This is a genomic window from Chryseobacterium taeanense (assembly GCF_900099685.1).
GTDB classification, from domain to species: Bacteria; Bacteroidota; Bacteroidia; order Flavobacteriales; family Weeksellaceae; genus Chryseobacterium; species Chryseobacterium taeanense.
Genome location: NZ_FNDW01000011.1, coordinates 115,344 through 160,292, shown reverse-complemented (window position 1 = coordinate 160,292; position 44,949 = coordinate 115,344). Strand labels below are relative to the sequence as shown.

General features: G+C 35.4%; 40 protein-coding genes (1 of these 40 cut by a window edge). 17 read left to right on the top strand and 23 right to left on the bottom strand.

Annotated elements, in window-relative coordinates; translation table 11 throughout:
- Positions 1-482: 482 nt before the first annotated feature.
- Positions 483-812 carry a hypothetical protein gene (locus tag BLR30_RS14640; RefSeq protein ID WP_089860528.1) on the top strand — a complete coding sequence of 110 codons (330 nt, stop codon included), beginning with the start codon at positions 483-485 and terminating at the stop codon, positions 810-812.
- Here BLR30_RS14640 and BLR30_RS14635 read toward each other — a convergent pair.
- Entirely contained in the window at positions 798-2,375 is a 1,578-nt protein-coding gene (locus tag BLR30_RS14635) for a Na+/H+ antiporter (protein ID WP_089860524.1), read from the bottom strand. The two genes, BLR30_RS14640 and BLR30_RS14635, sit on opposite strands and share 15 nt — an antisense overlap.
- A 326-nt stretch (positions 2,376-2,701) precedes the next feature.
- Between BLR30_RS14635 and BLR30_RS14630 the strand changes: the two genes are divergently transcribed.
- Entirely contained in the window at positions 2,702-3,121 is a 420-nt protein-coding gene (locus BLR30_RS14630; RefSeq protein ID WP_089860520.1) for a hypothetical protein, read from the top strand.
- A 58-nt stretch (positions 3,122-3,179) separates the two neighbouring features.
- Here BLR30_RS14630 and BLR30_RS14625 read toward each other — a convergent pair whose 3' ends face one another.
- Entirely contained in the window at positions 3,180-4,010 is an 831-nt protein-coding gene (locus BLR30_RS14625; RefSeq protein WP_228400779.1) for an HAD family hydrolase, read from the bottom strand.
- Positions 4,011-4,236: 226 nt separating this feature from the next.
- Between BLR30_RS14625 and BLR30_RS14620 the strand changes: the two genes are divergently transcribed.
- Entirely contained in the window at positions 4,237-5,592 is a 1,356-nt protein-coding gene (locus tag BLR30_RS14620; protein WP_089860514.1) for a hypothetical protein, read from the top strand.
- Positions 5,593-5,744: 152 nt separating this feature from the next.
- Here the strand turns inward: BLR30_RS14620 and BLR30_RS14615 are convergent, their stop codons facing one another.
- The 13 genes from BLR30_RS14615 to pdhA all read right to left on the bottom strand — a co-directional run bounded on the left by BLR30_RS14615 (position 5,745) and on the right by pdhA (position 20,768).
- Positions 5,745-7,220, bottom strand: coding sequence for a TolC family protein (locus tag BLR30_RS14615; protein WP_089860511.1), 1,476 nt, complete (start codon positions 7,218-7,220; stop codon positions 5,745-5,747).
- Positions 7,213-10,374: an efflux RND transporter permease subunit gene (locus tag BLR30_RS14610; RefSeq protein WP_089860508.1), complete on the bottom strand. Its 3,162-nt coding sequence runs from the start codon at positions 10,372-10,374 to the stop codon at positions 7,213-7,215. Before BLR30_RS14610 ends, BLR30_RS14615 begins: the two co-directional genes overlap by 8 nt.
- A 15-nt stretch (positions 10,375-10,389) precedes the next feature.
- Positions 10,390-11,472 (bottom strand): efflux RND transporter periplasmic adaptor subunit, encoded by a 1,083-nt coding sequence (locus BLR30_RS14605; RefSeq protein ID WP_089860505.1) that lies wholly within the window; start codon positions 11,470-11,472, stop codon positions 10,390-10,392.
- Between the two features lie 92 nt (positions 11,473-11,564).
- The gene (locus tag BLR30_RS14600) at positions 11,565-12,023 is read right to left on the bottom strand and encodes a hypothetical protein (RefSeq protein ID WP_089860502.1); all 459 of its coding nucleotides are present in this window, start codon (positions 12,021-12,023) and stop codon (positions 11,565-11,567) included.
- Positions 12,024-12,258: 235 nt separating this feature from the next.
- Complete coding sequence (locus tag BLR30_RS14595; protein ID WP_089860498.1) at positions 12,259-12,870, bottom strand: inorganic pyrophosphatase; 612 nt, start codon at positions 12,868-12,870, stop codon at positions 12,259-12,261.
- 21 nt (positions 12,871-12,891) lie between these two features.
- Entirely contained in the window at positions 12,892-13,404 is a 513-nt protein-coding gene (locus BLR30_RS14590; protein ID WP_089860495.1) for a DUF7935 family protein, read from the bottom strand.
- A 38-nt stretch (positions 13,405-13,442) separates the two neighbouring features.
- Complete coding sequence (locus BLR30_RS14585; RefSeq protein WP_089860491.1) at positions 13,443-14,603, bottom strand: glycosyltransferase family 39 protein; 1,161 nt, start codon at positions 14,601-14,603, stop codon at positions 13,443-13,445.
- Between the two features lie 29 nt (positions 14,604-14,632).
- Positions 14,633-15,535 (bottom strand): hypothetical protein, encoded by a 903-nt coding sequence (locus BLR30_RS14580; RefSeq protein WP_089860488.1) that lies wholly within the window; start codon positions 15,533-15,535, stop codon positions 14,633-14,635.
- On the bottom strand, positions 15,532-16,209 hold the full coding sequence (gene radC / locus BLR30_RS14575; RefSeq protein WP_089860486.1) for a RadC family protein: 678 nt from the start codon (positions 16,207-16,209) through the stop codon (positions 15,532-15,534). The genes BLR30_RS14580 and radC overlap by 4 nt, the downstream gene beginning before the upstream one ends.
- A 9-nt stretch (positions 16,210-16,218) precedes the next feature.
- Positions 16,219-16,989, bottom strand: a complete 771-nt coding sequence (locus BLR30_RS14570) for a DUF6263 family protein (protein ID WP_089860483.1) — start codon at positions 16,987-16,989, stop codon at positions 16,219-16,221.
- Positions 16,990-17,169: 180 nt separating this feature from the next.
- Entirely contained in the window at positions 17,170-17,838 is a 669-nt protein-coding gene (locus BLR30_RS14565) for an ABC transporter ATP-binding protein (RefSeq protein ID WP_089860480.1), read from the bottom strand.
- A gap of 221 nt (positions 17,839-18,059) precedes the next feature.
- Positions 18,060-19,658 carry a pyruvate dehydrogenase complex dihydrolipoamide acetyltransferase gene (locus tag BLR30_RS14560; protein WP_089860477.1) on the bottom strand — a complete coding sequence of 533 codons (1,599 nt, stop codon included), beginning with the start codon at positions 19,656-19,658 and terminating at the stop codon, positions 18,060-18,062.
- 108 nt (positions 19,659-19,766) lie between these two features.
- A complete protein-coding gene (pdhA, locus tag BLR30_RS14555) occupies positions 19,767-20,768 on the bottom strand; it encodes a pyruvate dehydrogenase (acetyl-transferring) E1 component subunit alpha (RefSeq protein WP_089860474.1) in 1,002 nt (333 codons plus the stop codon).
- Between the two features lie 127 nt (positions 20,769-20,895).
- Here pdhA and BLR30_RS14550 point away from each other — a divergent pair, with 127 nt between their 5' ends.
- Together BLR30_RS14550 and BLR30_RS14545 are read left to right on the top strand one after the other, a co-directional pair.
- Positions 20,896-21,498: a phosphatase PAP2 family protein gene (locus tag BLR30_RS14550; protein ID WP_089860470.1), complete on the top strand. Its 603-nt coding sequence runs from the start codon at positions 20,896-20,898 to the stop codon at positions 21,496-21,498.
- A gap of 9 nt (positions 21,499-21,507) precedes the next feature.
- Entirely contained in the window at positions 21,508-21,972 is a 465-nt protein-coding gene (locus BLR30_RS14545; protein WP_089860467.1) for a BlaI/MecI/CopY family transcriptional regulator, read from the top strand.
- A 67-nt stretch (positions 21,973-22,039) separates the two neighbouring features.
- On the opposite strand, the gene BLR30_RS14540 is transcribed toward BLR30_RS14545, so the two are convergent.
- Positions 22,040-22,825 (bottom strand): T9SS-dependent choice-of-anchor J family protein, encoded by a 786-nt coding sequence (locus BLR30_RS14540; protein ID WP_089860464.1) that lies wholly within the window; start codon positions 22,823-22,825, stop codon positions 22,040-22,042.
- A gap of 138 nt (positions 22,826-22,963) precedes the next feature.
- Entirely contained in the window at positions 22,964-23,371 is a 408-nt protein-coding gene (locus tag BLR30_RS14535) for an RNA recognition motif domain-containing protein (RefSeq protein WP_089860461.1), read from the bottom strand.
- A 406-nt stretch (positions 23,372-23,777) separates the two neighbouring features.
- On the opposite strand from BLR30_RS14535, the gene BLR30_RS14530 reads away from it, so the two are divergent.
- The 9 genes from BLR30_RS14530 to pdeM all read left to right on the top strand — a co-directional run bounded on the left by BLR30_RS14530 (position 23,778) and on the right by pdeM (position 33,576).
- Positions 23,778-24,179, top strand: a complete 402-nt coding sequence (locus BLR30_RS14530; RefSeq protein WP_089860458.1) for an acyl-CoA thioesterase — start codon at positions 23,778-23,780, stop codon at positions 24,177-24,179.
- Positions 24,176-24,736 carry a helix-turn-helix domain-containing protein gene (locus BLR30_RS14525; protein WP_089860455.1) on the top strand — a complete coding sequence of 187 codons (561 nt, stop codon included), beginning with the start codon at positions 24,176-24,178 and terminating at the stop codon, positions 24,734-24,736. The genes BLR30_RS14530 and BLR30_RS14525 overlap by 4 nt, the downstream gene beginning before the upstream one ends.
- 170 nt (positions 24,737-24,906) lie before the next feature.
- Entirely contained in the window at positions 24,907-27,744 is a 2,838-nt protein-coding gene (locus tag BLR30_RS14520; RefSeq protein ID WP_089860453.1) for a heavy metal translocating P-type ATPase, read from the top strand.
- A 7-nt stretch (positions 27,745-27,751) separates the two neighbouring features.
- Positions 27,752-28,480, top strand: coding sequence for a DUF72 domain-containing protein (locus BLR30_RS14515; RefSeq protein WP_089860450.1), 729 nt, complete (start codon positions 27,752-27,754; stop codon positions 28,478-28,480).
- Between the two features lie 125 nt (positions 28,481-28,605).
- Positions 28,606-29,472 (top strand): polysaccharide deacetylase family protein, encoded by an 867-nt coding sequence (locus BLR30_RS14510; protein ID WP_089860447.1) that lies wholly within the window; start codon positions 28,606-28,608, stop codon positions 29,470-29,472.
- Between the two features lie 56 nt (positions 29,473-29,528).
- Positions 29,529-30,188: a YggS family pyridoxal phosphate-dependent enzyme gene (locus tag BLR30_RS14505; RefSeq protein WP_089860444.1), complete on the top strand. Its 660-nt coding sequence runs from the start codon at positions 29,529-29,531 to the stop codon at positions 30,186-30,188.
- 56 nt (positions 30,189-30,244) lie between these two features.
- Positions 30,245-31,429, top strand: coding sequence for a sigma-54-dependent transcriptional regulator (locus BLR30_RS14500; protein WP_089860441.1), 1,185 nt, complete (start codon positions 30,245-30,247; stop codon positions 31,427-31,429).
- Positions 31,430-31,524: 95 nt separating this feature from the next.
- On the top strand, positions 31,525-32,910 hold the full coding sequence (locus BLR30_RS14495; protein ID WP_089860438.1) for an MATE family efflux transporter: 1,386 nt from the start codon (positions 31,525-31,527) through the stop codon (positions 32,908-32,910).
- Positions 32,911-32,931: 21 nt separating this feature from the next.
- The gene (gene pdeM, locus BLR30_RS14490) at positions 32,932-33,576 is read left to right on the top strand and encodes a ligase-associated DNA damage response endonuclease PdeM (RefSeq protein WP_089860436.1); all 645 of its coding nucleotides are present in this window, start codon (positions 32,932-32,934) and stop codon (positions 33,574-33,576) included.
- 12 nt (positions 33,577-33,588) lie between these two features.
- On the opposite strand, the gene BLR30_RS14485 is transcribed toward pdeM, so the two are convergent.
- Positions 33,589-34,170 carry a 5'-methylthioadenosine/S-adenosylhomocysteine nucleosidase family protein gene (locus BLR30_RS14485; protein WP_089860433.1) on the bottom strand — a complete coding sequence of 194 codons (582 nt, stop codon included), beginning with the start codon at positions 34,168-34,170 and terminating at the stop codon, positions 33,589-33,591.
- A 55-nt stretch (positions 34,171-34,225) separates the two neighbouring features.
- Positions 34,226-34,924 (bottom strand): DsbA family oxidoreductase, encoded by a 699-nt coding sequence (locus tag BLR30_RS14480; protein ID WP_089860430.1) that lies wholly within the window; start codon positions 34,922-34,924, stop codon positions 34,226-34,228.
- Positions 34,925-35,120: 196 nt separating this feature from the next.
- On the opposite strand from BLR30_RS14480, the gene BLR30_RS14475 reads away from it, so the two are divergent.
- A complete protein-coding gene (locus BLR30_RS14475; protein WP_089860426.1) occupies positions 35,121-35,852 on the top strand; it encodes an MBL fold metallo-hydrolase in 732 nt (243 codons plus the stop codon).
- A 14-nt stretch (positions 35,853-35,866) separates the two neighbouring features.
- Here the strand turns inward: BLR30_RS14475 and BLR30_RS14470 are convergent, their stop codons facing one another.
- The 4 genes from BLR30_RS14470 to BLR30_RS14455 form a co-directional block, all read right to left on the bottom strand.
- Positions 35,867-36,208: a helix-turn-helix transcriptional regulator gene (locus BLR30_RS14470; protein ID WP_089860423.1), complete on the bottom strand. Its 342-nt coding sequence runs from the start codon at positions 36,206-36,208 to the stop codon at positions 35,867-35,869.
- Between the two features lie 530 nt (positions 36,209-36,738).
- Positions 36,739-37,272, bottom strand: coding sequence for a DUF1697 domain-containing protein (locus BLR30_RS14465; RefSeq protein ID WP_089860420.1), 534 nt, complete (start codon positions 37,270-37,272; stop codon positions 36,739-36,741).
- A gap of 45 nt (positions 37,273-37,317) precedes the next feature.
- A complete protein-coding gene (locus BLR30_RS14460; protein ID WP_089860417.1) occupies positions 37,318-38,805 on the bottom strand; it encodes an LTA synthase family protein in 1,488 nt (495 codons plus the stop codon).
- An 89-nt stretch (positions 38,806-38,894) separates the two neighbouring features.
- Complete coding sequence (locus BLR30_RS14455) at positions 38,895-42,380, bottom strand: glycosyltransferase family 117 protein (RefSeq protein ID WP_089860414.1); 3,486 nt, start codon at positions 42,378-42,380, stop codon at positions 38,895-38,897.
- Positions 42,381-42,603: 223 nt separating this feature from the next.
- On the opposite strand from BLR30_RS14455, the gene BLR30_RS14450 reads away from it, so the two are divergent.
- Positions 42,604-43,641, top strand: coding sequence for a PLP-dependent cysteine synthase family protein (locus BLR30_RS14450; RefSeq protein WP_089860411.1), 1,038 nt, complete (start codon positions 42,604-42,606; stop codon positions 43,639-43,641).
- 74 nt (positions 43,642-43,715) lie between these two features.
- Positions 43,716-44,949: the 5' portion of an aminotransferase class I/II-fold pyridoxal phosphate-dependent enzyme gene (locus tag BLR30_RS14445; RefSeq protein WP_175443673.1), read on the top strand. 38 nt of this gene lie beyond the right edge of the window; the window shows 1,234 of its 1,272 coding nt (coding positions 1-1,234); it begins with the start codon at positions 43,716-43,718; its stop codon lies beyond the right edge, outside the window.

Genomic DNA, 44,949 nt, shown 5'->3' with positions numbered 1-44,949 from the left:
GAATAGTCTTTTTGGGTTCGCTTTACATAGCGATTTTCTTGATTGTTTTCCATAACGATAAAATTTGTGTATCGCTATTTCAGGACAAGACATATATCCAATTTTAAACCTCTCGTAATCCGGGAGGTTTTTTATTAATATATAATAAATAAAATTAAAGGTAAAATATACCACATCTTCATTGTTTATTGAAAATTGTTATAACTTTAAATAGTTTTATTACAAATTTTTAGTCTTTTAAAAGTAAAATATACTTTTGGTTAGATTTTTGAAATAAAATTAAATATAAATTGAAAATAAAAACTTTATCAATTTTTACACACCAATCTTAAATTTAATATGATGTCTGTTTACTTCACCACACCGAAAGATTGCCTTATACAGGTACTCAGAAAATCTTTTTCAATTCCCGTCAATTGATTGTTAAACATCATATACTAAGTATTTTAAACTATTTCACACCTTTAACACCTTTAACGATCATGATTTTTGAAGATGAACATTCTGTATTACAGGATAACCACAACCTTTCTTTCGCAAAAAATATCATACATTTTCATGGAGACAAATCTTTCATCCTGAATTCATTACACAAGATTAAAAACAACACGCTGTGTAAAATAAAGAGAAAAACGATTAATAAGCTTATCAAAGATTACACCCGGCATCTTAATTATATCGAAAACGAGGACATCAACCTAAGACCGGAAAATTATGAACTTTCTCCAATCTATGCACGGCAGTCTTACAACAAAGTATTGAAGGAAGATGAATATTTGCAGAAATTGCTTGTATTTTTAATGAATCAATAAAATCTTTTCTTCTTCAAGATCAATTTTGAGAAGATGTTTTCTGATGAGGTCTTCATCAAAATATTGTTTTTCATCATGATTCTGATCAATAAGCCAGGCTCTCTGAGCATCAAGCAGTTTCAGATAGGCATCTTTAGTTTCGGCGGAAATTTTAATATCAGATTCTTCTTCTATTTTGCCTTTCCATTTATCGTGTATTTGCTTCAGAAATACACTTTTATCAATCAGATCGTTTTCCTTTAAATGATCCACTGTCAGCTTAGCCAGTTCACGGCGAATCATGTCTTCCGCTTCATCATCAGGAAGATGATCGTCATATTCCGGCAGATGTATTTTCCTTATCATATAAGGCAGGGTAAGCCCCTGTACGACCAAGGTAGTAAGGATGACCACAAAAGTAATGAATAGGATAAGATTTCTCTGAGGAAAATCCGGGCCGCCCGTATATAATTTTTCCGGAATCGATAAAGCTGCCGCAAGAGAAACAACACCTCTCATTCCTGTCCAGCCTAATACCGACGGAACTTTAAGCCCCGGATTTCTGGAATCAGCGACTTTGATATAATTTCGCGCAATAAGCGTCACCACTACCGCTCCATAAGCAGAGAAAAACCTTACCAATATAAGAATAGCTGTAATTAACAGCCCATAGCCAATTGCCGATGAAACACTCACCCCTTCCAGCCCCGAAATGATCTCCGGCAGGTCGAGACCGATTAAAATAAATACGAGACCGTTCAGAACAAAAGCTAAACTTTCCCAAACATTAATACCACGAAGTCTTGAAGAGGTACTCAGAAAGCTGTGGCGATTGTTGGATAAAAGCAAACTACCACTCACTACCGCCAACACTCCGGAGCTGTGAACTTCTTCAGCGGCTATATACATTAAATAAGGAGCCACAATCGTAAGGACAGTATCCATATTAGCATCTGTAGGGAGAATTTTCTGGCCTTTCATGAATAGCCAGCCGATCAATACTCCAATGCCGATCCCGCCGATCAACATCCATGAAAAACTTAAAGCCGCTTCCTGCCAGATGAACTGGCCTGTTGCAACAGCAATCATGGCAAAACGAAAAATAATCAATGAAGAAGCATCATTCAGAAGACTTTCTCCTTCAAGGATTGATGACATTCTTTTAGGAACTTTTACAAATTTCAAGATTGCTCCGGCACTTACGGCATCCGGCGGCGACACTATTCCGCCCAATAAGAAACCAAGCGCCAAAGAAAACCCCGGAATAAAATGATTGGCCACAAAAGCCACTGTAGTTGCCGTAAGAAATACGATGAGAAATGCAAAACTCGTTATGATTCTTCGCCATTTCCATAATTCTTTCCATGAAATCGTCCATGCTGCTTCATACAGTAACGGAGGGAGAAAGATAATAAAGATTAGCTCCGGATCTATTTTAATGGAAGGGATATCAGGAATACAACTGATAAGCAAGCCTGCAACGACAAGCAGAACTGGATAGGCTACTTTGATTTTATTTGCCAACATTATTAAAAGTATTATAATAATGACAAGTGATAAGTAGAAAGGAAAATTTTCCATCATTGAAAAATGATTTTTAAGGAATAAATTTAGTTATTTTTTGAAAAATTTACATCTATAAATCAATGTTTTAGGATATGTAAATCTAGATAGATAAATTTAAAAAAACAAAGTACCACATGGATACCATATTTTGAACATTCTTGCACATACTTTTAAACAACAAACAATTGTTAATCAAATAGATAAATAGTTTTTTATGAATTTAGCAGATTAAAATTAACATCTATTTAAAATATTATTCAAAACATAAGGCATAGTATTTGTAAATATTAATATATAAAATATTCACCCAATTTAGAATAATAACTCAAACACCACAAAATATCATGAACGTTGCAGATCTAAAAATCAAAAATCTAGTAGAATACAAAAATCAGATTTATAATATTACTGAAATATTTCAGGATAATAATGAAAAAGATTATTTTGTGAAAATTGAAAATGACATTCACAGTTTTTCAGTTCCGGCAGACTCTATAAAGCCGATACAGATTACTGAAGAATGGCTGGAAAAATTCGGCTTTCTAAGAACATATATTTCTGATCAAAGAATCAGATATGAAAGACCGGAAACATTCATAAAATATGATATTGACCTTAGCTCCCGAAAAATTGTAGACGGATTGAAAATTTATGGTAATTCAATAAGATGTAAATACATCCATGAATTTCAGAACATTTTCTCTTGTCTTTTCGGAAAAGAGCCGGCATCCACAAGCTATGGATTAGTAGGCACCGAATCTTAATTATAATATATTTCCAATCAGAAAAGATGTTGTTTCTTCATTGAAACAGCATCTTTTTTTAGTTTGTATTCAGATAATCTTTTATAATTTTTAAGACTCCAAAATTATCATTGGAACAAGCTTCAAAACTGGCAGCCTGCTTTACCGAAGGGTGCGCATTTTTCATTGCATATGAATATTTGGAATTTTTCAGCATTTCTATATCATTCATATAATCTCCGAAAGCCATTGTCTGCTGTGGTGTAATATCAAGTGCAGTCTGAAGCTTTTCCAGCGCGTTTCCTTTATTGATATTCTTATTCATGATATCGAGCCAATATTTTCCGGAGACTACCACTTCAAGATTATATTTTTCAAATTCTTTTAATAAAGGATAAACGTTTAATTCAGAACCTTCGGGATGATAAACTGCAATTTTAAAGATACTGTCATCATTCCTCACCGTTAAATCTTCCACAATCTCATTATCAGTATAAAACTGAGATATATAAGAAATAAAATCTTGATTATCTGTTTCTACATAGGCTTTTTTCTTTCCAGACAAAACAGCGGTTGCCCCGGAAATAGCACGAATAGATCTGATTATTTCAGCAATATGCTGCTGCTCCATCTTATCGGCAAAAAGTTCCTGATTTTTATAGATCACATATCCTCCGTTTTCAGCAATAAAAGCCATTTCATTTTCGATATCTCCAAAATATTTGGTAATTCCGAGCATCTGTCTTCCGCTTGCCGGGACAAATAAAATATTTCTCTTTTTTAGCTCTGCATAAACTTCCGGAAAATCAGGACTTACCTGGTGCTCTGAGTTCAGAAAAGTTCCGTCCATATCCGTTACAATCATCCTGATATTATCCATACAATATTTTTCAGTGTCTTTAAATTCCATACAAATATATTATTTATATTTTAATGTAATTTCAGGTCATAAAGTTTTTAGCATTCCAGTATTGATGAATATTAATGTATTTTTTTTCTACCTGTGTATCTTCAGTTATAAATTTCAAATAGAATATCAATATAATTCTTAAATTTACATAAAATTCATAATTGTATCTGAAGTAATGATGAGAAATGTACGGCTGGTTTTTTTGTTTCTATTTTGTTTCTATTCAATGAGCTATTCTCAGTCTCAGAAAGAACGTGAACAATTTAAAACTAAATTAAAATCAAACTCAAGTCTATTCCGTACAGATATTAACAGAGCCTATCTTGAGCTGAATCAGCTAATAAAGACCTCAAAATTACTAAAGGATTCGTTGGCAGAAATGCAATTACTGGAACGAAAAAGCCTCTATTTTTATAACAAAAACCTCGTTGACAGCCTTATCATTTCTTCTGAACAGTTACAGAAAGCTTCAGAACGCTATGAAAATGTGTATTATGAGGCGATGGCCAATGTCTATATTGCCGAGACCTATTCTGTAAATAAGTTCTACAACAAAGCAATTGTTCATCTTAACAATGCCTATTCAATACTACAAAAAAGTCAGTTGAAAAGTAAAAAGATCTTTTATGCAAAAGCTAATGTGCTGAGCAGTTTCGCGAATGTTTATCTGGATAAGAATGAACCCAGAAATGCAGCAAAAAAGATTCTGGAAGAAATAAAATCCGGAAATGAAATTCAGGATAAAAATGAGTTTGCGAAATTTCAATATGTTAATTATTCCAATATTTCAAGTATCTATTCTGAATACGATCTTGATTCTGCTTTTTACTTTGCTAAAAAATCTGTTGAAATAAAGCCTTCTGCAATCTCCGACGACAAATCAATGATTACCAATTTTACAGTGTTCGGAAATTATTACATGAAAAAAAAGAACTATGAAGAATCAGTACGAAATTTTCACAAAGCACTTAAAGTCGCTCAGCGAACCGGAATAGAGCTCAATATAAACGATACGTATAAGTCTCTTCAGGAGATTTATCGCGAAACAGGAAGAAAAGATAGTGCCGACTATTATGAGAATAAAATAAAACAGAATGATCTTCAGATGCTTCAGAGTAAATACAATTCTCTGCAGGAAGTCATCAGTAAAGATGAGCAGGAACAGAACAAAAAGTTTACCCTCAGTTTTTTTATCTGGGGACTTTCCATTGTTATCGTTCTGGCAGGATCTGTATTCTTTTATTTAAAATTAAAAAAGAAAAAAAGTATTGAAAATAACCAGAATCTACATGATTTATTTAACAATCTTATAACGCTTGTACAAAATAACGATCCCGCCTTCATGTTTGCCTTTGAAAATGCATTTCCCGATTTTTCTGATAAACTATTGAAGCTTAACCCCGATCTTCAGCAATCTGAAATAGAATTCTGTGCTCTCCTGAAGCTAAAACTGACGACTAAAGAAATTGCAAAATATACTTTTATTGAGACTCGTACCGTACAAAATAAAAAATACAGACTCAGAAAAAAACTTGAAATCCCTCAGTCAATTGATATTTATAATTGGATTGATACTATATAAAATCTCTAATAGAATTTTTTTTGATATCAGCTGAGCTTAAATGAATGTTCTTCCATATTGAAATCAATAAGTGTTTAAACATTAATGAACATATAAAATAAAAAGAGCTTACCTTTCGGTAAGCCCTCGTTATAAAAAATTTAGTAAGGCATTTACTTTTTGATAATACCCGGAGGAGTCAGCGGATTCTGATCCCATCCTCCACCAAGTGCTCTGTAAATAGCAACACTGGCTTTCAGTTGGTTGACTCTTTTTTCAACAAGCTCAAATTTAGATTCCAGAGCATCACGTTGGGTGAGCAACACTTCCATATAATCGGCTCTTGCATATTTGAAAAGATCATTGGAAATATCGATGGATTTCGTTAAAGCATCCACCTCTTTCGCTTTGATGTTATAACTACTGTTCAGATTTTTGATCTTAGATAACTGATTGGCAACTTCAATATAAGCACCCAAAACCGTCTGTTCATAATGATAGACTGCCTGTATCTGTTTTGCATTGGCATTGTAATAAGCTGCTTTAATAGCACTTCGGTTAATAAGTGGCGCGGTAAGTTCACCAGCCAGCGAAAACAGGAATGATTCAGGCTTAACAAGATAAGTCGGATTAAAAGCCTGCAAGCCAAAACCTGCGCCGATATCCAGTGAAGGATAAAATCTTGCTTTCGCAGATTTGATATCAAGTTTTGAAGCAGCCAGCTCATATTCCGCCTGCTTGATGTCCGGACGGTTTTCCAGAAGTTCGGATGGTATCCCGGCATAGACTTTTTGCGGAACAACCTCATCAAAATTATCATGACTTCTTTCTACCGGCTGAGGAAATCTCCCTACCAGGTAATTGATCCTGTTTTCAGTCTCCACGATTTTCTGCTGAATATCATATTGCATCCCCTGGGTTTTCAGTACCTGAGCTTCAAACCTTTTCACAGCAAGCTCATTAGACCGGGCATTTTTTTTCAATTCTTTAATAATACTCAGCGCGTCGTTCTGGATTTTAATATTCTGATTTAAAATAACCAACTCATTATCCATCGCAAGCAGCTCGTAATAAGAATCGGCGATTTCTGCAATCAGGTTGGTCACCATAAAATTTCTGCCTTCAATGCTTGCCAGATATCTCTGTACCTGAGCTCTTGTTGCATTGTGAAGTTTTCCCCAGATATCGGTTTCCCATTTGGCCTGAACACCAACACCAAAATCAAACAACGGATCGGGCATTTCCTTTCCCGGTTCGATTTCCGTGTTGGCTTCCATCGCCCCTATATTCGTGTAACGGCTTACTTTATCTACACCTGCACCGGATTTCAAGCCCACAGAAGGAAGATATTCCCCTTTTCTGCCTCTGATTTCATTCTTTGAAATTTCAATCTCCTGAAGCATGATATTCAGTTCCTGATTATTTTTCAGTGCTTCATTTATGAGTGACTGAAGGTTGGGGTCGCTGAAATATTCATTCCATTTCAATTTGGCTGAATTGGCGGAAGCATTTTCTGCGGAAGCATATTTTTCCGGTACAGTTCTGTTTTCCGCACGTTGTTCTATTTCTACCGGCTTACAGGCTGCAAGGCTTAATAATAGCAACGACAAACCTGCATATTGATATATTTTATTTCTGTTTTTATTCATAATGGATCATGTCTTCGCTTAATGGTGATTCGTCTTCATCTTTAATCATTTTTCTGCCGTCTGATAATTTGGCAAAAATATAATAGAGTCCAGGGATAACAATCACCCCGAAAAGGGTTCCGACCAGCATTCCTCCCAGTGCGGAAGCACCGATGGTATGATTTCCGATTGCCCCTGCACCGCTTGCAAAAACCAAAGGAATAAGTCCTGCAATAAAGGCAAATGAAGTCATAAGAATCGGTCTGAAACGCGCTTTTGAACCTTCAATAGCTGCTTCCAGGATAGAATCTCCCGACTGTCGCCTTTTAACGGCAAACTCTACAATAAGTACAGCATTTTTACCCAGTAATCCGATAATCATAATGAGTCCTACCTGTGCGTAGATATCATTCTCTAATCCCATTGCTTTTAGCAATAAGAAAGATCCGAATACCCCTACAGGAAGAGAGAGCAATACGGCAAAAGGGATGATAAAACTTTCATACTGAGCAGCAAGCACCAGATACACGAAAACCAATACCACAAGAAATACATAAATAGCTTCGTTACCACGCTGTGCTTCATCATAAGATAAACCTTCCCATGCAACTTTATAGCCGTGTGGCAGGCTCATCGCAGCGGTTTCTTTAATAGCCTGAATAGCATCTGCTGTAGTATATCCGGAAGCCGGCAGTCCACGGATTGCCGCTGAATTGTACATATTGTACCGTGTAATCTCATTTGGTCCCTGTGTCTTTTTTAGCGTCATAAATGCGGAATACGGAACCATCTCATCATGATCGTTTTTCACATAAAGTTTCATAATATCCGAAGGAAGCCTTCTGAACTCCGGTGACGATTGTACATAGACTTTAAAGAACTGTCCGAATCGGATGAACCCCTGCTCATAAGTACTTCCGATCAGAATGTTGAGATTATCCATAGCTTTACCTATGGAAACTCCTTTCTGCATCGCAGCATTATTATCAAAAACAAGCTCGTATTGAGGATAGTTGGCAGCAAAGAAGGTGAAAACGCCCGTAAGTTCCTTACGTTTTTTAAGCTGAGCGATAAAAGCTTTGTTTACCTTATCAAAATCCTGATAATTTGTGGTTCTGTTCATATCCAGCAATCGTACGGAAAATCCTCCGGAAGATCCGAATCCGGGAACAGCAGGCGGTTCAAAAAATTCAATGGTGGCACCAAGATTTTTGGACTTTTCTTCCAACTCTTCCATGATTTCTTTTACATTATGCTTACGGTTACTCCAGCTTTTCAGGTTGATGAGGCACGTTCCTGCATTAGAACCACGACCTTCCGTCATAATTTCATAACCCGCCAGTGATGAAACAGATTCTACACCATCTACGCCCTGACATATTTTTTGCAAAGCTCTTGAAACTTTATTCGTCTGCTCGAGCGTAGATCCCGGAGGAGTCTGAACGATAGCATAAATAGTACCCTGGTCTTCGTTAGGAATAAATCCTCCCGGAAGTGTTTTATTAATAACAAAAATTCCTGCACAAAAAGCAATAAGGATTCCCCAGGTCACCACTTTTCGGCTTACAATCTTTCTCAGGAATGAGGCGTATTTACCAGTAATTTTATCAAATCCTTTGTTAAAAGAATCCAGAGATTTGGTAAACAGGTTTGATTTTTTCGGCTTCCCGTGATTGTTTTTCAATAACATCGCTGCCAATACCGGTGTCAATGTAAGGGCCACAACCGCAGAAATTACGATAGAACTTGCCATGGTAATGGAGAACTGACGATAAAATGTTCCCACAGGTCCTGTCATAAACGAAATAGGTATGAATACCGCTACCATTACCGCAGTAATAGCAATAATAGCTCCGGCAATTTCGCCCATTACTTCTTTTACAGCTTTATATGGTGAAATATCGCTTTCTTCCATCTTCGCGTGTACCGCTTCGATCACTACAATGGCATTATCTACCACGATACCAATCGCCAATACCAAGGCAAAAAGCGTTACCAAATTAATAGAAAGACCAAATAACTGGATTACGAAGAAGGTTCCTATTAATGAAACCGGTACGGCAATAATCGGAATTAAAGTAGAACGCCAGTCACCAAGGAAAATGAATACCACAATAGCTACAAGAATAAAGGCATCTCTTAGGGTGTGCATTACCTGCTCTACCGAGGCATCCAAGAATTGTGAAACATCATAACTGATTTTATAATCAACGCCGGGTGGAAAGTTTGCTTTCATTTCTTCTAGCTTTGCCTTTACGTCTTTAATCACGTCGTTGGCATTACTTCCGTAATTCTGTTTTAATACGATGGAAGCCGAAGGATGCCCATCCAAATTAGAATAAATATCGAAGAATTCACTTCCTAATTCTACTTTAGCAATATCTTTAAGCTTAATATTTTCCCCATCTGAATTGGAACGAACAATGATATTTTCATATTCTTCCGGCTTGTTATACTGACCTTTGTAGGTTAATACATATTCCAGAGACTGTGCTGCGATACCCGAGCTTTGTCCGATTCTCCCGGGACGGCCGATGATACTCTGCTCACCAATGGCTTTCATCACTTCATCCACGGAAATATCATAAGCACGCATCCTGTCAGGATTGAGCCAGATTCTCATGGCATATTTCCTACTTCCTAAAATCTGAGACTTTGCAATCCCATGAATACGATTGATTTCCGGGATAATATTGACAGTGGCGTAATTGTATAGAAATTTTTCGTCCATATCTTTACTCGTACTGTAAAGATTGACGTACATCAGCATACTTGGCTGAATCGGATTTACCACTACTCCTTCTTTTTGTACCAATTCAGGAAGAAGCGGCATTACTTGATCCACACGGGTTTTCACCAACACTACTGCGGCATTGGGATCGGTTCCGGGATCAAAAACTACATTCACAGTTGCTTCCCCGGCACTGGTAGCGTCAGTCGTGATATACCGCATTCCCTGAACACCATTGATGGCATTCTCAATGGTAATAAGAGAAGATTTCACCAATACATCTGCACTTGCTCCGGGATAGGCGATGGAAACAGCCACCGTAGTCGGAGCAATTTTCGGAAACTGTTCAGTGGGCAGCTGCTTGATAGCCAACCCTCCGATAAATAAAATAACCACCGATATGACAATGGCAAAAACCGGTCTGTGTATTACTTTCTTAAACATATTTCTGCTTTTGGGTTATTCTGCATACAGATCCAGATTAGACATTACTTTTTCAGGTTTCTGATATTTTGATGTGATCTTCTGGTTTTCCTGTACCAGTCTAAGACCGTCCAGAAGGATTCTTTCATCTTTTCTCAGACCCGAAGCAACTACATAGATATGAGGTAATTCGGCAGCAATTTTAATTTCTCTTGCTTTTACCTTATTATCTTTGGTAATCACATAGACATATTTTTTTTCAAGCTCTTCAAAGGTTGCTTTCTGAGGAATCATTACTGCATCGGGATACGGAGAGGTAATGAGGATGTTTCCGGTTTCACCATATCTTAAAAGTCCCTGAGGATTTGGAAAAGTAGCCCTGTAAGCGATATTTCCTGTTTCATTGTTAAAATCAGATTCTATAGTTTCTACGATTCCGTCCTGGCTGAATTCTTTACCATTGGCCATTTTTAAGCGAACATGAAGTGGATCATTTTTATGATCGCTCATCTGATTAAGATATTCTGCTTCCGGAACATTGAAATAAACCCACATTTTGCTGTTGTCGGAAAGTTCCGTGATTAATTCTCCATCATCCACCAAACTTCCTTTACGTACATGCAATTTTCCCACGATACCTGAAAAAGGTGCACGGATCTCAGTAAACTGAAGATGTGTATTGGTAGAAGACAGCTCGGCTTTGGCTTTTTCATATCTTGCTTTAGCCATAGCCATTTCCTGCGGAGCAACAATATCCTTATCGGAAAGGTTTTTTGTATTTTGATATTCTATTTCGGCATATTTTGCTTCTGCCTTGGCTCGGTTTACATCAGATTCATAGAGGTTAGGCATGATTTTAAATAATAGCTGACCTTTGTGAACAAATTGCCCTTCATCTACATAAATCGACTGAATGTACCCCTTTTCCTGCGCACGGAGTTCGATGTGATTGATAGAACGGATCTGCGCTACATATTCTTTGTCAATCAACGTATCTTTTACAAGAGGGCTTGTAACGTTAAATGTGGCTGCTTCGGTTTTTTCTTTCTTTTCAGACTGACAGCTTACGCACCAAAGAATAAGGCACAGGTTTACATACATGAGACTTTTCTTGACCATGATAATAGTATTTATAATAATTTAGATTTGAAAAATAGAAGTGCAGGCCTTCAGGATGAAAGCCAACGATTTTGTGTAAAAGTATTATGGAATCACAGTCTGATGACTCTGTACTGGATGTACAGATCATCATACATTGTTTTTAGAAGCCCGGAATGAGCAAGGGTTACGGCTGTTTTTCTGTTGTGAAATGTTGTAACGAAATCTGAGATTAGATTCCAGAAGCCTTCTCTTAAAAGAAAGAACATCTCTAATGATTCTGATGAATCTACATTCTCATCATTCTCATTGTCATTTTCAGTAAGATTTGCCTTTAATTTGCTGTAATGCGGATGGCTGATATTGTAAAGATCAGCTGTATTGTGATTTCCCGTCAGGAGAAAAGAAGTATCCGATTTTTTATTTTGTGAAATACCGTTATCTGAAACGAATGTAATGCCAGAATTTTCATCTCCTGAAATATATTGCTGAACCTGCCCGTAATACCAACCCAAAACAGTCAGCAGGGCAAACAGCAAGCTATATACATATTGATAAAATCTTCCTTTCATTGCGGGTACAAATCTAAGCAAACTTCAATTTGGTCGCAAGGGAGAAGGGATTAAAAAAAAGTTAAAAAGTGATATTTTGCAGTTTTCAAAGCTATTATCAGATAACAAAATCACTTTAAAGGATAAAAATCAAAAATTTTTGAAACTACCGAATTTTTTTATCATCACTTAATTAACAAAAAAGGATAAACGAGAAACTCATTTATCCTTTTTAATACTTATTCTCAGAGAAAAATTATCCTCCGTATTTATTGGAGTAATCTTCCTGAGAAGCTTTGATTACTTTTTTAGCATGTTCAGCACCATACACTTCCTGGATTCGGCATTTCGCAGGTTCATCCGGAAGGTTTTTATACGTAAGGAAATAATGCATTAATCGTTTCACTTCAGCTTCAGGCAATTCTGTAATATCTCTGAAATGTCCGAAAGCATGGTCACCGATCATTACGGCAACAATTTTATCGTCTGCCTCTCCTCCGTCAATCATTTTGAAACCACCAATAGGAATAGCTTCCATTAACAAACCTCCCGCATGGATGTTGTGAGAACTCAGAACGCAAATATCAAGCGGATCATGATCTCCCATTGTAACATCATTTGCACCTCTTTCTATCGCTAAATTCATTACTCCTGTATCGCAATACGTTCTTGGAACAAAACCGTACAATGCCGGAATAATATTGGAAAATTTCTGAGGTCTGTCTACCTTTAAGAATCCGGTTTCTTTATCTACTTCATATTTTATGGTATCTGAAGGAACGATCTCCACAAAAACATTTACGACATTTGGCGCATCTTCTCCTGCAGAAATCCCGTGCCAAGGATGTGCTTTAAAATTTGGAATCATTATTTAATTTTATTTTTTTAGTTAAGCTATTATTAAAATTTCTCTTTTCAGGTCTTCAATTGTGGTGTTAATATAATCTTCACCATTGATGAAATTGATAATAAAAACCGTTTTAAATTCATCAAGTGTCGCATTCCCATTGATCTCACGATACGTTTTATGAAGCAAATCAATGACAGCGTTCTTGGAATCTACAATATTTTTCCAAGAATTTTTGCTAATGTAAAGCTGCTGAGAAGAATTATAATCAAATTCTTCGTTGATCGTTTTTTCTGTAAGGAAGATGAATTCGTGAACGGCAAGATCTTTATCAAAGCGCTGGATGAGATTGGACGGTTTTATTCTTTCCATAAAAAGCGTCATCCTTTCATACGACTGAGCCTTATTTCCGGTATTTGACTTTACGGTAAGCAATTTGATTTCCTGTTCTTTAAGTTTAATATAAGTAAATACAAACTGTCTGAACAAAACCAGAAATGGTATTGCAATAATTAATGCAAAAGCGTACGGTAAATATCCTGAAAAACTTGCCATAATTTGAGGTAGCAAAATTAATGATAATTTTAGAATAATTATGCAGTCTTTCTCATTATTTGAGATTTGGAATTCTGACACGCAATCAGCGCCAAAATAATAATCAGATAAAAACCAACCATCATCCTGTTTACCAGACTGGGAAACATAAAAAAACGGATCAATACAGTGAAATAAACAGCCACAAAAAGCCCCAGATACATAAGTGACTTTCTGTCTTTTTTCTTCAGCATTTTATAATCTAGGATAATTATAATAAATATTAAAAGCAGCGGGAAATAAGAAGTATTGAATTCGAAAAGCACTTTGCTTTTGATGCACGCCAGATATTCATGAAAATTAAAAGAATCCGGATTTGATATCGGATACAGCTGAACTTTGGTAAACTGATTCATAAATAGCACCGACCATGGAATCTGATTGAAATACTGTATAATTCCAAAAGTGAAAGCAAAAAGAATGAATGAGAACACAATATTTTTTGATTTAAATGAAAAATCTGATCTGAAGATATACAATAATACCAATAACAGGCTATAAAAAATAAAATATTCAGGTCGTGTAAGTATGCACAGAACTCCAAAAAGAACAGCCATCCAAAGGTTTTTCTTCACCACAGCAAAATAAAAGCTCAGTAAAAGGACCAGAGTAGAAAGACCGTCGGGCGTGGCGTGGCGGGAAGTATCCAGTAAAGGTTTAAACAAAGAAATTAAAATGGTTAAAAGTAATGCCAGATAATGATTTTTAAGAATATCCGACAGGAAAATAAAAATAAGAGCTACAATTAAAACATATGAAATTATGGTAATCAAAAAAGTAGATGTAGAAGCATCAAACCCAAGTCTGAAAAAAATAGAATTGACAAAATTATACAGGGGCTTTACCGTAAAAAGACTCAGCTCTTCTTCATATGCTTTGGGATTTTCAGATAAAGTCTGGTAATAGGTATTTTCACCAAAAGCTTCTTCTTTATGGCTGAGATCGCTTTTGCCGGTGTCGGGATCTTTAGATTTCAGCTCATCATACACCTTTTTGTGTATCTCTTCAATCTTCATATCAGGAAAATTATACTTATATACTAATCCCATATATGCCTCAATATCTGCATTGAAATACTGATGCGTGTAGAGATAATATGACATGATGCATAAATAAACCGATAACAGAAAACCTGCAATATTCTTACCTATTGTTGACATTTTAATTGTTTAAATTTTATTACTGAGAATCAACGTGATAAATTTAGGCTAAATGCTTTTATCAGCATTTCTTTTTTAGAATTTTTGATAAATGAATAAGGTTTTAATTCGGGACGAAAGCCTCTGAAAAATTCTTCGATAGCCGGAACTTCACTTCCTTCAAAATCAAAAATCTTTTCCTTTATATTTTTTCTGATTACATCATCTATAATTACCGAAGATCCTGCAAGCTTTACAAATTCCCGGTTATTGAAAGTTCCCAACAATACTACTGTTTCTTTATCATGATAAATTGCGACAGCATTAATGATTTTACTCCTGTAAAAAAATGCTGAAATAGTAAGTGATCCTGACTTATGAAAATCCTCAAAAATCTTAAGAAACTTCTTTTTGTCGTTATCATCCTTTGTCCCAATCATATTTTCCGACACAAAAGTATGAGCTTCAGCCATCGTTATTTCACGGATTTCAGAAACTGCAATAACATCTTCATCCAGTCTGAGTTTTCTTCTTCTTTTCGGAGAATATTTTTGTCTTACGACTTCGTATTCATCAGGATAAATAATAAAATTTTTTCGTTTTTTTAAAGAACTTGAAAATGAATTTTTATCATTAAAAGCATAATACCATATATTATATTTTTTTCTAAAATAATTCAGAAAAGTTTCATTGAGTTCGACATTATCTTTTTCCGAAAAAATGCCCAATTGCTGACATAACCGTGGATTAATAACTATTTTTACTCCAAATTTTTTAATAAAGGGAACCGGCATTACCGCTTCATAATCATTGAAAACCAATATTTCCCAATTTCTGCAAGATGTAATATCGAGAAAAAGCCTGGCAGCAGAATATTTTCTCTGCTCAGAACTTTCAAGGCATTTAGTATATTTTTCAAAATCAATTTCGTGATATTTCAGTCTTCTAATCATAATAATCCGTCGTCTGAAAAGCTAAAATATGAATTCTGCGTCACAATAAGATGATCCAGAAGTTGAATTCCCAATATTTTTCCTGCTTCTTTTATCTTTTGTGTAATATCAATATCTTCACGACTGGGCTGCAAATTTCCGGAAGGATGATTATGTGCAATGATAACTCCTGTCGAAAAATGGTCTAAAGCCGTTTTAAATAAAACTCTTATATCTACGATAGACTGATTAATTCCACCTTGTGTGAGCTGCGCCAGATGAATTACCTTATTTCCCTGATTGAGGAAAATAGCCCAAAATTCTTCTGTTCTAAGGTCTGACAAATGATTTCTGAATATCTGGTAAGCTCCGTTACTACCTGAAATTACAGGCTTTTCGGGTATCTCCTGCCCTGCTCTCCTCCTCCCGATTTCCAGAGCTGTGGCAATAGAAATAGCCTTTACCTCTCCCACTCCTTTGAATTTAGTCAGATCTTTTACAGACAACAGACTAAGCTGATGCCAATTATTATTCACAGAGGCAAGAATTTTTCTGGCCAGCTCAACTGCCGTTTCATCCCTGCTTCCGCTGCCCATAATAATGGCCAACAGCTCGGAATCGGAAAGTGAGCTTCTACCTTTCAGCAAAAATTTTTCCCGCGGCCTGTCATCTTCAGCTAAAAATTTAATGGACATAAAAACTGATTAATTAAAACCTTCGATTTTTGGAGTAATTGAAAAAGTGGCAGTTCCGCCACCTATCTGAACAGGCATATTTCTTTCGGCAGAAATTAAAGCCTTCGTTTTACTGTCGAAAAAATATTTTCCTGCAATATCAGTATCTTTCATTATTCCCTCCACGCCCTGCATTTTCGAGTTGATTACAAATTCAACCTTGTTATTTTTAGTACCCTTGTAAGTAAAATTACTAGTAACCGGCATGATAGATTTTATAACAGGATTAGAGGTATCTACATTCCATGTGAATCCTTCTTCCACGGTTTCTCTCGGAAAAGCAAACGGAATTATATTATATTGACTTAATGCACTTTCGTCCGCTGCCTCTTTGGTGAATTTCTGTTTTTCAAGAATATTTCCGAATTTATCTATTTTAAAAATAAACGGATTATTAATCATCGGTTTGAATTCTTCTCCCATCCCGTCATCATCCGTATTAGAAGTTTCCCTGGAATCAAAATGAATTTCCTCACCAAACATTTTTTGATTGAAAGTCATTCTCATGATTTCTCCTGTGATATAGTAATTGGAGTTTTTATCTACAGAATCTACCCTGTATTTTACTTCTGTAGCGTCATTCATCCCTCCATTACTATTACCTTCTGTAGAAGATGCATAAATTAAGGTCTGTTCAAAACCTTTCGGGAGATTCAGCGACAGATTTTCTTTTTGAAGTTCTTTTTTTTGACAAGATACCACCATTAATAATGATGTGACTAAAATAGAAATGTTTTTCATGAATTATTTAGTTTAATAAAATGTGTATAAAATTATTTTTCAGACTTAACAATAAATTAAATTCATATTACTGTTTGTCTTACATAAATCATAGAGAAGTAAGGTAAGTCTTTTCAAATTACCTAAATATGATAAAAAAATAAAAGAAAAAAATAGAGGTTTCATAATTTGTGGGAGGGGCTACTCGATAATCATTCCGTCTTTCATTACCAATTTCCGGTCTGTAATTTCCGCAAGGTTGGGGTTATGTGTAACGATAACAAAAGTCTGATTATATTTATCTCTTAAATCAAAAAATAATCTGTGAAGATCATCTGCATTTTTTGAGTCAAGGTTTCCTGTTGGTTCGTCTGCAAAGATAATTTTAGGAGAATTGATTAAAGCTCTTGCCACAGCAACCCTCTGTGCTTCACCACCAGATAACTGGTTGGGTTTATGGTGCAGACGTTGCTCAATTCTTAAGTCCTCGAATAAAGCATAGGCCTTTTCAATGGCTTCTTTTTCACTTGCGCCTGCAATTTTTGTAGGAAGCAAAACATTTTCCATAGCCGTAAACTCAGGAAGTAACTGATGAAACTGAAATACAAAACCTATATTCTGGTTCCTGAATTTAGAAAGCTGCTTATCATTCATATCGATAAAAGATTCGCCGGCTATACTGATTTCCGTGCCATATTTACCTGAATTTGTCGGTTGATCCAGTGTTCCCAATATCTGCAAAAGCGTAGACTTTCCTGCTCCGGATTCTCCTACGATGGATACTACTTCGCCAACTTTAATATGAATATCAACACCTTTCAGTACTTCTAAATTTCCATAAGATTTATGGATATTTCTTGCTTTAATCATGATTCAAAAATAGTGATTTGATTTTAAATATTGAATAATTTTAAATGGATTTGTATTGAGAAAACTTTCTTCTTTGTCAAACATTTTCCATCAAATATAGATACGAAGAGCTGATTCAATAAGTTCAGCATGATATTCTGTTTTGTAATATTATAAGTATTAACCAAAAAAACGCCTCTCAACATTGAGAAGCGTTTGTTAGTATTTTAAACTTTAGAAAATTACAGTAACAAAGTTAAAGGATTTTCAAGATAAGTTTTCAAAGTCTGTAGGAACTGAGCTCCAGTTGCTCCATCCACCACTCTATGGTCACAGGCTAATGAAAGCTTCATGATATTTCCAACTACGATCTGACCGTCTTTCACAACAGGTTTTTCGATAATCGCTCCTACTGAAAGGATCGCAGAGTTTGGTTGATTGATGATACTTGTAAATGTCTCGATTCCGAACATTCCTAAATTTGAAATTGAGAAAGTAGAACCTTCCATTTCATTGGCTTTAAGACCTTTGTTTTTCGCTCTTGCTGCCATATCTTTTACCGCAGCAGAAATCTGAGTATAATTCATCTGGTCTGTATTCTTAAGAACCGGAACGACCAATCCGTCAGGAATTGCAACTGCTACGCCGACATTGATGTTTCCTCTGTGAATGATCTTGTCACCAGCCCAGCTTGAATTAACCTGCGGGTGCTTTCTTAAAGCAACAGAAGTTGCCTTAATAATCATATCATTGAAAGAAATTTTTGTATCCGGTAAAGAATTGATTTCTTTTCTTGCTTCAATTGCCTTATCCATGTTGATTTCCACCATCAGATAATAGTGAGGCGCAGTGAATTTACTTTCAGAAAGACGTTTCGCAATAACGTTTCTTACCTGTGAATTCTGCGTTTCTGTATCTTCACCCTGAACGAAGCTTAATGCAACCTGAGCTGCAGCAGGAGCTGAGGCTGCCGGTTTTGCAGATGGCTGATAGTTTTCAATATCTTTCTTAACGATTCTTCCGTTTTCTCCCGAACCCTGAATGCTGTTAATATCAACACCTTTATCCTGAGCCATTTTTTTGGCTAACGGAGAAATAGCAACTCTGTCTGAAGATGAAGAATTAGCAGCCGGAGCAGCTTGTTCTTCTGTCTTAGCTTCCGTTTTTTGTTCAGCCGGCTTTTCTGATGAAGCAGCAGCTTTCGGAGCACCAACTCCGGAAACATCTGTTCCTTCCGGTCCGATGATCGCCAATACTGAATCGACAGGAGCGGCACCACCTTCTTCAACACCTTGCTTTAATAATACTCCGTTAAACTCAGATTCAAAATCCTGAACGGCTTTGTCCGTTTCGATTTCAGCAAGAAGATCTCCTTCTTTTACGGTATCACCAACATTTTTGTGCCACTTTGCCACTTTACCTTCTGTCATTGTATCAGAAAGTCTAGGCATCGTAATCACTTCAACGCCTGCAGGAACTTCCGCATCAGATTGTTCTATACTGGTTGAGCTATTTTCTGTTTTATGATCTTCCTCGGATTTCTTTTCTTCAGAATCATTAGATTTCGGTGCTTCACCGCCAGTTAATCCGGAAATATCTTCTCCTTCATTACCGATAATTGCCAAAACAGAATCTACAGCTGCAGCGCCACCTTCTTCCACACCAACGTATAAAAGAGTTCCTTCTACTTCAGATTCGAAATCCTGAACTGCCTTATCTGTTTCAATTTCAGCTAAGATATCTCCTTCCTTTACTTTATCTCCTACTTTTTTATGCCATTTAGCCACCTTCCCTTCCGTCATTGTATCGGAAAGTCGTGGCATTGTAATCACTTCTGCCATAATTTATTTTAATTTGAAAATTTGGTAATTTGTTAATTTGAAAATTAAAAAAGATATGATAATAAATCATTTTCAAATTTTCAAACTTTCAAATTGACTTATTATCTTTTAGTTTTCTAATTTGTCTAAGAACGGATAATCTTCCTGAGCATACACATACTCATAGATTTTTTCTGCATCCGGATACGGAGAATTTTCCATGAACTCAATACACTCCTCAACAAAATCTCTTGATTTGTTATCCATTGCTTCTAATTCTTCTTCAGTAGCCCAGTTGTTTGATAAAATTCTTTGTTTGATTAATTCAATTGGGTCATCATTTTTGTGAATAGCAACCTCTTCTTTAGATCTGTAAGGCTCAGCATCAGACATTGAGTGACCTCTGTAACGGTAAGTTCTGGCTTCAATGAAAGTTGGTCCGTCTCCTCTTCTTGCTCTTTCAATCGCTTCATAAGCTGCTTCAGCCACTTTTTCAGGATCCATTGCATCTACTGCAAGACAAGGCATTTCATATCCTAAACCTAATTTATAGATGTCTTCGTGATTGGCTGTTCTTTTTACAGAAGTTCCCATTGCATATTGATTGTTTTCCACCACGAAAATTACCGGAAGTTTCCAGTTCATCGCCATGTTAAACGTTTCATGTAATGAGCCTTGTCTGGCAGCACCGTCTCCGAAGAAACAGATATTTACCGCTTTTCTGTCAAAAAATTTATCTGCGAAAGCAATTCCGGCACCCAAAGGAATTTGTCCCCCAACAATACCATGTCCTCCGTAAAATCTGTGTTCTTTGCTGAAAATGTGCATAGATCCACCCATACCTCCTGACGTACCTGTAGCTTTACCACAAAGTTCGGCCATGATTCTTTTAGGATCTACCCCCATCGCCATTGGATGAATGTGGCATCTGTAAGCAGTAATCATACTATCTTTAGTTAAATCCATTGCATGCGTAAACCCGGCAGGAATAGCCTCCTGACCGTTGTACAAATGTAAAAAACCTCTGATTTTTTGTTTTAGATAAAGAGAACGGCATTTGTCTTCAAACCTTCTCCACATTGTCATATCTTCATACCACTTCAGGTATACCTCTTTAGAAAATTCTTTCATGTGTTGAGCTCTTGCTTATTTATTATGAAATAGTTGAGCAAAATTATAAAAAAAACTTTGTTTTTATTGTATAGATACCAATTGTTTTTTTAGTTATAATATTATATTTACATGGTCAAACTTAATTATGGAAGAAAAACCACCTTCATTTATTTATAAAATTTCAAGAATTATATCAGATTTTTTCAATCCTTTAGTATCGCTGGTCATTTTTTTCATCTACATGAGTATTAAAAATTATGCTGTGCAAGATTCTCTGCTATACTTTGTTCCGGTTTTATTAATGATTCTTCTGCCTATAATCATATGGCTTGTATGGAATGTGAAAACCGGAAGATATACGAATATGGATGTATCTGATCGAAGGCAAAGAAAAAGCCTCTACTTCTTCATTGCAGGTTGTGTTATTTCCTATCTTCTTTTTAATTATTTTAAAAATGGATATGTTGATTTCGTTATGCTCTTCATTTTCATTCTGCTGTTAACCCTGCAGATCAGCAATTATTTCATTAAAAGTTCCATGCATACGGCATTTAATATATTTGTTGCTGCTTTGTTTTTCGCACTGGATACAGCAATGGGAATTGTTTGGCTGGGCATAGCAGTTTTGGTAGGTATTACGAGAGTTATTTTAAAAAGACACACTCCGAAAGAAGTATTCATGGGTGCCGGAATTGCTTTTGTGGTATCTTTTCTATATCTTTATTGCAACATTCAGTTCCAACATTAAGAATTCTATATGAAAATAAACCATCTTACATCCGCAGAGGAAAACTTAATGAAACTATTATGGAAGCTAAAATCTTTTTACCTTAAAGATATTATGGAACAGCATCCGGATCCGAAACCACATCAGAATACCGTTTCTACTTACCTGAAAATATTGATTGAAAAAGGATATCTGTCAACTCAGAAAGAAGGCCGGATCTTCAAGTATCAGACAACTGTTCCACTGGAAGAGTACCGAAAATTTTTGTTGATAGAACTTTCAGATAACTTTTTTAATGGTTCCGGAAAAGAAATTGTCGGCTTTCTGATTAGTGAAAATCTTGTTTCAGCAGAAGGTTTAAAAGGTTATAGCATTGATATAAATCCTGTTGAAAAGAAAGAACCTGACTTTAAATATGCAAATGAAATCCTGAATCCTAAAAAAGAAAAAAAGAAAAGTAAGGATAAAAAAAAGAAAAAAAAGAAAGAAAAATAATAATAGTTTTCAGCACAAAAAAGACTGTCTCGTTTTGAGACAGTCTTTTTAATTTTTAGGTATTGTATTAATCTTTAACAATTTTAAATGACTGGTCTTTTCCATCAGATTTTACTTTTAATAAATAAACTCCTTTTTTAAGATCAGATACATTTACCTGTTTTACATCTTCATCGATTTTCTTGAGTAATTGTCCGCTCAATGAGAATATTTCAATACCACTTAATTTCTTATCTGCATTGATGTTAAGAACATCTTTTACCGGATTCGGATATACTTTTATGTCCGCATTTATTTTAGCATTATCGTTTACAGCTAACGTAGATGCAGCACCTACAGAAATATCATCCAGATCAAAATAGAACATATCCGTAGTAGCCGAGTAGAAACCTATATAGATTGTCTGGCCTACATAAGCCGAAAGATTATAAGTGTACTTGTAGAAATTTGCTCCACTGGCAGGTGCAACAGAGGCAGCTAATGTAGTGGTAAAGGCCGCAGCCGTAGGTGTTGTAGTTGAAATTTTCACGCTGATAGTTTCCGGATACTGAGGATCACGGCTTCTGGCATAAAACGAAAGAGCGTCGCTCACACCAGCAGTTACTGTAATTGCCGGTGTTACAAGATAATCACTATGAGCGGTTGAACTATACCCGATAGACATGGTATTTGTTCCGCTGTACGCCGTAATGTTTCCTCCTGTATAATCTACAATATCCCATGTCTTGCTATCTCCTCCGTTCAGAACTGTCCAACCTGCCGGAATTGTTGTTGCTGCATCAAAATTTTGTGTAAACTGTGCATTAGCAATAAAAGGTATCACTAATAGACCTAAAAGTAATTTTTTCCTCATGATTATTCTTTTTAATGTTTAAAATTAACTTAATTCGGATAAAATTAGTAAAAAAAATTAACATAAAATACTTTTAGGTTAAAAAAAACGGCTTCAAAAAACTTGAAGCCGCGTATATTTTTGAAGTCGTATAATATCTTACCAACGTTTTCCACCGCCGTTGCCACCACGATCTCCGCCGCCACCGTAACCACCGCTTCTGTTGTTACCACCGTAACCACCGCCGCTTCTGTTACTACCACCTCCGTAACCGCCGCCGCCTCTGTTTCCGCCTGCGTTGTTACCGAAAGTTCTTCTTGGCTTTTCCTCTCTTGGTTTAGCCTCTGAAACATTAAGTGTTTTTCCGTTGAAATCCTTTTGATTAAGAGCTTCAATAGCCTGCTGACCTTCAGCGTCTTCCATCTCGATAAAACCGAAACCTCTTGAACGCCCGGTTTCTTTGTCTGTAATGATTTTTACTGAAGAAACCTCTCCAAATTCTGAAAATAAATCTTGCAACTCATAATCTTTAGTTGCGTAATTGATGTTTGAAACAAAAATGTTCATCTGAATAAAAAAATTAAAAATGTTAAAAATGATTTGGTTTATAAAAGAAAAACAACATAAAGAATGAACAAATATTGATTCCAGATATAAGACAGGTGCAAGATACGATTAATAATTTCATATCAAAATCTTTTTTTTAAATATTTTAGTAAAATTTTCAATCAAAATATAATTTCGTTAAAAAGTATTAATTCATCATCAAATATTTATGAATATTTATTAAAACAATAATTATCCTCAAAATTGTGAACATTATGTCAAATTTTTAATATAGCCCTAATGACCAATAATATAAGCCTGACAATATTATTGAGAAAATAAATAATGTTCTTTATCATACTAAATATAAATCGATTGATGATGCCGGTTTTAAATGCTAAATTTGTACCCGGAAAAATCAGGAACTATGAACTATCACACAAGAAAATGGGTAAAACCAGAAGATCTGAATCCTAATCAATCATTATTCGGAGGGCGCCTACTGCAATGGATCGATGAAGAAGCCGCATTATACGCTGTTATTCAGCTTGAAAATAAAAAAGTGGTCACAAAATTCATCTCCGAAATCAATTTTGTAAGTTCGGCAAAACAGGGAGATATCATCGAAATAGGTATTGAGGTTTCATCTTTCGGATCTACTTCTTTAACATTGAAATGTGATGTAAGAAACAAAATGACCCATCAGACAATCATCACTGTTGATAAAATTGTTATGGTAAATCTCGACGAACAGGGAAATCCTGCACCACACGGAAAAACAAAAGTGGAGTTTGTAAAAGACAGACTGAACAATAAAAATCAGGAATGAAAATCTTCATTAAAAATATGGTGTGCGGAAGATGCATCGCTGCAGTTTCAAATATTTTTGATGAAGTTAATATTGAAGTTAAAAATATCAGTCTCGGAGAGGTAGAAACCACTTCTGATGTTTCAGAAAAAGAACTTCAAAAACTGGAAAATCTCTTGGAAGGAACAGGCTTTGAAAGAATTAAAGATTCTTCCCGGCAGCTTATTGAAAAAATAAAAAACCTCATCATAGTAAAAATCAGCGAATTGGATATCGCCGAGAATTTTCTTTTATCTGATTTTTTAAGAACCGAACTTCATAAGGATTACAGCGCAATTTCAAAAACATTCTCCCAGAATGAAAATCTTACGGTTGAGCAGTTTTTTATCCTTCAAAAGATTGAAAAAGTGAAAGAACTGCTTCTTTACAATGAATTTACTTTAACAGAAATTGCAGGGAAGCTGGGCTATAAAAGTGTTCAACATCTATCTTCGCAATTCCGGAATGTCACAGGCTTCACACCTACCGGCTTCAGGAAACTTAAAGTTCATAACAGAAAATCGCTCGATCAAATCTGATTTTAAATTGTAATATTTTTAGGTTATTGAATTTTATAATTAAAAATCATATTATCATAACTTAAAGACACCACTCTAAGCTTCAAGCAGAATTCTATAAATATTATCCTTAAATTTATAAGACCTTTCCTACTTTATTATGGAAATTTGTACTATAAATTGAAAGAATCATGGAATATCAATATAAAATTCTCGGAATGACATGTTCAGGCTGTCAGAAAAAAATTACTGAAAAACTCAATAGCCTGAAAGGCATCAAAGCCGACATCAATCTCGAAGAAAATACGGCCACCATCATCTCTGATAAAGAAATTGAATTGGCTGTTTTAAATAAAGCTCTTGAAGAAATCGGAAATTATAAGCTTGAGGATCCGGCTAACACAAATAAAACATTTATAAAACCACAGGACCGAATTTCTCCGTCTTCGGTGTACTATTGTCCGATGGAATGTGAAGGCGAAAAAGTATATTTTCAACAGGGAAAAAGATGTCCGGTCTGTAATATGTATTTAGTTCCGATCGAGGAAAAACAAGCCAAAGATCCTAATTTTAAACCTGCTTATTCTTCTGTCAACCTTCCTGAAAACTTTAAAGATAATTTCGGAAAATATTACTGTCCGATGTTTTGTGAAGGAGACAAGGTTTATCCCGAACGAGGCGACTGTCCGGTTTGCAATATGCATTTAGAAGAAATCACGGAAGATTTGGTAAAAAATCAAGAGACTCATTCACATCATCATCATGATCATCATCACGAAGCTCCGAAAGTAACTGACGAAATGGCAGGTAAATACTATTGTCCCATGTTTTGTGAGGGAGATAAAGTATATGATTCTAATGTCGGATGCCCTGTTTGCGGCATGGATCTGGTGAAATATCCTGAAAAAAAGACAGCACAATATACCTGTCCCATGCATCCTGAAATTATTCGTGATGAACCGGGAGATTGTCCGATATGTGGGATGGATCTGGTAAGAATGCCTGAAAAAGAAGATGATGGAGAGGATGAAACATACAGAATTTTGAAAAGAAAATTTATTATTTCTTTAATTTTTACCGTTCCTGTCTTTATACTTTCCATGGGCGGAATGCTGATTGATTTTCCATTTTCCCATCAGGTTCAGGGAATAATCGAATTGGCTTTAACGCTTCCTGTAATTTTTTATTCCGGATGGTTTCTGATGAAAAGAGGCTGGGTTTCATTCAAAACATGGAATTTAAATATGTTCAGTCTCATTGCACTTGGAGTTGCCGCTGCTTTTATCTTCAGTATTGTAGGGTTGATTTTCCCTAATATTATTCCCCACGAAATCCGCGGACGACATCATGAGACACCCTTATATTTCGAAGCGGTCTGTGTTATTTTAACACTGGTTATTTTAGGACAGCTGATGGAAGCCGCAGCCCACAAAAAAACAGGAAATGCCATCAGAGAGCTCATGAATCTTTCTCCCGACGAAGCCAATCTTATGGTAAATGGAGAAGAAAAAAAAGTACTTCTTTCTCAGGTTAAAATCGGTGATTTTTTAAAAGTAAAACCCGGAGAAAAAGTACCTGTTGACGGCAAAATATCGGAAGGAAATTCTTACATAGATGAAAGCATGATTACCGGCGAACCGGTTCCTGTTGAAAAAAATGTTAACGATAAAGTATCTTCCGGAACAATCAACGGAAATCAGGTTTTTATTATGCAGGCGGAAAAAGTTGGAGACGATACCTTATTGGCGCAGATCATCAGAATGGTGAACGAAGCCAGCAGAAGTCGGGCACCCATTCAGAAATTAACGGATAAAGTTTCCAAAATATTTGTTCCTACAGTTGTTCTGGTAGCAATCCTGACCTTTGCTCTCTGGCAGTTTTTTGGTCCGGAAGGCAAGAAAACCCTTTTTGCTTTCGTAAACGCTGTTGCGGTTTTAATTGTGGCCTGCCCCTGTGCTCTTGGTCTTGCCACACCAATGTCTCTGATGGTTGGAATTGGTAAAGGAGCCCAAAACGGAATTTTAATTAAAAATGCCGAAGCGCTGGAACAAATGAATAAAGTAAATGTTTTAATTACTGATAAAACGGGTACTTTAACAGAAGGAAAGCCTTCCGCAGAACATATTGAAGCAATAAATAGCGATAAAAAGACAGTTTTAAAACTGGCCTTCTCTTTAAATCAAAACTCAGAGCATCCTTTGTCAAATGCTGTTATAAAAAAAGCAAAGGAAGAAGATATTTCACCTGAAAAAGTAGAGAAATTTGAAAATATTTCAGGAAAAGGTGTTAAAGGAAACATCAATGGTAGAACAGTTTATGTAGGAAATGAAAGTCTCTTAACCACTCACAACATTTCAATTCCGGAAAGCCTGAAACAGAAAGCGACTGAGATCCAATCGAAAGCTCACACTATTTCTTATGTTGCAGAAGATGAAAATGTTTTGGGATTCATCAGTTTTACCGACAAAATCAAAGGAAGCTCTAAAAAAGCCATTCATCAGCTATTAGAAGAAGGAATTGATATCATCATGATGACCGGCGATAATGAACATACCGCAAAAGCTGTTGCAGATGAGCTTAGAATAAAACATTTTAAAGCTAACTGTCAGCCTGAAGACAAATTGAATGAAGTAAAAAAACTTCAGCAAGAGGGAAAAATTGTAGCCATGACCGGCGACGGAATTAATGACTCTCCCGCCCTTGCACAGGCCAATATCGGGATTGCAATGGGAACAGGAACCGACGTTGCCATTGAAAGCGCAGAAATCACTTTACTGAAAGGTGATATTTCAGGAGTTGCAAAAGCCAGGCTTTTGAGCGAAAAGCTGGTGAAAAATATTAAAGAAAATCTATTTTTCGCCTTTATATATAACATTTTGGGTGTTCCGGTAGCGGCAGGATTATTGTATCCGTTTTTTGGTATTCTTCTATCACCGATGATTGCAGCGGCAGCGATGAGCGTGAGTTCACTCTCCGTTATTTTAAATTCGTTGCGACTTAATTCTGTGAATTTAGATATTAAAAAATAATGTAAATATGCAAAAAGAAAATCTTTACATAGGCTGCTCAGGCTTCTATAACAACGACTGGAAAGGCTCATTATACCCTGAAGATGCCAAAAGTAAAGACTTTCTTACGCTCTATTCAGAAGAATTCAACTGTGTGGAAATCAACTCTACTTTTTACAGAAAACCAACCGCCAAAACCCTGAAAAAATGGTTTGATGAAACACCCGATGATTTTAGATTTTTCATAAAAATCCCGAAGACAATTTCTCATGAAAAACGGATGAAAGATTGCAGAGAAGAAATTGCAGCGTTCTGTGAACATATTCAGGCTCATTTACAAGAAAAGCTCTGCGGTTTTTTGTATCAGTTTCCGCCGTCATTTAAAAATACAGAGGACAACCTTGACATTATTTTTAAAAATATCGATGTTGATTATCTTAATGTTATCGAATTTCGTCATGAATCATGGTGGACTGATGAAATTTTTAATATTTTGAAGGAAAATAATATTGTTTTTTCAGGGGTAAGTTTTCCAGGAAATCTGCCGGAAGAGATAATTATAAATCACCCTGATATTTTGTATTACAGACTTCACGGCAAACCTGTTTTATATAAATCTGAATATAGCGATGAATTCATGAAAAATTTGTCAGAAAAAATTAAAAAGTCACAACATAAATCATTTATCTTTTTCAATAATACCTGGGGAACTGCAGCCATCAAAAATTCTTTTTATCTTAAAAAAATTCTTAAATGAAAAAGAGTTAAATATTTTTATTAAAATAAAATTAAAAATCAAATATGTGCTCTCATCGGCATATTTTTTGTTAAGAATTATTTGGAAAAATTAACTATTTTTAACAATAAATTCCATTAAACTTTATGACAAAAACTTTTGCGGAAAAGTCTGTAAAAAAGACTTTTCTAGGGATGTTTGCATTGATGAGTGCAACTTCGATTTTATGTAACAGCTGTAATCAGGAAAACAGCAGGAAAGAATCGAAAAAAACGATTCAGAAAGATCATCCCGTCGCAAAAATTGTCCCCAAAACTCAAGAGGAAAATAATCCTTCCGATAAAAGAGTTATTTATCTCACATTCGATGACGGCCCTAACCGGGGAACAGAAAATCTTCTCAGCATTCTTCATAAAAGAAACATTTGTGCCACTGCTTTCGTGGTCGGAAAACATGCGTATGGAAGCAAAAAACAAGAAGAAGACTTTGAACTTCTGAGAAAAGACAAGCTAATTGAAATTGCCAATCACAGTTTCACCCATGCTCATAATAAATATGCGAGCTTTTATAAAGATCCTGTTGAAGTGGTCCATGATTTTGATACCGCAAAAGACAGCTTAAAACTTTATAATAAAATTGCGAGAACACCTGGAAGAAACATCTGGAGACTTAATGATATTACCGTAACCGATCTCAAAAGCTCAGCAGAAGCTGCCAACAGCCTGAAAAGAGCAGGCTACAAACTTGTTGGCTGGGATCTTGAATGGAAACCTACAAATAAAATGTCTTTAAAAGGAAATCACGAAGCCATGCTGAAAAAAGTGGACAGTATTTTCTTCAACGATCTTGAAAAAACGTCCAGACATCTGGTGTTTTTAACTCACGACCAGTATTTAACAGACGCAGACTCTATCAATGAGCTTGATCTTTTTATTGAGAAACTTCAAAAAAGCAATCGCTTTGTTTTTAGAAAGATATCAGACTATCCTGGAATTAATGAAATTTTGAATTAATATTTCATTAATGAAAATCTGATAAAATTTAATTTAAAATTCGGAAATTTGCAGATATGAATATTCAGGAAAACTACAGCACTATAAAAAAACAGCTCCCGGAAAATGTACAGTTGGTAGCAGTTTCTAAAACACATCCGGTTTCTGCCATTCAGGAAGTTTATGATCTGGGGCAAAGAGTTTTTGGTGAGAATAAGGTACAGGAATTGACGGAAAAGTATCCGCTTTTGCCAAAAGATATTCAATGGCATCTGATCGGGCATTTGCAAACCAATAAAGTAAAATATATTGCTGAATTTATTGATACCATTCAAAGTGTTGATTCGGAAAAGCTGATTCGTGAAATCAATAAAGAAGCAGCAAAGCACAACAGAATAATCAAAGTGTTGCTTCAGGTAAAAATAGCGGAAGAAGAAAGTAAATTCGGGCTGGACATTCATGAAGCCAAAAGCATTTTTGAGCAATTTCTTAGCGGAGAATTTCAGAATATCAACATTACAGGATTAATGGGAATGGCAACTTTTACCGATGATGTAAACCAGATAAAAAAAGAATTTTTAATACTAAAAAGACTTTTTGACGAATTAAATCAATTAAAACATTTAGAAACATTATCTATGGGAATGAGCGATGACTTTCCTGCTGCCATTGAATGCGGAGCCAATTCAGTACGCGTAGGATCAGCAATTTTCGGAAGAAGAGATTATTCAAAATAGATGATTAGGTATGGTTTTTGCTAATAATTCAATCAAAAAAATCTAAATTTGCAACTATGCAAAAAATCCTTATTGTAGAAGACGAAAAAACAATTTCAGGAGTACTTCAAAGTATTCTTTCCGACGAACTTACCGATTATGAATTCGTGATTGCTGAAGATGGCCTCGAAGGCTACAAACAAATCGAAAAAGAAGATTTCGCATTGGTGATTTCAGATATTAAAATGCCTAAACTTTCAGGAACAGAGCTTTTAAAGCAAAGTCTATCCATAAAGCCGGAATCTACTTTTATTATGATTTCAGGACATGCCGATATCGATTCTGCAGTTTCCTGCCTCAGAGACGGTGCTTATGATTTTATTTCAAAGCCAATCGACATCAACAGACTGATTACCAGCGTAAAAAATGCTTTAGCGAAAGAAACCCTGAAAAAAGAAAATAAAAATCTTCAGACAGAAAACAAAACGCTTAAGAAAAAGGTAAGCAAAAAATATCAGATGATCGGCGAATCCGAAGGCCTGAAAAAGATACAGGATATGATCGAGAAAGTAGCCGCATCTGACGCAAGGGTTTTGATTACGGGACCAAACGGAGCCGGAAAAGAGCTTGTAGCCCACTCCATTCATAATCAGAGTGACAGAGCCAGAGGTCCGATGGTAGAGGTAAACTGTGCCGCCATTCCTTCCGAATTAATCGAATCTGAACTATTCGGACACGTAAAAGGTTCTTTTACAGGAGCAATCAAGGATAAGCAAGGAAAATTCGAGCAGGCTAACGGTGGTACCATCTTCTTGGATGAGATCGGTGATATGAGTCTTATTGCACAGGCTAAAGTTTTAAGAGCTTTACAGGAAAGTAAAGTATCTCCTGTAGGAAGCGATAAAGAAATAAAGGTAGATGTAAGAGTTCTTGCCGCTACTAATAAAAATATGCAGAAGGAAATTGAAGCAGGAAGATTCAGAGAGGATCTTTACCACAGACTTTCTGTGATTGAAATCTATGTTCCGCCATTGGATGAAAGAAAAGAAGACATCAAATCTCTGGTAGAACATTTCGCAGGAATCATCTCTGACGAACATGGCACCGCTAAGAAGAAATTTGATGATAAAGCTATTGAAGCTTTAAAATCACTTTCATGGACAGGAAATATCAGAGAACTCAGAAACGTTGTCGAAAGGCTAATCATCCTTGGAGGCAATACAGTTTCTGCTGAAGATGTTGCAAGTTTTGTAAGGAAATAATGTAAAGTATTATTTTACATAAATTATAAAAATTGCAGTATCATTTAGTTACTGCAATTTTTTTTGAATAAAAACTATATGAACCATTAAAGATTATGAACTTTTTACATAAAAACTATACGAAAGAATGCCTTACGCTGGCTCTTCCGGTAATGCTGACGCAGGTAGGACAGGTTTCGGTGAATCTTTTTGACAATATTATCGTAGGAAAATTACTGGGAGCTGATGCGTTGGCATCCGTCTCATTGGGAAATGCTGTGTTTTTCTCTATGTTTGTATTGGCATTAGGATTTTCTTTTGCAATTCCTCCACTGGTCTCGGAAGCACATTCCAAGCATGACCACAGCACAATCAATTCGGTATTCAGTCATGGCTTCGTTATTAATATGACGGTAGGAATCTTATTGATGACGGTACTACTTTTAGGGATGCCTCTACTCTATCATTCCGGGCAACCGGATAAAATTATTCCGGATACTGTTGATTTCTTAACGATCATGGCGATCAGCATTGTTCCTTTTATGGCATTTCAGACTTTGCGAGAAGTTTCTGAAGGTTTATCCTATACCATCGGAGTAACAAAAGCTACGATCATAGCCAATGTGATTAATATTGTTCTCAACTATGTTTTTATCAAAGGGCTTTTCGGATTTCCGCCGATGGGAGTGAAAGGTTCTGCTTTAGCAGGTCTTATCGCCAGAATTTTCATGGTGGTATTTCTGTATTTTGTACTTTTAAAACAAACAAAAACCAGACGCTACATCAAAGATTTTTCGTTGAAGATTGAAACTTTTTCAAAAAAAATGTTTGAGAAAATGATTCGTTTAGGATTGCCTACAGCGTTGCAGATGTTTTTTGAAGTTACCGCTTTTGCCGGTGCCGCTTTCATTTGTGGATTGATTTCAGCTCATGATATCGCTTCTCACCAGATTGCATTAAGTATGGCTTCATTCACTTTCAATTTATGCATCGGTTTCAGTGTTGCGTCTACCGTGATGATCGGAAGAAAGCTTGGTGAACAAAATTTTATTGAGTTAAGAAAAGTCGGAATCAATAATGTGAAAATAGCTTTTATCTTCATGGCCATCTGTGGAGTTGTTTTTATTTTAGGAAGAAATATCCTGCCGACCTTTTTCACTAAAAAAGAAGAAACCGAGGTGATCGCACTGGCTGCAAAGCTGATGATTATTGCTGCTTTATTTCAACTTTCAGATGGAATACAGGTGACGGCTTTAGGTACATTAAGAGGAATGCAGGATGTAAAAATCCCTTCAATATACACATTTATCGCTTATTGGATCATTACAATTCCATTGGGATATTTTCTTTGTGTAACTTTAAATATGGGAGCTTTCGGAATGTGGATTGCACTTGGTCTTGGGCTTACTATTTCCGCTTTATTTCTTGTCAAGAGGTTTCTCAATTTATCAGCAAAAAGAATCGGAAAAAGCATGGAAGCCGATCTGAAAAATCCTATTTAAAAATCAATATTCCTGTAAAGAATGAATGTACAGACAAAAAGCATAAAGATCCGATATCAAAACTTTATCCTCACCAATCAAAGGGCTTTGTTCTGGGAACAGCAGAAAGCCCTTATTCTGTCGGATCTGCACATCGGAAAAACTGCACATTTCAGAAAAAACGGAATTGCACTTGCCAATCAGGTTATGAAAAATGACCTGGAAAGACTTTCGGTGCTTATTGAATATTTTAAACCTGAAAAATTCATTGTTGTCGGTGATCTGCTTCACGCCGGCGACAACTCTGATGTTGATGAATTCTGCGAATGGAGAAGCCGATACACCGATCTTCAGTTTCATCTGATCGAAGGCAATCATGATAGAATTTCAAAAAAACTGGAATCAAAATTATGTTTAAATCTTAAATCGGAATCACTGGAAATTGATGATTTCATGTTGATTCATGATTTTGAAAAAAAACATGAGAAATTTCGGATTACCGGTCATATCCACCCGGGATTTGTCATTAATTCTGTGGTAAAAAAAATAAAACTGCCTTGTTTTGTTGTCACGGAAAACCAACTGCTTTTGCCTGCTTTTAGCGAGTTTACAGGTTTAGATACAAAAAATCTTCCCAAAAAAGGAAGATTCTACGTTTTTACAGATTCGGAAATTTACGAGATGTAATTTCTATGTTATTTATTGCTCAAACAAAATTTTATCAAACGCTTCCGAAGCAAGATGAACCTGCACCGTCCAGTCATCAGCAGCGTCACTTCCTGCATCGTCAGAGATATATTTCAGGCAGAGAAAAGGGATCTTCTCTTTCATAGCAATCAGTGCCAGCGGATAGGCTTCCATATCTACAATATTGTAATCTTTTTCCGAATGATTCATTTCAAAGCTGTCGCCGCTTCCGCATATTCCTTCGGGCAAGCCCTCTTTTTTCAATCCGTATTCCAAAACAGCAGGAATTCCCGATAATGGTGTTTCATACAGACTAAATCCAAGTCCTCTTACATCCATATCTCTCTGAATAAATCTGGTACAGCAGACAACCTCTCCTTTATGAAAGTTTTTGCTTCCGGCAGAACCTAAATTTACAATTAACTTTGGCTTTCTTCGGTGAATTTCTTTGGTTAATTCCATTGCGGCATTTACCTTTCCGATGCCTGTAATGAGTTTATTTTTATCGTTAAAAACCTTTCCGGCTTCAGAGTCTAAAGCAAAAACAAAAAGAGTTTCATCTAAGGAAAACTGATCTTCGTTTATTTTAATCATAACAAAAACTGAATAATTTTAAAATGTAAAAAAGCTGTCTGTAAGAAGAACGAATTTAAATACTGCAGCCGTCTGCATCACATGAATTTTCTCCGGATGAAATATCCTTTAATTTGCCAGCCGTCTCATTATATGTCTGCTGAAGAGCTTCTGCAAAAAAACCTGAAGGCTGCGCTCCGGAAACTGAATATTTTCCGTTCAGAATAAAGAAAGGAACTCCTGAAATTCTATGATTCTGAGCTTCCGAAAAATCACGCTGTACTTCATCATTAAATTCGTCTGATGCTAAAACCTGCTGAGCTTCATCTTTATCAAGTCCTAAAGATTCCGCAATGGAAATGAGTGTATCTTTATCTCCAACATTCTTTCCGTCAATAAAATGGGCAATAAAAAGTGCTTCTTCCATCTTGTCGGCCTTTTTATATTTTTTAGCCAAATGCAATAGTTTATGAGCTAAAAAAGTATTGGTAATCAATGCTTTTTCAAAATTAAATTCAATTCCCGCATCTTTCCCCATTTGTAATACCTGCCCTATCATCTGTTTTACCTGTGCTTCGGGAAATCCTTTTTTTTCTTTGAAATACTCCATTGTTGTTTTGATTTCAACCGGATTTAAAGACGGATCAAGCTGAAAGCTTTTCCATTCTACTTCCACTTCATCCTTAAAAGGTAATCCTTCAAGAGCCTTTTCAAAATTATTTTTTCCTATATAACAAAACGGACACATCACATCCGACCAGATTTCTATTTTCATATGACTTATTTTAATTAAAAGTTTTTCCTTTTACAGAAGACTTAATCGATTAAATAATTTTCTGCAGGAATTATTAAAAATGAATACAAAAATACTTATTTTGAACTAAGAAAAATCAAGATTTTATCGGTTTTAGCAATGGTTTAAATTGACAGAAAACTTTTCAGAGATCATAAATTATCCTGAAATTTGTCCCATGAAAATTATACCATTAAAAGAAGGAAACTTTTCTACAAATAAAACTAAAGATTTCACGCTTTTAACAGAAGAAAACTCGACTTTCTTAAAAGGAATAAAAATGTCTGTAACTCCTTTTCTTATTATCACCGAAAAAGATACGATCCTTCTTGATGCAGGAATCGGCTGGGCAAACGAAAATGGAAAAACAGTAATTTCTGAACTTTTGGAAAAGGAAAATATCAAGCCTGAGCAGATTACTAAGATATTGCTTTCCCATCTTCATAAAGATCATATTGAAACAACAATAACACGCACTGAAAACGGATTTGAAGCAACTTATCCCAACGCTGAAATCTACATCCAGAAACGCGAACTGGATTTTGCCCTGCAAAACCGCGGTAATTATTCTTTTGATTTTGATACGCTTGAAAAGCTGATTGAACTTGAAAACATTGTCTGGATGAGTGAAGACAGCGGGCAAATTACAGACGAAATATATTATGAAGTAGCAGGTGGTCATACGCCATTTATGCAGGTCTTCCTGATTAAGGAAAAAGACGAAACAGTCTTTTATGGTGCGGATAATCTTCCTCAGGAATCTTATTTAAAATATCATCTCGCATATAAAAGTGATTTTGACGGAAGAAAGGCTATGGAGCTGAGACTCAAATGGCAGAAGGAAGCAACTGAAAATCATTGGAAAATTTTGCTATACCATGATCTGAATAAGTCTATCCTACAACTATAGAAAGAAAAAATGGTTTAAATTTCATTAAACCATTTGTAAATATCAACTGTTGATGCAATATTTAATTTTTTTCTTAGTCTGTTTTTCCTATTCTGAATAGCTTTAGGAGTAACGAAAGTGTACTTTGCAATTTCTTTCGTCGTTAAATTAAGTTTTAAATAAATACAGAAAATCAGTTCAGAATTTTTTAAATTGGACTGAATGGAAGACAATTTTTTAAAAAAATCAGGATCCACCAATCTGAATTTACTCAGCAGTCGCGGTGAGTTTTCTTTTGCCAACGCCAGGATTTCATCCTGTACGAAAATCTTTTGGTTTAAATCTTCTAAATTGAATTCAGTTTTTTCGTTTCTCATAATATTTTCTCATCTCTACTAACTCCTGCTGCTTTTACATAAGCTCGGCATAACATTCTCCGTTTTAACTTCAGTAAAGTTTTATATCACTTTATTTTTTAGAAGTTTCATTATATGCTTGATATTTTATCATAGTGAAAATTAATCTGCATTAGTAGTAATTACGTTTTCCTGTTTATTACATTTCATATTAAAAATATTCTCACAAGCTGCGATTACATTTTTAAATAAAGGCAAAGAAAAGAAAAAATGAGTATAATTTTCTTGAATTAAAATACCACATACATACCACGAATAATGCTTAGTGCTTTCCTTATCCGCTACATCAGGCCGTTTAATATTTCATTAATCTGAAACAAAACTATAGTTTTATAATTTTTTTTTTTATGATTATAATCAATAGCTAGAAAAAATATGAGTTATATTTATTATGAATGACATAAAGTCTTAAAGATCTGAATCAAAGACGATTCTAGACCGAAGGCTGTGATATGAGTATTTTTGATAAACTTTATGAGAAAACAAAAAAATTAATTTTTATTAAAAGCTTTTAAGATCTTTTCAAAAGTGTTGATATTTCTGCTTGTAAACTGGTCTTTCAAGCTTTTCTTGCCTAAAATTTTCCCGAAAGAAGAATCCAGCGTATTTCCTTTGGTAATCTGCCAATAGAAAATATGATTAACGATTTTTGCATCTTCCTGTTCGGATTTTAAACCTGTTTCAAATTCTTTCATTAAAATATTTTCTACTCCATCATTTCCTACAAATGCATAGCAATGAAGATTGTCATTTTTAAGAAAAGGATTTCCGCTCCAGAAATTTTCTATGTCGTTCTGTGATTTTATGAATAAAAATGCATCATACGAAAAATGTTCAGACATTGATTTTTCAAGCATCTGCTTCAATTCTTCAGGATTCTTTTCTGATGAAAAAAGTATGTTCCCGGAAGCCAAAACCGAATTTACCTCACTTACGCCCGCTTTTTTGAAAACTTCACAGACTTCAGCCATTTTCATACTCGTTCCTTTTACATTAACACCACGTAGAAATGCACAATATTTCATTTTTTGTTTTTTAGGATCAAAATTTTGCTTAAATATTCCACCAAATTAATCAATTCTTTGGTATAAATTATAATCTGACCCGGAAGGTTTTAAGATATAAATCTTTTCAATAATCCGATAATCGCTTTTAAGATGGTCTTTAATTCTGAATTCTTTCACAAGTTTATAATGGGTTCGGAAATATTCTGCATCTTTTCTTTCGTACAAATCGTCGTAAGTGAGCAGATATTTAGGTTTTCTATTCTTCACCGTATTGATCCAGAAATTCGGTTTGTCTTTCAGAATTTCATGTTGTACGCCTTTATCTACCAAGCCAACTTCATCAATAGTTTTTAAACCAGAAAAATAAGGAATGTATCCCGCAGGTTCTAAAAATATCCATTGATTTTTGTCTTTTTCATACTGATGTAAAAATAATCCGATTTCTCTTCTGTAATTCCATTCTCCGTTACCGGTCGCTATAGAATGTATGGTTTGGAAGATCAGCATTGGCATAATGTAAAAAATAATAAATAATGAAATCCATAAATATTTTTTTACCTTCTGTTCTAAAATTAAAATTAAAACCGGAACAAAAAGTAATATCTGCGGAACCCAGTAATACCAGTCGAAAAGACTTCTTTGGGAAAGAAAAATCAACTGTTTGGCCCACCCGAAAACAAAAATTATCCAAAGAAAATAATTCCTCTGATCTTTTTGCCTGATTAAATAAATGAAACATACCAATTCAAAAATCAGCAGAAAAACAGTTAGTGGATTAAAGTCTCCCGGAAGTTTAAGCATTCCCCAGAAATTCCCGAAATTCTGTGCAAAATATTCCAGATTCTGCTGAAATGTAAAATGATTGTCGTAAGCAATTTTTTTAGCTATAATGGTATTATTAACCAACTCACCAAAGTACAGTTCATTGAAAGCCAAAACAGATGTAATTCCCAAAATTCCTCCTAAAATATACAGCCATCTGACTTTTTTGTTCCATAAAATATCGATTATAAAAACTGCTCCCAAGAAGATTACCGTATCAATTCTTGTGAATAAAATTAAAATCGGTAAAATAACCAACGCCCATTTTTTACCTTTATAAAAGCCATAATATAACAGTGTCATTTCCAGAAAGAAAAGAAGTCCGTACTCCATTCCCAGGATAGAAATTTTTATAGCAGGTGGTAAAATTCCGGTTAAAAAAATGAAAATTGCTTTATGCCAGACATTCTTCAACAGCAGATGCGAAAGAAAAAGACTTCCGATTGTAAAAAGGATTGAATTGAAAATGAGAAGCGGCTCTATAAAATTTTCTTTTCCGAAAATCAAATTAAAAACATAGGACAGAAAAACATAAAGATGCGTTGTGGATGCAGAAATTTTTGTAGTTCCATTGAATCCGATCACTCCGTAATCAAGGAGATTCTGTGCCACTCTCCAAGTAATGAATGCATCTTCCTGAATGTAATGAGTGAGTAAAAATAACAGTTTAAAGATGACTGTACCTAATACAGCATAAATCGGGATCTTTTGATTATTTATTTCTGCCATTGTGCTTCTTTGAATTAGCAAATATAATTTAAACTTTTCAATCCCAACATAAAAAAAACGGAACCGAAGTTCCGTTTTAAGTTTTGTTATTATTGCGTTGCTTTAATAATCGAATTGGTAATCTGTGCCTCTTTTTCTTTAGAGTAAGTAGAATCAAAAGGTTCCATCACATCAAATAAATATTGGTAGAAAGGCGTGATCTTCTGTACCTGCTCAGATTCATTCATTGCTTTTTCCTTGCCCATTTCTTTTAGATTTTCAATGAATGTATTGAATTTCTTATCGATTGGCTCAATGGATTTAACAAGGTAATCATAAGCTTTGTCTTTCCTTCCGATTGTTGTATAACCATCTGTGACAGCTGAAACTACTAAGGAATATTCCATTGGTTTTGTTCTGATCTGTCTTCTCAGATAGCTTTGATCTGATTTGCTTAGGCTCATATAATAATCGTACTCATCAAAGATTCCTTTTTTCAGAACGTCTGCAAGCTTTAATCCTTTAGCTTCCTGTCCTGATACGATGTATCCGTAAACCATTGAACTTAATGAACGAGGATCATTGTATTTTTCTGCAGGAATTTCTTTGGATGCAAGATCAAGAAGTTCCAATGCTTTTCCTTTTTGTCCCATTGTTGCTAAAGCTGCTGCTGCTCTGCTTGCTGAAGCTCTGTAGCTCATAATGTTTGAAGTTGCCGTTTCGTCAAAATGATTATTCAGGTTTTTAAAGTTACCCCATCTGAAATTTTTAACCACATTATATAGAGAATTAGGATCTACTCTTCCCATTTCACCGTCAGGTGTCTGTGGTGTGTGGATTGGAATCAGTCGATAGCTGAATCCGTCAAACTGAAGATATTCATCAAGATAGAAAATATTTTCACTGTCATAAATTCCTCCTGAAGAAAAGCTGATTGGCTTTTTCCAATCAAAGTTTGCCAGGATGTCAAGCATAATTAAATTGTTCTTATACAATGTATTTGCCTTGTAAGTAATCATAATCTGATTTACGGCATTCGGAAGATCAGCCGCGTTAATGATTCCTGATTTTACTGCATTTTCTTTATTCACAGGCAAAATGAATTTATTTACCGGAAGAATATTGTATTTCTCATATTTTTCTTCACCGAAATACATTTTGAGAAGCTCATTTTTCGCAGGAGATGAATATTTAAGGAAACTTATTGCCTGTTTCATTGTCATTGAATCCTGAGTAAGATATTTTCTGAATTCCGCAAATTCCGTTTCAGGTGCACCCTGTTCTTTCAGCATAGAGAAAAGGCCTTCCCAGTCTGCCTTTTTCATCATATAGATCTGATCGTTTACCCCGTCTCTGTAGTCATCATGCGTTAATACTCCCGGAACCGGTGCCGCATTATAAGTTCTTCTTTTAATCTGATCGATATTCCACGGAGTAGATGCTAAAGTAAAATTAACCACTTTTACATCATCTCTCAATTGTTCAGTCTCCTGAATAGCCCAAACCGGATAAGTATCATTATCACCATATACAAATAAAATATCGTTCTTAGGCAATGATTTTAATACAGAATATCCGTAATCGTAAGCTGTATATCGGTCGTGTCTGTTATGTACATTATAGTTTTGGAATCCCATCATGAAAGGTACTCCCAATAAAACCACTCCTGCAACAATATTTGCTACGTTTGATTTAATTTTAGATTGTAAGAACCAGAGAATAGCGCCTGCTCCCAGACCGATCCATATCGCAAAAACATAGAATGAACCCACCATTGCATAATCTCTTTCCCTTGGCTCAAAAGGTTTTACCCCTGTATAGAAAATAATTCCAACGCTCATCAATACAAAAATCGAAAGCATAGCGTAGAATCGTCCAAAATCTTTATTTAACTGGAAAAAGAATCCAATAAGTCCTAAAATCAAAGGTAAAAAGAAGAACTTTACCGTACTTTCATTTTTAAACTTAGCCGGCATCTTATCCTGATTTCCCCAAAGTGCATTATCAATGAAAGGAATCCCTGAAATCCAGTTTCCTCTCGTACTTTCCATATTTCCTTCAAGATCATTCTGTCGGCCTACAAAGTTCCACATCAGGTATCTTACAAAATAATATCCGTTCTGGAAAGTGATGAAATAATCTAAATTCTGTCCCAAAGAAGGTCTCTGAACATTCAGAAGATTGTAAGGTCGTACTTTTAAATAATCTGAAGCGGTAATCGTACCATTCTCATATTTTTTTCTTAGTTCATCAAAGATCTGCTTAGCTTCAGGACTGTCCGCAACATCTTCATTTGAATAGTTAAAGGTAAAATCAGGCGCACCATACATGGAAATATAATTGGACATCACATCCTTATCCTCATTAAACATTCTCGGCATGAAGCCTACGTGCGCTTTATTGAATACATAATTGAAACGGTCACCTGTCTTTCTGTAAGTACCGGTTTTTTCGTCTTTTTCATAGATTTCACCGGTTTTTTCAGTCTTAAAACTTCCATCTTCATTTTTCTCAATTCCGTTAGCATCAAGATAAGCTGTGTAATTCTGACCATAAATTGTCGGCCAGTCACCATATTGTTCTCTGTTATAATAATCCAACATTCCGATTGCGTTGTCCGGATCATTAAGGTTCATTGGCGGATTTGCGTTTGCTCTGATAGGAATCACCATCCAGCAAGAGAACCCGATCATCATAAAAACAACTGATAAAGCAATCGTCTGATACACATTTCTCTTCATTTTTCTGGTATAGGAAATTAGGAAATAGCAGATGGCAATCATTATGATAAATGCGGCAATTGTCCCTGAATGAAACGGAAGTCCTAATCCGTTCACAAAGAAAATTTCAAGCTTTCCGAACATCGTCATGATAAATGGAAAAATCCCTTTAAAAACGACTGCCAGAATAACTAAAGTAATCACGTTTGCCCATATAAAATTTTTCCAGGTGAATGTATATTTTCTTGCATAATATACAAGGCAAACCGCAGGAATCGCCAGCATACACATCATGTGAACACCTACAGAAAGTCCTAAAATAAAGAAAATTAAGATGATCCATCTTTCATTATCCACTGCCAAATACTCATTTTCCCATTTCGTAATCAACCAGACTAAGAGTGCGATAAACATAGATGCCATGGAATACACCTCCCCTTCAACTGCAGAAAACCAGAATGTATCTGAGAAAGTGAAACATAAAGCACCCACAATTCCTGCAAAAAGAATAGAAATTTCCTGATGTTTTGTAATTTCATCAAAATCTTTGTTTAAAAGTCTTCTTACGAAATGCGTAATCGTCCAAAACAAAAATAAGATCGTAAACGCACTAAACAATGCGGACATCGCGTTGATCACGATAGAATAATTTTCGCCTTTTCCTAAAGCAAAAATGGCTGCCACAGCACCCACAATCTGGAATAAAGCCGCTCCAGGAGCGTGCGTTACTTCAAGTTTTACTGCAGAAGAAATATACTCGCCACAATCCCAAAAACTGAAATTCGGTTCTATGGTGGACAAGTACGTAATAAATGTAATGGCGAAAATAACCCATCCGAGAACGGTGTTCCATTGCCTGAAAGCCCAATTTTTCATAGTATTAAATCAATTACGCGAAAATAAGGCTTTTATATGATTTGAGGCTGTTTTTAACAAAATTTAAAGGTTTTGGCTTACTTTTTGAAAACTTTCATCTTTGGATAATGATAGAAAAAAAAATTTTATCTATTTTAGAGGTTAGAAAACCAAACAAAAGTTTAGAAATAAATTTATTTTTTTGTATTTTTGCCGACAGATTTTTATTGAAAAATAACAAATAATGAGTAATGTTTACGATAATATACTTGGCCTAATAGGAAATACTCCTATGGTGAAGCTTAACACTGTGACGAAAGATATTCCTGCAACCGTTTATGCCAAGTTAGAATCATATAATCCTGGACATTCCACTAAAGACAGAATCGCACTTCACATTATAGAAAACGCTGAGAAAAAAGGTTTATTAAGAGAAGACTCTGTAGTTGTAGAAACTACTTCCGGAAACACAGGATTTTCGATCGCGATGGTTTGTATCATTAAAGGATATAAATGTATCCTTGCAGTAAGTGATAAGACAAAGCCAGAGAAAATCGCTTATCTTAAAGCTCTTGGTGCTACAGTTTATATTTGCCCTGCGAATGTACCTGCGAATGACCCAAGATCATATTATGAAGTAGCGAAAAGAATTGCCTTAGAAACACCCAATTCTATATACATCAATCAATATTTCAACGAATTGAATGTTGATGCCCATTATCAGACCACAGGTCCTGAAATCTGGGAACAGACACAAGGTAAAATTACGCATCTTTTTGCGTGTACAGGAACTGGTGGAACATTATCAGGTTCCGCAAAATTCTTAAAAGAAAAAAAACCTGATATTAAAATTATAGGTGTAGATGCAGACGGATCTATTCTTAAAAGTTACCACGAAACAGGAGAAATTCATAAAGAAGATGTTCATCCTTACCAGATTGAAGGAATGGGAAAAAATCTTATCCCTTCTGCTCTACTTTTTGATAAAGTGGATGAATTTGTAAGAGTTAATGATGAAATGTCGGCCTATAGAACGCGTGAAATTGCTTTAAAAGAAGCAATCATGGGAGGCTATACAACCGGAGCGGTTACTCAAGCTTTAATTCAGTACGCACAATCTCATCAATTTAATGAAAATGACTTAGTTGTACTTATTTATCCGGATCACGGATCACGATATATTACAAAAGTTTATAGTGATAAATGGATGGAAGAACAGGGATTCATCAACAATTGTGTTCACAATTACGATGAAGTTTTCAAAACAGAATTCATAAAATAAAGACAAACAATTTATACAAATCAAGCCTTTTGTAATTATAAAAGGCTTTTTTAATTAAAAATAGTAATAAAATGTTGGATATTTTTGACAGAATAAAACAAAATCCAGGACCTCTTGGACAATTTGCAGATTATGGTGAAGGGTATTTTATTTTCCCAAGATTAGAAGGACCAATCGGACCCAGAATGCAGTTTCAGGGAAGAGAAGTTATTTTCTGGAGTGCTAATGATTATCTGGGAATGTGTAACCATCCGGAAGTGTTGGAAGCTGACGCAAAAGCAGCTGCAGAATTCGGAATGTTCTATCCGATGGGTGCAAGAGCAATGTCCGGGGAGACCCAGCAGCATCTTCAATTAGAAAGAGAACTGGCAGATTTTGTACAAAAAGAATCCGCATATTTATTAAATTTTGGTTACCAGGGAATGGTTTCTACCATCGATGCATTGGTAGGAAGAAATGATGTTATCGTTTATGACGTTGATTCTCATGCTTGTATCGTTGACGGAGTAAGACTTCACTCAGGAAAAAGATTTACCTATAGACACAATGATATCGCAAGCCTTGAAAAGAATCTAGAAAGAGCAACGAAAGTAGCTGAAGAAACCGGAGGAGGTATTCTTGTGATTACAGAAGGAGTTTTTGGGATGAGAGGACAACAAGGAAAGTTAAAAGAAATCTGTGAATTAAAATCAAAATATAAATTCAGACTTCTGGTAGATGATGCACACGGGTTTGGAACTCTTGGAAAAACAGGAGCCGGAGCTGGTGAGGAGCAAGGCTGCCAAGATCAGATTGATGTTTATTTCTCTACTTTTGCAAAATCAATGGCGGGATTCGGAGCATTCATTGCCGGTGATAAAGAAATTATCAGATACCTGAAATTTAACTTGAGATCTCAGATTTTTGCAAAATCTCTAACTATGCCAATGGTAATCGGAGGATTAAAAAGATTGGAATTATTGAGAACCAGACCTGAAATCAAAGCTAAACTTTGGGAAAATACAAACAAACTCCAAAACGGTTTGAAAGAAAGAGGATTCAATATCGGTGATACCAACACTTGTGTTACTCCGGTGATGATGCAGGGAACTCCGGTAGAAGCAACACTCTTAGTGAAAGACTTGAGAGAAAACTATGGAATCTTCACATCTGTAGTGGTTTATCCTGTAATACCTAAAGGAATGATTCTACTAAGATTAATTCCGACAGCATCGCACACTGACTCTGAAATTAATGAAACACTTGCTGCTTTTGAAGCTATTCATGATAAACTCGTTGGTGGATATTATAAAGATCAGGAACAAAAAT

Bases quoted from the DNA above. Each gene is read 5' to 3' on its own strand.
- BLR30_RS14640 (WP_089860528.1), top strand. From the start codon at position 483: ATGATTTTTGAAGATGAACATTCTGTATTACAGGATAACCACAACCTT.
- BLR30_RS14635 (WP_089860524.1), bottom strand. From the start codon at position 2,375: ATGATGGAAAATTTTCCTTTCTACTTATCACTTGTCATTATTATAATA.
- BLR30_RS14630 (WP_089860520.1), top strand. From the start codon at position 2,702: ATGAACGTTGCAGATCTAAAAATCAAAAATCTAGTAGAATACAAAAAT.
- BLR30_RS14625 (WP_228400779.1), bottom strand. From the start codon at position 4,010: ATGGAATTTAAAGACACTGAAAAATATTGTATGGATAATATCAGGATG.
- BLR30_RS14620 (WP_089860514.1), top strand. From the start codon at position 4,237: ATGAGCTATTCTCAGTCTCAGAAAGAACGTGAACAATTTAAAACTAAA.
- BLR30_RS14615 (WP_089860511.1), bottom strand. From the start codon at position 7,220: ATGAATAAAAACAGAAATAAAATATATCAATATGCAGGTTTGTCGTTG.
- BLR30_RS14610 (WP_089860508.1), bottom strand. From the start codon at position 10,374: ATGTTTAAGAAAGTAATACACAGACCGGTTTTTGCCATTGTCATATCG.
- BLR30_RS14605 (WP_089860505.1), bottom strand. From the start codon at position 11,472: ATGGTCAAGAAAAGTCTCATGTATGTAAACCTGTGCCTTATTCTTTGG.
- BLR30_RS14600 (WP_089860502.1), bottom strand. From the start codon at position 12,023: ATGAAAGGAAGATTTTATCAATATGTATATAGCTTGCTGTTTGCCCTG.
- BLR30_RS14595 (WP_089860498.1), bottom strand. From the start codon at position 12,870: ATGATTCCAAATTTTAAAGCACATCCTTGGCACGGGATTTCTGCAGGA.
- BLR30_RS14590 (WP_089860495.1), bottom strand. From the start codon at position 13,404: ATGGCAAGTTTTTCAGGATATTTACCGTACGCTTTTGCATTAATTATT.
- BLR30_RS14585 (WP_089860491.1), bottom strand. From the start codon at position 14,603: ATGTCAACAATAGGTAAGAATATTGCAGGTTTTCTGTTATCGGTTTAT.
- BLR30_RS14580 (WP_089860488.1), bottom strand. From the start codon at position 15,535: ATGATTAGAAGACTGAAATATCACGAAATTGATTTTGAAAAATATACT.
- radC (WP_089860486.1), bottom strand. From the start codon at position 16,209: ATGTCCATTAAATTTTTAGCTGAAGATGACAGGCCGCGGGAAAAATTT.
- BLR30_RS14570 (WP_089860483.1), bottom strand. From the start codon at position 16,989: ATGAAAAACATTTCTATTTTAGTCACATCATTATTAATGGTGGTATCT.
- BLR30_RS14565 (WP_089860480.1), bottom strand. From the start codon at position 17,838: ATGATTAAAGCAAGAAATATCCATAAATCTTATGGAAATTTAGAAGTA.
- BLR30_RS14560 (WP_089860477.1), bottom strand. From the start codon at position 19,658: ATGGCAGAAGTGATTACAATGCCACGACTTTCCGATACAATGACGGAA.
- pdhA (WP_089860474.1), bottom strand. From the start codon at position 20,768: ATGAAAGAATTTTCTAAAGAGGTATACCTGAAGTGGTATGAAGATATG.
- BLR30_RS14550 (WP_089860470.1), top strand. From the start codon at position 20,896: ATGGAAGAAAAACCACCTTCATTTATTTATAAAATTTCAAGAATTATA.
- BLR30_RS14545 (WP_089860467.1), top strand. From the start codon at position 21,508: ATGAAAATAAACCATCTTACATCCGCAGAGGAAAACTTAATGAAACTA.
- BLR30_RS14540 (WP_089860464.1), bottom strand. From the start codon at position 22,825: ATGAGGAAAAAATTACTTTTAGGTCTATTAGTGATACCTTTTATTGCT.
- BLR30_RS14535 (WP_089860461.1), bottom strand. From the start codon at position 23,371: ATGAACATTTTTGTTTCAAACATCAATTACGCAACTAAAGATTATGAG.
- BLR30_RS14530 (WP_089860458.1), top strand. From the start codon at position 23,778: ATGAACTATCACACAAGAAAATGGGTAAAACCAGAAGATCTGAATCCT.
- BLR30_RS14525 (WP_089860455.1), top strand. From the start codon at position 24,176: ATGAAAATCTTCATTAAAAATATGGTGTGCGGAAGATGCATCGCTGCA.
- BLR30_RS14520 (WP_089860453.1), top strand. From the start codon at position 24,907: ATGGAATATCAATATAAAATTCTCGGAATGACATGTTCAGGCTGTCAG.
- BLR30_RS14515 (WP_089860450.1), top strand. From the start codon at position 27,752: ATGCAAAAAGAAAATCTTTACATAGGCTGCTCAGGCTTCTATAACAAC.
- BLR30_RS14510 (WP_089860447.1), top strand. From the start codon at position 28,606: ATGACAAAAACTTTTGCGGAAAAGTCTGTAAAAAAGACTTTTCTAGGG.
- BLR30_RS14505 (WP_089860444.1), top strand. From the start codon at position 29,529: ATGAATATTCAGGAAAACTACAGCACTATAAAAAAACAGCTCCCGGAA.
- BLR30_RS14500 (WP_089860441.1), top strand. From the start codon at position 30,245: ATGCAAAAAATCCTTATTGTAGAAGACGAAAAAACAATTTCAGGAGTA.
- BLR30_RS14495 (WP_089860438.1), top strand. From the start codon at position 31,525: ATGAACTTTTTACATAAAAACTATACGAAAGAATGCCTTACGCTGGCT.
- pdeM (WP_089860436.1), top strand. From the start codon at position 32,932: ATGAATGTACAGACAAAAAGCATAAAGATCCGATATCAAAACTTTATC.
- BLR30_RS14485 (WP_089860433.1), bottom strand. From the start codon at position 34,170: ATGATTAAAATAAACGAAGATCAGTTTTCCTTAGATGAAACTCTTTTT.
- BLR30_RS14480 (WP_089860430.1), bottom strand. From the start codon at position 34,924: ATGAAAATAGAAATCTGGTCGGATGTGATGTGTCCGTTTTGTTATATA.
- BLR30_RS14475 (WP_089860426.1), top strand. From the start codon at position 35,121: ATGAAAATTATACCATTAAAAGAAGGAAACTTTTCTACAAATAAAACT.
- BLR30_RS14470 (WP_089860423.1), bottom strand. From the start codon at position 36,208: ATGAGAAACGAAAAAACTGAATTCAATTTAGAAGATTTAAACCAAAAG.
- BLR30_RS14465 (WP_089860420.1), bottom strand. From the start codon at position 37,272: ATGAAATATTGTGCATTTCTACGTGGTGTTAATGTAAAAGGAACGAGT.
- BLR30_RS14460 (WP_089860417.1), bottom strand. From the start codon at position 38,805: ATGGCAGAAATAAATAATCAAAAGATCCCGATTTATGCTGTATTAGGT.
- BLR30_RS14455 (WP_089860414.1), bottom strand. From the start codon at position 42,380: ATGAAAAATTGGGCTTTCAGGCAATGGAACACCGTTCTCGGATGGGTT.
- BLR30_RS14450 (WP_089860411.1), top strand. From the start codon at position 42,604: ATGAGTAATGTTTACGATAATATACTTGGCCTAATAGGAAATACTCCT.